The following is a 57,671-nucleotide window of genomic DNA, read 5'->3' on the forward strand; positions in this document are numbered from 1 at the left end:
TCCCACGCCCGACCCTGGATCTGGGGCAGACCCGCACCACCCACCAGGCGCTTACGCCCCCGCTATGTGTACTTCCTTTGAGGAATCCAGCACTAGGTGGCGCGCTGAGGTGCCGGACGCCAAGGGCGGGCAGGAGTTGAGTCAACGGTCAACCAGCCGTGGACGCGGGGCTTCACCCGTGGATTCCGCATCGGTGCCGACCGAGCCGCGGGGAAGCATCCAGTCTAGCCACTTCGGCAGCCACCAGTTGGTCCGGCCGAGGAGTGTCATGGTCGCCGGTACCAGCACCATGCGTACGACCGTGGCGTCGATGAAGATCGCGGTGGCCAGGCCGAGCCCGAACATTTTGGTGGAGGGGTCCTCGGCGACGGCGAAGGACAGGAAGACCGCCACCATGATGAGGGCGGCCGAGGTGATGATCCGGGCGGTGCGCGAGACGCCCTCAACGATCGCCGTGCCGTTGTCGCCGGTGCGCAGGTACTCCTCGCGTACGCGGGAGAGGAGGAACACCTCGTAGTCCATCGACAGGCCGAACAGGATGGCGAAGAGGAACATCGGGATGAACGACACGATCGGAACCGTCGCTTCCAACCCGATGAGTGCGCCTCCCCAGCCCCACTGGAAGACGGCGACCATGATGCCGTAGGCCGCGCCGATGCTCAGCAGGTTCAGCAGTACCGCCTTGAGCGGTACGAGTATCGAGCGGAAGACCAGCATCAGCAGCAGGAACGACATCGCCAGCACGGCGGCGACGAACACCGGCAGGCGTTGGCTGGTGCGTTGGCCCACATCGGACAGGCTCGCGGTGGCGCCGCCGACGTGGGCCCTGGCCGGGCCGTGCCCGATCGCCGTGGGCAGCACGTCGGTGCGCAGCCGGGCGATGGTGTCGGCCGTGGCCTTGTCCTGAGGGCTGGTGGTCGGGAACACCACGAGGGTCGCGATGCCGGTGGCCCGATCGATGTGCGTCGGCGCGACGGATGCGATGCCCGGATCCGCCGCGACCATTGCGACGAGTCGGTCCAGCACTCCCGGATCACCGGTGGGGTCCGCGGCGATGACGAGGGGACCGTTGGTGCCCGGGCCGAACCCCTCGGCGACGAGGTCGTAGGCGCGGCGCTCGGTACGGCTGTGGGGCAGTGAGCCGTCGTCGGGCAGGCCGACGCGCAGGCCGAGCACGGGCAGCGTCGCGGTCAGCAGCAGCCCCGCCGCGCCGATCGCGTACGGCACCGGGTGCTGGCTGACGTGCCCGATCCAGCGCCGCCAACCGGCGGCGTGGGCGGCGCCTGCTGCCGTGTCCCGCCGCCGTGCGAGTCGGCCCGGCTTCCTGGTCTGCAGAGCCCGGCCGATCCGGCCGGCCCGGGCCAGGCGTGGGCCGGCGGCGCCGAGGAAGGCCGGCAGAAGCGTCACGGACGCGACCACCATCGTCAGGACGACGATCGAGACGGCAACCCCGCCCACCGTCATGAACGGCACGTTCGCGACCGCCAGGCCGAGGATCGACACGACGACGGTGCCGCCGGCGAAGACCACCGGCCGCCCCGCCGTTGCCACCGCTCGTCCGGCCGCCGCCTGCGGATCGAGCCCGCACGCGAGGTACTCCCGGTGCCTGGCGAGCACGAACAGCGCGTAGTCGATGCCCACTCCGAGCCCGACCATGCTGCCCAGGACCGGCGCGAAGGTGGGGACGTCCGTCACCCCCGCCAGTACCGTCATCGTGGCGACCCCGACGGTCAGTCCGAAGACCGCCATGCCGATCGGCAGCGCGGCGGCGACGAGCGAACCGAACGCCAGGAACAGGATCGCGGCCGCGGCGAGGAGGCCGATCAGCTCGCTCGCGCCGCCGTCGGGGTCGGAGAAGGCGTAGAAGAGGTTCCCGCCCATCTCGATGCGCAGGGGCAGTTCGGCGCGCAGCCGGTCGCCGAGATCGACGAGGGCGTCGAGGTCTTCCGCCGACAGCCGGCTCTGGTCGGGGTACTGCACCCGGACGACCGCGATCCGCCCGTCGGCCGAGACGAGGCCGCCGCGCACGGCGGTGTCCCCGCCCGCGTCGAGCGCTCCCGCCGGGTCGCTCGTGCCGAGCACGTGCGGCAGCCGCTTCACCTCGGCCCGCAGCCGCGTGAGAGCGGTGCGCGCGCCGTCGTCGTCGAAGAACGTCGCGCCGTCGGCGAGGGGGGTGACGACCACTTGGGCGGTCATCCCCTCCTGGCCGGTGCCTGCCCGCTCGATCAGTTCCGCGGCCCGTCGGGAGTCCAGTCCCGGAGCGGTCATCGAGTCCGCGGTCCGCCCGCCGAAGGCGACGGCGGCGAGGACGGCGAGCGTGGCGGCGATCAGCCATGCCGCGATCACCCGCCAGGGATGGCGGGCGGCGCTTGCGCCCAGGCGCAACAGGGCTTTCGAGAGCATCAGGTCCTCCAACCACCTCGGCGGCCGTCCTTGTACGGCCGCCGATGCCGAGGCTCGTCGCCACGGCGCTCCGCGGCATCGGCCCGCGGGCCGCGGATCCGTCGGCCCCAAGTCGGAGTGAATCCCCGTCCTTTCGGCCGATGCGCGGCACGCCGCGGTCCCTAGGCTGAGAACCGTGCTCCGAGACGACCTGCGAACCCTGTGGACCGAACCCCGGCCGCCCGACGCGCTCGCCCGGGTATGGCGGGACTGGGCGCTGCTCGCCGCGGGCCTTGCCGGTGTGGCGCTGGAGGCCACCCTGCGCGAGAACGTCGTGTGGCGGCCGGTGGCGGTGGTGTTCGCCGTATGGCTGTGCCTGCTGCCCCTGTGGCGCCGGACCCGCCCACTGGCGATGGTGACACTGGCGTTCGGCTCGGTGATCCTGCTTCCGGTGGCCTCGCTCGTCGCCGCACCGCGCGAGCCCGTCGGCCTGTACACCGGCGCGGTCGTGCTCGTGCTGGTGTACGCGCTGCCCCGGTGGGGATCGGGACGCGAGATCGTGCTGGGCGGCGCGGTGATCCTCGCGGCCGGCGCGCTGTGTGTCGTCACGGACGAGACCCCGGTCGTCGAAAAGGTCGTGGGCTTCGTCTTCCTGCTGCTGCCCGGCGTGGTCGGGGCTGCCGTGCGGTTCCGGGTGACCGCTCGCGAGCGGCAGTTGGAGCAGGTGCGCTCCCGCGAGCGCGAGCAGCTCGCCCGGGAACTGCACGACACGGTGGCCCACCACGTGTCGGCCATGGTGATCATCGCCCAGGCGGGCCGGGTGCTCGCGGGCACCGACCCGTCCACCGCCGTCGAGGCGCTGGAGGGGGTCGAGGAGGAAGGGGCGCGCACGCTGGAGGAAATGCGCGCCATGGTCGCCGCGCTGCGCGACCGCGGGGTCGGCGCCGAGCTGGCGCCCCCGGCCGGAGTCGCGGATCTGGAGCGCCTGGTGCGCACCCCGGGTGGTCGCCTCAGGGTCGACCTGGGGCTCGACGGCGAACTGGACGCGCTGCCCCCGGTCGTGGACGCGGCCGTCTACCGGATCGTGCAGGAGTCGGTGACCAACGCGCTGCGCCATGCGGTCGACGCGACCGAGCTCGTCGTTCGGGTCGCCGCGGAACGGCACACGGTACGGGTGAGCGTGCGCGACAACGGCCGGCGCACCGGCCGGGGTCGCGACGGATACGGACTTACCGGACTGCGCGAGCGCGCGACCCTGCTCGGCGGCACACTACGAGCCGGCCCGGGTACCGACCGGGGCTGGCATGTCGAAGCCGAACTGCCGAGAGCGAGGAGCGAGAGCGGTGTCCATTCGCGTCCTCGTCGCTGACGACCAGACGATCATCCGCACCGGGTTGCGGATCATGCTGAACGCCCAGCCCGGCATCGAGGTGGTCGGCGAGGCCGCCGACGGACACGAAGCGGTACGTCTGGCCCGCGAACTGCGCCCCGACGTCTGCCTGTTCGACATCCGCATGCCCGTGCTCGACGGGCTCGAGGCCACCCGGCTGGTCGCCGGCCCGGGCGTCGCCGACCCGCTGGTCGTGGTCGTCATCACCACGTTCGACCTCGACGAGTACGTCTACGGCTCACTGCGTGCGGGCGCCCGCGGATTCCTCCTCAAGGACACGGGACCGGAGCTTCTGGCGCAGGCTGTACGGTCGGCGTCCGAAGGTGAGGCGCTCATCGCGCCCAGCGTCACCGTCCGTCTGCTCCAGGCGTTCGCGGACCTGCCCGCCGGCCGGCCCGTGGCCCAGCCGGTCTCCCCCGTCACCGCCCGCGAGGAGCAGGTCCTCCTCGCCGTCGCTCGCGGGCTGACCAACACCGAGATCGCCGATGCACTGCACATCAGCCTCAGCACGGTGAAGACGCATCTGGCCAGCCTGATGGCCAAACTCGGCGCCCGCAACCGGGTCGAGATCGCGATGTGGGCCTACGAAACGCGCCGTATCCTCCCCGGAACCTGAGCCGGGTGCCGGGCCATGTCCCATGAGTCCTGCCCGGACATCAGTGCACCGGTCGGCTCACGTCGGCTCCACGTGCCTCACCCGCCCCAGAGCGTGACGTACCAGGAGGCCGGAACCGGGACGGTGAGACACCCGATACGACAAGACTCCCGACAGCTACCTCGCCAGTCTCCACCTGCACGCGTCGATGATCTGGATCAAAGACCTCACCAGGACCACCCGGTGATCACGACTCGATACGCGCCCTAGCTCCGGCCCTGCCCGGCGCCGCTCGACGACCGCCAACCGCCCGGCATCAAGGGTGGATTACCGGCCAGATCAAGGGTTTTCCCTGTACCCCTTTGACCGTCGCTTTGCCTATCGTTCCTGCACAGCTGACCCACAGGTAACCCCGGACGGGTCCGCTCCCGCGCACGGTCGGCCATCTGCACCGCTTTTCGGTTTCACCCCCCTCCGCTTCGACGTCGAAGCGCCTCCCCACCACCGCTCCGGCCTGCCCGGAGTCGGTCGCGAAAGGCATACCCTTGCGTACAGTTCCCGCCACCGGACGGAAGCTGATATCCGTCGCCGCGGTCTCCGCGGCCCTGCTCACGGCCGCCACGGCCACCGTCGCCGCCGCTCAGGACGGCGCCGCCGGCGAGGCCGCGGTCCCCGCCGCCCAGACCGAGGCCGCCCCGGGCACCCCGGCCGAACGCCTCATCGTCGGCTACAAGTCGGGCGCCGCCGAGGCCACGTCCAACAAGGCCGCCGAGGCCGACGCCGTCGCCAAGGGCAAGGAGGCCGGCGAGCACGCCGACTTCCAGCGCCGCCTCGGCACCGGCGCCGCCCTCGTCGACCTCGGCGACAACGCCACCACGGCCGAGGTCGCTGACGTCGTCGCCGAGTACCGGGCCGACCCGCAGGTCGCCTACGTCGTACCGGACCGGCTCAACAAGCCGATGGCCACGCCGAACGACACCGAGTACGGCAAGCAGTGGGACCTGTTCGAGGACACCGCCGGTATGCGCGTGCCGGGCGCCTGGGACCTGTCCACCGGGTCCGGCGTCACTGTCGCCGTCATCGACACCGGGTACGTGGCGCACTCCGACCTGGCCGCGAACATCGTCGGTGGCTACGACTTCATCTCCGACACCGCTGTCTCCGTCGACGGCGACGGCCGCGACAGCAACCCGGCCGACCCGGGCGACTGGTACGCCGCGGGCGATTGCGGCTCCGGTGTCCCGGCCAGTAACTCCTCGTGGCACGGCACGCACGTCGCCGGCACCATCGCCGCGGTCACCAACAACGGCAAGGGCGTTGCCGGTATCGCATACGGTGCGAAGGTCTCCCCGCTGCGCGTGCTCGGCAAGTGCGGCGGCTACGACTCCGACATCATCGACGCCATCACGTGGGCGTCCGGGGGCACCGTCTCCGGCGTGCCCGCCAATGCCAACGTCGCCAAGGTCATCAACATGAGCCTCGGCGGCGACGGCGCCTGCACCTCGGCCACCCAGAGCGCCATCAACGCGGCCGTGAACCGGGGCACGACGGTCGTCGTGGCCGCGGGCAACGAGAACGACAACGTCGCGAACCACTCCCCGGGCAACTGCAACAACGTCATCTCGGTCGCCGCGACCAACCGCTCCGGCGCCAAGGCGTCCTACTCCAACTACGGCTCCCTCGTGGACATCTCGGCGCCCGGCGGCCAGACCAGCACCGGCACCGCGAACGGCATTCTGTCCACGCTCAACTCCGGCACCAAGACCCCGTCGGCCGAGTCGTACACCTACTACCAGGGCACGAGCATGGCCACCCCGCACATCGCGGGCCTCGTCGCGCTGGTGAAGTCGGCCGACTCCGCGCTGACCCCGTCCCAGATCGAGTCGGCGATCAAGACCAACGCCCGTCCTCTGCCTGGCAGTTGCTCGGGCGGCTGCGGTGCAGGCCTGGCCGACGCGGCCAAGACGGTGCAGGCGGTGAGCGGTTCCAGCGGCACGGGTGGCAGCACCTTCACCAGCACCTCGGCCGTCGCCATCCCCGACGCGGGCTCGGCGGTCGAGTCCCCGATCACCGTCAGCGGACTGACCGGCAACGCCCCCTCGGCCCTGAAGGCGGCGGTCGACATCACCCACACCTACCGCGGCGACCTGGTCATCGACCTGGTCGCACCGGACGGTTCGGCCTACCGGTTGAAGTCCTCCAGCAGCTCGGACTCCGCCGACGACGTCAAGACCACGTACACGGTGAACGCTTCCGGCGAGACCGCGAACGGCACCTGGAAGCTGCGGGTGCAGGACGCGTACGCGCAGGACACGGGCACGCTCAACAGCTGGTCGCTGACCTTCTGAAGGCCGTTGTCGTGACGTCTGCCGACGACGGGACGCAGATCCCTTGACGGCAGATCGGGAACAGGCGGGCCGGCCGGTGCGGATGGGCGCCGGTCGGCCCGTCGCCGTGTCCGACAGGACACCTAGTCCTCTGTCTCCCCGTGCTGCTCCTCCCCGGCGAGCAGGCCCACCGGACGGCGGCCCGGTGGCTGCTGTGGCTCGGGGCGCACGGGTGCTGGGGGCGTCGGCCGGTCCACCGGAGTGTCGGTGGTCACGATGATCGATTCCCCGTGATGCAGCACGGCCAGCGGTTCACCTTCCACCAGCCGGTAGCGCGCATGGGACGGGCCGATGTCCACCTTCAGCCTGCGGCCGCGTACCAGCACGGTGAACGCCACCCTGGACAGCGCTTCCGGCAGGCGCGGTGCGAACGCCAGCTGGTCGGCCTTTCCGTCCTCACCGATGTACCGGCGCATGCCGCCGAATCCCCCGACCAGGGCGATCCATGTTCCGGCGAGGGAGGCGATGTGCAGCCCGTCACGGGTGTTGTGCTCCAGATCGTCCAGGTCCATCAGCGCGGCCTCGCCGAGGTAGGCGTATGCCAGCCGCAGATGCCCGGTCTCCGCGGCGAGCACCGCCTGGCAGCACGCGGACAGGGAGGAGTCGCGGACCGTGAGCGCGTCGTAGTAGGCGAAATTGCGGGCCTTCTCCTCGTCGGAGAAGAGGTGCGGGGACTCCATCATCGCCAGCACCAGGTCGGCCTGCTTCACCACTTGCTTGCGATACAGGTCGAAGTAGGGGTAGTGCAACAGCAAGGGGTAGTTCTCGGGCGGGGTCGCCTCGAAGTCCCAGCGCTGGAAACTCGTGAACCCGGCCGACTGTTCGTGCACGCCGAGAGACTCGTTGTACGGCACCGCCATGCGAGCCGCGGCGTCCCGCCACACCGCGGTCTCCTCGTCGTCGACGCCGAGTTCCGCGGCCCGCTCGGGATGACGTGCGGCCACCTCCGCAGCGGCCAGCAGGTTCAGCCGTGCCAGCAGGTTGGTGTACAGGTTGTCGCGGGCGATGGCACTGTACTCGTCGGGTCCGGTGACCCCGTCGATGTGGAAGACGCCTTCCGCGTCGTGGTGTCCGAGAGAGCGCCACAGCCGAGCGGTGTCCACGAGGAGGTCGAACCCGACTCTGCGCTCGAAGTCCTCGTCGCCGGTCACCATGACGTAACGGACGGCGGCCATGGCGATGTCGGCGTTGATGTGGAAGGCGGCGGTGCCGGCCGGCCAGTAGGCGGAACTCTCGGCACCGTCGATCGTCCGCCAGGGGAACGCCGCTCCCGACAGGCCCAGCTGGCCCGCGCGTTCCCGGGCCGCCGGCAGCATCCGGTGCCGCCATCTCAGTGCGGACGCGACGGCCTCCGGCGCGGTGAACGTCAGGACCGGCAGCACGTAGGACTCGGTGTCCCAGAAGGAGTGCCCGTCGTACCCGGTTCCGGTCAGGCCTTTCGCGGGAATGGCCTGGTTCTCACCGCGGGCCGCCGCCTGGAGCACGTGGAAGAGAGCGAACCGCACCGCCTGCTGGATCTGCGCGTCGCCCTCGACCTCGACGTCCGCGCCGGCCCAGAAGCCGTCCAGGTAAGCCCGTTGCGCGGCGACCAGTCCGTCCCAGCCCGTGCTGACCGCGGCCGCCACCGCTCCGTCCACCTGATCGTGCACGGCCGGTAGCGAGCGCTCACCCGACCAGCCGTAGGCCACGAACTTGACCAGCCGCAGCGGCTGCCCGGGCACCAGGTCCGCGGTCACCGTCAGACGACCGACATCGGGCTCGCTCTGCGCGGTCCAGCGCGTGCTCCGGGGCCCCTCGACGAGATGGTCGGCCGCCGCTGCCACTCGCAGTGCGCTGCGGGTGGTGCAGTGCACGAGCCGCAGGCGGGTGTCTTGTGCGAAGTGCTCCTCGGCCTTCAGGGGGGACTCGATCGCCGCAGCCACGCGCGGGTCGCCCCCGAGGCCGGGCAGTTGTTCGTTTGCGACCAGCTCGGACTGCACGGCCACCGTGGTCGGTCCGTCGATCGACTCGACCTCGTACACGATCGCGGCGACCGCGCGTTGGGTGAAGGACACGAGCCGCTGTGAGGTGATCCGGACCGTGCGACCGCCGGGCGATGTCCACCGCGCCGTGCGGCTGAGCACACCGGACTGGAAGTCCAGAACCCGCTCGTGCGCCAGCAGCTGCCCGTAGCGCAGATCGCACGGGTGGTCGTCGACCAGCAGCCGGATGACCTTGCCGTCGGTGATATTGATCATCGTCTGGCCGGATTCGGGATATCCGTAGCCCGCTTCTGCATAGGGCAGCGGATGCCGCTCGTAGACGCCGTTGAGGTAGGCGCCGGGCAGCCCGTGGGGCTCTCCCTCGTCGAGGTTGCCGCGCCACCCGATGTGCCCGTTGGACAGCGCGAACACCGATTCGCTCTGGGCGAGCACGTCCAGGTTCAGCTCGGTCTCGCGCAGGCACCACGGCTCGACCGTGAAGCTGGGATGGGTGATCACCGTGACTCCAGAAGTTCGGCCAGGTCACGGACGACGATGTCCGCCCCGTGCGCCCGGAGCTGATCCGCCTGGCCCACCCTGTCGACGCCTACGACCACACCGAACCGTCCCGCTCTCCCGGCCTCGACGCCGGCCAGGGCGTCTTCGAACACCGCGGCCTCGTCCGCATCCGTTCCGAGCCTGCGGGCCGCCTCCAGGTAGGTGTCCGGGGCGGGCTTGCCTCGCAGCCGGCGCTCGTGCGCCACCACTCCGTCGATCCGTTCCTCGAACAGGTCCTCGATTCCGGCCGCTGCCAGGACGTCCCGGCAGTTCGCGCTGGACGACACCACCGCGCACCGCAGGCCGGCCTCCCGCGCCGCGTGAACGAAGCGGACCGAGCCCTCGTAGGGTTCCACTCCGTCCTCGCGGATCCGCTGCAGCACCAGGCCGTTCTTGCGGTTGCCCAGTCCGTTCACCGTCTCCGCCTCCGGCGGGTCGTCCGGCGTTCCCTCGGGCAGGTGCACCCCACGTGCGGCGAGGAACGTGCGCACGCCGTCTTCGCGGGGCCGCCCGTCCACGTACTCGTCGTAGTCGTCCACTGCGTCGAAGGGCACGAACTCGGTCCCCTCACGTGTCGCGCGCTCGCGGAGATAGCCGTCGAACATCTCCTTCCAGGCGGCCGCGTGCACCTTCGCGGTCTGGGTGAGGACACCGTCGAGGTCGAACAGACAGGCACGGACATGAGCAGGAAGCCCCAGCATGTCGCCGAGGCTAGGAGGCGCCTGCGGCCGCTCGCGTCAGGCCACGGTCCGGCACGCCGGAAGACACCCGCTCGGTCGAGGGCCGAGCGGCGGCGACATGTGCCGCACGATATTCGCCGCACGAGGGACACAAGGGGCCCCTGGCCGGCGGAAACGCCGGCCAGGGGCCCGTGAGGAGATCAGTCTGCGTCAGCCGTCGGACTCCGACGACGGGAGGTAGGAGCCGGGCACGTCGTTCGGCGCGTAGATCTTGCTCTCGCCGGGGTACGGCTTGGCCCAGTTGTGCGTCTGGTACCACGTGAGGTGGTTCATCTGCGCGGGGTTGGCGTAGTCGGGCACGGCGTGGGGCCCGGTCAGCCGCTGCTTGGACTTCCAGTTCTCCCACTTCGCCGAGAGTTGCCGCATGTCCGCCGGCACCTTCGAGGACGGCACGGCCGCCGCCTCGGGGTCCTGCGGCGCGGGGGTGTCCACACCACAGGAAGGCGGGGTCTTCAGGCCATCGGTCAGCGAGACCCGGTTGGGCAGCGCCGTGAACGGCGTGTAGTCCGGTTTCCTGGTGAACGCCCCGGCCATCGGGCTGGCCGCGCTGTCCTTCTGGTTCATCGGGTGGATCCCGAGGATCTGCTCGATGGTGCGGATCATCGTGATCTGCGAGTAGTAGTGGCTGTCGACGGTGCCGTGCTGGGCCCAGGGACTGATGATCTGGATCGGGGCACGGTGACCGTCGACGTGGTCGAGGCCGGCCTGGGAGTCGTCCTCGGCGACGAAGATCACCGAGTCCTTCCAGTACTTGCTGTGCGAGATCGCGTCGACCATCCTGCCGACCGCGAGGTCGTTGTCCGCGACCTGAGCCGCCGGGCCCGCCGGACCACCGGTGTGGTCGTTGGAGAGCCAGAACATGTTCAGGTTCGCCGGACCGTTCTTCTCGAAGTCCTGCTTCCAGATCTCGTACTTGTAGATGTCCGGGACACTGGTGTCGAACATCGGGAAGCCCGGCACCGACACGTCGTTGAGCGACGGGATCGCCGAGCCCGTCTGTATGGGGTAGGCGGTGCTCTGCCCGGTCGCGTCCATGTTCTTGGCGTCGCAGTACAGGTTCTGCCAGGACGCGTCCGCCGGCTTGCTCTCGATCGACTGGAACTCGCCGAAGTCCCGCACGGTCTTGTCCGCCGCCTGCGCACCGGTCCAGAGGAAGCCGGACTTCTGGTGGCCGAGTACGTCGTTCTCGGTGTCGTAGCTGCGCGCGTACTCACCGGCCGAGGACTCGGAGTACTCCGGGTCGTCGGCCTGCATCAGCCAGTTGTGACCCTCGGCGGAGTTCGTGCCGATGTCGTAGGTGTTGTCGTACAGCCCGAACTGGTCGGCCAGCGCATGCTGGTTCGGCGTCACGTTCTCGCCGAACTGTGTCACCGAGCTGTCGCCGTTGCCCCTCTCGACGTCACCGAAGACCTGGTCGTAGGTCCGGTTCTCCTTGACGATCAGGAAGACGTGCTTGATCGTCGAGGGGTCGCCGAGCCGACGCGGGACCGGGACCGGCCTGGCATGGCTCCTGCCCTCGGCCAGCTTGACCGAGCCGGGGGTCCAGCCGTTCTGCCGGAAGACCTTGGCCGTCTGGGACCTGATGACGCTGTCGTCCGGCAGTGTGAAGCGCTGCACGCTCGACGTGGTGTCGTGGGTGCCGTGCGCGGCGCTGCTGGTGGGCCGGCGGGCGTCGATACCACGGGTGTTGGAGACCAGCACCTGCTTGCCGACGGTGGTGATCTCCGCGGGGAAGTAGTCCGTCGGGAGCAGACCGACGTAACCGACCGGCTCCTGCGCGCTCTTGTACCGGTAGACGGCGACCGCGTTGGCTCGGCCGAGCGTCACCAGCAGGCGACCGTCGTCGGTGAGCGTCACCCCGTTGGGCTCGTAGCCCACCGACGCCTCCGGCCACGGCCGGGTGTCGATGGTCTGCACGACCTTGTCCTTGGCGGTGTCGATGACCGACACGTTGTTGGTGGCGGTGTTCGTGACGAACAGCGCCTTCCCCTTGGCGTACAGGGCCGTCGGGTGCAGACCGACGTCGATGCTCGACGGGGCGGCCTCCGGGTCCGCCAGGTCGATGACGCTGACCGTGCCGGTGGTGGTGGCACCGGTCTTCGGGTTGGCCGGAACCTGGGTGCCGTACGAGTTCATGGTGATGTCGCCGGGTTCCGCCGGACGACCGCCCTCGTTGCTGACGTAGAGCTTGTCGCCGACCTGAGCCATGTCGCGCGGGGCGTTGCCCACGGCCCAGCTCTGCTTGACGGCACCGGTCGCCGCGTCGATGGCGACCACCCGGTTCTGCCCGTTGACCGCGGAGTACACGGTCGAGCCGTCGGACGAGAAGACCGCCTCGCCGACCAGGGCGTGCTTGGATCCGTCCGCCGGGATCTTGATCGACACCGGGTTGCCGACCGTGCCGTCCGGGTTCACCGTGAACCTGGTGTAGCCGTCGGTCTGGCCCAGCCACAGCTGCGTGCCGTCAGGCGAGTACGTGGGGCCTTCCTGTCCCACGCTGTTGCTGCTGATGCGCGGGACCGACGACGCGGCGGTGCCGACGATCTGCTGCACCTTCCAGTTCTGCACGTCGACGATGGCCAGTGCACTGCCCCCGTCGGTGACCGAGGCAGCGAGGTGGGTGCCGTCCGGGCTGACGGAGGACGACATGATCTTGCCGTTGTTGATGACGAGGCGCTCGCCGTACGGGGCTATGTACTGGTCGCTGGAGATGACCTGGCCCCGGTCGGTGGTCTGACCGACCTGGTCGGTGCCGAACTGGTGGGTCTGGGCGTAACCGATGCCGGCAGTGGCGGCGAGGACGACCGCGGTGGCCAGTGCCGTGAGGGTGCTCCGGCGGCCGATGCGTCTACCGCGGAAGTCCGTCTCGACACTCCGGCGGCGGCGTGTTACCTGCATGGAGTCACTCCTTCGAGGTACGGAGAAGTTCGACGTTGCCGTCGAACTGCCAAAGTGGGTTCGGTGCATCGCCGATCGGGGTCCGGACCAAGAAGTAGCCGTTCACTTCCTTCGGTCCATCGCCGTCGGCCATGAACCGCCCGTCCGGGGTGACGTCGAGTTGGTAGATGGCCGTGCCCGCGGCCTCGACGCCGGGGAGATGCCAGGAGACGACGCAGCGCCAGTCGTTGCCCGGTCCCTCCGCGGCGATCCTGATGCTGCCCTTGTTGCACGCCGCCGTGGCCTTCACCTGTGCCTCGGTGACGTCGGGGCGGTTGAGCTGCTTCGTCTGCATGCGATAGAGGTGGGCGAACGCCGTGGCGAGCGAGCGCTGCACTTTGTCCTGTTCGATGCCGGAGCCCGTGGCCCCGGTCGTCGCGGCGACGACCGCGACGGTCACAGCGACCACACCGGCCAGCGGCAGGACTCCGGCGGTGACCGCGCGGCGCCCTGAGCCGTCGTAGGCGGTGTTGGTGAAGTCGCGCCGCACGAAAAGCACGTAGGCCAGCGCTGTCGCGATCACCGTCCACACCAGGCTGACCACGATGCCGATGAGGAGCGGGCGGAGCTGTGCCGGGCTGGTGAACAGGCCGTTCCAGGCGATGAAGGCGTAGCTGGGCAGGGCGAGTCGTACGGCGGCGGGGAGCGGCAGCATCTGGGCGAGTTGCATCCCGAGCGCGACGACCGCGGGCAGCAGCAGTCCCATCGGGGAACGGCCCAGTGTGACGGACCCGAGCAGTCCGATCGCGGCGAGGGCCAGAGTCGGGGCGAGTACGCAGACCCAGGCGAGCAGGACCTTCCCTCCCGCGTCCCCCGGCGCCAGCAGGTGGCCGTCGAGACCGACCAGTGGCCGGTTTCCGACTGCCAGGAGACCACCGACCACGCTGGAAGAGGCCAGCCCGGCCACGAGCAGCAGGAGGACGGTGAGACTGGCCAGTGCCTTGGCCATGAAGATCCGCCTGGGCGACCGCACTGCCACGAGCAGGTGGCGCCAGGTCCCGAGCCGGTCCTCGGAGGCGAACACGTCGCCGGCGACCACCGAGGTCAGCAGCGGGAGTGCCCAGGTGCCCGCGAAACCGAGCATCACCAGCGGTCCGGCCCATCCTGTGGCGTGCATCCAGCGCCCGAAGAGGGTGTCGACGGGCAGCGTGCTCTGCCGGCTCACAGCGGCGACGAAGAGCGCCGGCGCGATCCAGCAGGCGAGGACCAGCAGGCGGATCCGCCATTGCGAGACCAGCTTGACCAGCTCGAAGCGGTAGCCGCGCGCAACCGAGACAGGGCGGGCGGCGGCAACGTTGTCGTCCGTGATGGTCGCGGTCATCGGCCGGCCTCCTTCGGCTCGGTGAGGGCGAGGAATGCGGCTTCGAGCGGCGACACCACGGGGGCGAGCTCACGCAACGCGATGCCCGCGTGGACGAGTTGAACCACAAGCTCGTCCAGGGCGGGCACCAGTGCGCGCACGACGAGCGCCCCGGCGTCGTGCCGTGCCCCGGCGTCGTCGATGATCCGGATGCCTGCCGCGTCGACAGCCAGCCGCCGGGCGGCCTGCGGGTCGGAGGTGAGCAGCCGGTAGTCGAGTTCGCGGTTCTCGGTGGCCAGCTTGCTCAGCGGGCCGGAGAAGACGACCCGTCCGGTGGCGACGATGGTGACGTCGGAGCACAGTGCCTGCAGGTCGTCCATGCGGTGGCTGGAGAGCACGACGCTGGTCCCGTCCGCCGCGAGCCGGGTGAGGACACCGTGTACGTGCTTCTTGCCGGCCGGGTCGAGGCCGTTGGAAGGTTCGTCCAGTACGAGCAGCCGGGGCTTGGTGAGCAGAGCTGCGGCGAGCCCGAGCCGCTGACGCATGCCGAGGGAGAACCCGCGGGCCTGGTCGTCGGCCACATCGGTGAGCCCGACCTGGTCGAGCACGTCGTCGACCCCCGCTGACCTCGCGTCACGGCCGCGCAGAGCGGCCAGCGCGGCGAGGTTCTGCCGAGCGGTGAGCGAGGGGTAGAGACCGGGTCCGTCCACGAAGCCGGCGACACCGTCGGGAGCGGTGAGCGCCCGCTGGACCGGCGTACCCAGGATCTCGAGGCGGCCGCTGTCGGCGACGGCCAAGCCCAGCAGGAGACCGAGCAATGTCGTCTTGCCGGCGCCGTTCGGTCCGACCAGGCCGTGGATCTGCCCCTGCGTCACATCCAGATCGACGCCGTCCAGCGCGACGACGTCGCCGAAACACTTGGTGATCCCGCGAGCCCGGACTACGAGGAGCGTGTCCATGAGTCCCTTCCTTCGAAACCTTCGAGGACCTTAGGGACGGCACACAACGCAGGCACAGGCAGCCAGTTGAACGTCCATGGAACGGATCGTCAAGGCGTCGGCAAGTCCGGGTGCACAAAATGGTCGGCATCGAGCCAGACTTGGGTACCCCGGCAGCGCGGAGTCGGTACGGCCGCGGTCCCCCGGAGGCCGGGGCGCCGTCGGTCGCGTCGGTGGAGCGCAGCAGGCGCAGGAACGCCTTCACGCCCGCGATGATTTCCTGGTTGCCGGTCAGGCGGTTCACTGTGGACTCGAACTCCCTGCCCAGTGCGACGATCCTGCGGTCCGACTCCTCGGTCCGCTCGTACGTGCTCATGGCCGGCGCGTCCAGGGTGCGGCGCAGTTCGGCGAGGGCCCGGTACTGTTCCTCCGCCTTCTCCTCCAGGACACGCGTCCCGGCCTCGGCGCGGTGCAACCGGGCGTGCAGTTCGACGACGTCGTCCCGCGGATACGTGACGTCCTTGAGGAGGGTGCCCAGGCACCGCCGGAGCCGGCCGAAGTAGGCGCCGGCCGGACGGAGGAAAGTGCTCAGCAGGAAGAACGCGGCGAACCAGTAACCCGTGAGCTCGCCCGTCGCCCAGGTGACCGCGACAACAACCGCCGCCGTCAGGACGTGACCCGCGACCGCCGCCCGGAGCATCGTGCGGGCGATGCGCGCGGCCTCGGCGTCCCGGGCCGGGGAGACCTTCATGCCCTTCTCACGACTTACCGCGATCTCAGCGAGCACCGCATGCGCGCGGAAGTACAGGTTCCAGGGCAGTGTGAGCAGGAGCAGCAGCCACAGAAGACTCAGTGCGCCCGCCCCGACGGCGAACACCACCGCGGGCGGTGCCCCCGCCACGTATGCGAAGGCCAGTGCCGCGGCCGCCGCCACGACGGCCACCACCGCTCCCAGGGATCTGCCCATGGCCTCGCCTCCCGTTCGTACATCGGCACGGCCCATCGTCCCTGGCTCGGTGCGCGTCGGCATGAGTAGGCGTACTCAGTGCAGCGTGCGGCGCGGCCGGCCGGTGTTCGCCGGCGAGGCGGCGGCCAGGCAGGTCCGCCTTGGCGTGGCGATAAAGGAAGTGCGGGTGTTCGAGCCGGTGAGGTACGTTCCTGCCTGTTCGAAGGGGGGCCCGAAGTGGCGAAGCTGAACCAGATCATCGCTGTCGAGAAGGGTGTCAAGAGCAAGTCGCTCCAGGACATCACCGCGGCGCACCACAAGGTGCAGAAGCCGGCATTGCTGGCAGGTATCTCGCGTACGTACCAGCCGAAGGACGAGGAGGGCGAGCAACTGCCGCCCGAGTCCACGCGGGTACAGGTGCAGGCCGAGGACGTGCTGCGGGAGATGTCCGCGTCGCTCACCCGGCTCTTCGACGTGACCGCCACCAAGGACTGGGCGAACTGCACGGCCCGCGCGGACGTCACGGTCGACGGCCGGACGATCGTCACCGACGTCCCGGTCAGCTATCTCCTCTTCCTGGAGAAGCAGCTCACCGACCTGCACACGTTCGTCAGGAAGCTTCCTACCCTCGACGCCGCCGAGTCCTGGTCGCACGACCCTTCCACGGACTGGTGGAAGACGGATCAGGTTCGCACGATCCGCACCAAGAAGGTCCCACGCAACCATGTCAAGGCGGAGGCGACCGACAAGCACCCGGCGCAGGTCGAGGTGTACTACGAGGACGTGCCCATCGGGTACTGGACGACCGTGAAGTTCTCCGGAGCGCTCCCGGCGCGGCGGGTGAACGAGCTGGTGGAGCGGGTCGAGAAGCTCCAGCAGGCGGTGAAGTTCGCCCGCGAGGAGGCCAACGGCGCCGAGGTCACCGACCAGCGGGTCGGCGAGGCGGTGTTCGGCTACCTGCTCGGCTGACGCCGACCACGGGTAGCATCCATGATCGCCCCCGCGTGCGAGCGCGGGGGTGCGCAACAGGCGCGGGCCGGATTGAGGACCGGTGCGCGCGATGAGCGCAAGCTGACGCTGAAGTTCAGCCTGAAGAAGCGGTGACAGTGAAGGTTCGAGTCCTTCCCCCGGCACAGCGCACGCGACGGGCCGGGGTAGCCCAACATGGCAGAGGCAGCCGCGTTCAATCTCAGACTCTCGCTCCAGTCTCAGCATCGCCGCCGATCGCCGGATCGACCGAGGCCGGACGAACGCCGTCGGATGCGAGTTCGACTCTCGCCTGCACCTCTCACATGGTGCGGTAGTTCAAAGGAAGAACACGACGGCATGATGACTGATCCGTCCTCTTAAACGCCGCCGGCGTGCGCAATTGGGTGGCATCCCCAGGGGCCCGGGAGCTGGATACGACTCCCGGGCCCCGCCACGTTCGTCGAAGTCTCACGACCTGTTCATCACGCTGGAGAGGGACGAGCCGCACTCCTCACCCCGGAGTCGCGAGCAGATCGTTGCCGACCGGACCTCCCCGCGGGCAGGGGGCGCGGCAGCCCCGATCAGGCTGCCCCCTGGCTGAGACTGCTGATGTCCGATGCCCCCGACAGGCCCCGACTTCCGCTCTTTCCCCGGGCTCTGAGAGGCTTCCGCCGTGCCCACGGTCGATCCCCGCTTCAGCGTCCTGTCCGAGGACTTCGCCACCGACCCCTACCGCTACTTCGCACCGCTGAGGGAGCAGGCACCGGTGCACTACGAGCCGGCGATCGACAGTTACTTCCTCTCCCGTTACCGGGATGTGAAGCGGGTGCTGACCGACCATGAGACGTTCACCACCGAAACGCTGCAGGTACGTGCCGAGCCGGTGATGCGCGGGCCGGTCCTCGCCCAGATGACCGGCGCCGAGCACACCGCGAAGCGAAAGATCGTCGTGCGTGGCTTCACCGGGCAGGCCCTGCAGGACCAGATACGCGCCATCCACGCCAACGCCGCCGAGCTCATCGCACCCCTTCTTCCCCGGGGACGGATGGACCTCGTCAACGACTTCGGCAGACCTCTCGCCGTCCATGTGACGCTCGACGTTCTCGGCCTGGACAAGAAGGACTGGCGGCAGATCGCCGCCTGGCACAGTGGGGTCGCCGAGTTCATCACCAGCATCGTCCTCACCCCGGAACGCCGACGGCACTGCATGGACTGCGCCGAACAACTGGAGGCCTACCTCGTCCCCGTCATAGAACAGCGCCGACGTCACCCCGGCGAAGACCTGATATCGAAGCTGTGCACCGCCGAGTTCGACGGCATCGCCATGAGCGACCGCGACGTGACCGCGCTGATCATCAATGTCCTGGCCGCAGCCACCGAGCCCGCCGACAAGACCCTCGCCCTCCTCTTCAAGCACCTGATCGACCACCCCGAGCAGATGGCGCAGGTCCGCCAGGACCCGACCCTGCTGCCCGCCGCGATCGCCGAGACACTGCGCCACACCCCGCCCGTCCAGCTCGTCCCTCGCCAGGCGGAGCGGGACGCCGTGTTCGCCGGCAGCACCGTCCCGGCAGGTGCCACCGTCTTCTGCCTGATCGGCGCAGCCAACCGCGACCCCGACGCCTTCGCCGCCCCGGACACCTTCGACATCCTCCGCACGGACCTGGCCACCGCCCGCTCCTTCACCGCCGCCGCCCAACACCTGGCTTTCGGCGCCGGACTCCACCAGTGCGTCGGCGCAGCCTTCGCACGCGCCGAGATCGAGACGGTCGCCGCGATGCTGCTCTCCCTGCTCGACCAGGTCCGCTACACCCCCGGGGTCCGCTACCGGGAGACCGGCCTGTACACCCGCGGCCCCGCCTCCCTCTGCGTGGACTTCACCCCTGCCCAGAGCACTCCCGAGCCTCACTGACATCCGCACATCCCTGCCCTGGCCATCGACCCTGCGGGGCGGGCGGCACCTTCCCTCGGCCACAGCAGCCGGTCCCGCCCTGTACGGCCATCCTCTTCAGGAGAAGACAGCGATGACACCGACCGACATCACCCGCGCCATCAACGACCTGCTCTTCAACCCCGGCCTCGACCTCGCCGAAGCCCTCGATCGACACTTCACCCCCGACTACCGCCAGCGCACCGACGGCGTGTGGAGCGACCGGACCTCCTTCGCCCAGCACATGACACGCCTCCGCTCCCTGGTCCGCAGCGGACACATAGAGGTCCACGACGAACTCCGTGACGGGCTGCGCTACGCCGACCGCCACACCGTGACCGTCACCCAGCACAACGGCCGCACCTCCAGCACCGAGGTCTACCTCTTCGCCGAGTTCGCCCCCGACGGTCGCTTCCAACGCGTGGAAGAGACCACCCTCCTGGTCACCGGCCACCCCGACGACGGGAACCTGGGTCTCATCACATGAGGGCGAACCTGCGAGGTCTGGAAACCCTCTATACGAACGACTACGTGGGGGGAGGGGAGCGGCCGTGGCGTCCGTGGGGGAGAGACTGAGCAGCGCGCGCCTACGGGCCTTCGTCGGTCGGGACGAGGAACTCGGGCGCTTTGAGGGGGCGTTGGCCGGACATACACATGCGCCGTTCGCGTTCTACGTGTTCGGGCCGGGCGGCATAGGGAAATCGACGCTTCTGCGGTGTCTGGCGGACCAGGCCCGTGCGGCAGGCCGGCCGCTTCTCGAACTCGACGGGCGTTTCGTCAGCCGGGACCCGGACGACTTCGAGCGCGCGGCCGGTCCTTTCCTGGACGTTCCCGGCACGGTGTTGTCGGTGGACTCCTTCGAGCACTGCCAGTGGCTGGAGAGCTGGCTGTGGCAGCACTTTCTACCTCGCGCCGCTGACGGCGCCCTGGTCGTCCTGGCCGGTCGGCTCCCTCCGCAGCCGCAGTGGACCGCCGACCCCGCCTGGGCCGGGCTCCTGGACGTGGCCGAGTTGAAGCCGTTCTCCGAGGAACAGGCCCGGAGTCTGCTGGCCGCAGCGCAGATCCGGCCCGAACTGCGGGACCGGGTGCTCCGCTTCGCCGGAGGCAACCCCTTGGCGCTGTCCCTCGCCGCAGCCGCAGGATCGACGGGCTGCAGCAGGGAGGAGATCTGGGCCCCTTCGGCGGACGTCCTGCGAACCTTGTTGAGCGGCCTGATCGGTGAGGTGCCCACGGCGGCGCACCGCCGCGCCCTGGAGGTGGCGGCACAGGCTCACTCGACGTCCGAGGAACTGCTCACCGCGGTGCTGCCCGAGGAGGACGCCCATCTTCTCTTCTCCTGGCTGCGGGACCTGCCCTTCATGGAGTCCTCGCATCAGGGCCTCCACCCGCACGACGCGGCACGCGAGACGCTGTCCGCCGACCTGCGCTGGCGGGCTCCCCATGCTTTCGTGACGATGCGCCAGCGATTGGCGGAGGAGTACCTGCGCCTGCTGCGCGAGGCGCCCGAGGACCGGGTCTGGACCGTCACCGACGAGCTCTTCTACCTCTTCCGAGAGGGGAAGATCCTGGCCCGACTACGTACCTGGTCCCGCGAGGACGAGGTGCACGACCGCCCTCTGCACCCGGATGACATGGATGTGGTGCTGCGGATGGCGGAGGAGACCGAGGGGCCCGCCTCGACGGAAATGGTCCGCTACTGGGCGCAGCGCCAGCCACAAGCCTTCAGCGTCTATCGTCTCGTGAGCACGGGCCGGATCGTGGCGTTCACGGCCCGACTCGCGCTGCCGGCCCCTCCTGACCCCCAGGACCTGGCCACCGATCCCGTCGTCGCCGCGGCGTGGGAGTACACCGACGCCACCGCGCCGGTGAGCCCCGGCGAGCACATCGGCATCAGCCGCTTCTCGGTCTACCCCGAGCGGTACCAGGTACCCTCACGCGTCATCGACTTGAGCAGTTCCCGGGCCCAGGCGGAGGCCGCCCGCGCGCGGGGCCGCGCCTACGGCTTCGCCGTCTGGCGGGACGCCGAGACCTGGGCCGAGCGCGTCAAGGGCACCCTCGGCGACACCGGTGCGCGACCGAGGGTCGGTGAGCACACCTACGGCCTGTTCGGCGTCGACTGGCGCCAAGTGCCCGTCGAGGCCTGGCTCGACCGCTTCATTTCGGCGACCGACGTCCCCGCCCCGTCCGGGCCGTCGGGCTTCTCCCGCACCGCGTTCGACCAGGCCGTACGCGAAGCCCTGACGCACTGGCGCGACCCGGCCGCCTTCGCTGCCTGCGCCCTTACACGCACCCGCCTGGCGGCCGACCTCGCCGATCCCGTCCAAGAGCTGCGCGCCCTGCTGCGCCAAGCCGTCGACGACCTCGCCGGTGACCCGCGCGGCGTGCGCGCCCGCGAGGCCCTGACGGCGGGCTACTTCTCCGGCGCGCCCACCCAGGAGGCCGCCGCCCGCCGCCTGGGTCTTCCGTACGGCACCTACCGGCGCCACATGCGCCAGGGCATGGACCTGCTCTGCGAGGCCCTCTGGCAGCAGGAGCTGCACGGTCCCCGATAGCAACTCGGCAGAACCGGGTGGACAGGTGCGGACAGGAGTGGACAGTCATCGCCCCTGACGGGCCTGGATAGTGGACACCGTCCCGCCCGAGGCTGTGCGCCATGAACCTCCCACGCACACAGCCGGGGCGGACGGCGCCCGCCTCTCGGCGTTCAGCCGTTCTCGCGGTGCTCGCAGCAGCCCAGTTCACCGTCATGCTCGCCACCTCGATCGTGAACGTCGCGCTGCCGCAGATCCGCGCCGGGGTCGGCCTGTCGGACAGTGGCACCACCTGGGTGGTCAATGCCTACGGCCTGGCGTTCGGAGCGCTGCTCCTGGCGGGCGGGAGGGCGGCCGACCTGCTCGGCCGCCGGCGGGTGCTGGCTGTCGGCCTCGCTCTCTTCGCCACCGCCTCGCTGGCAGCGGGAACGGCCTCCTCCCCGGGCGCGCTGATCGCGGCCCGCGCGCTTCAGGGCCTCGGGGCTGCCGCCATCGCCCCGGCCGCGCTCGCCCTGGCCATGGACCTGTTCCCGTCCGGCCCCGGGCGCGGCAGGGCACTGGGCGTGTGGGGCGCGGTCTCCGGGGCGGGAGGAGCGGGCGGCGTCCTGCTGGGCGGCGTCCTCACCCAGGCGTGGGGCTGGGCCTGGATCTTCTACTCCGTCGCGCTCGGGTCGGCACTGGTCCTTGCCGCCGTGGCAGCCCTCGTCCCACGGACGCCCGGCCGCCGAGCCGGGCGGTTCGACCTCCTGGGCACCGCCACCGTCAGCCTTGCCCTGACCTGTCTGGTCTGGGGGCTGACCACCACACGTGGCGCCGGCTGGACGGACGGCCGGGTGCTCGGCGCCCTCGGCGGCGCCGCCGCGCTGCTCGCGGCCTTCGCAGTGATCGAGCTCCGCCGGCCGAACGCGCTGATCCCGCCCCGACTGTTCACCACAGGCCGGGTGGCCGCAGGCAACCTGCTGATGGCCCTGCTCGGTTCCGTGTGGATCGCCCTGTTCTTCTTCCTGCCGCTCTATCAGCAACAGGTCCTCGGATCCAGCCCCCTGGCCGCCGGGGCGGGCCAACTCCCGCTCGCTGCGGCCAACATGCTCGGATCCGCCCTGGCCCCGCGTCTGTTCCGGCGCATCGGCGCCACCGCGACCGTGACCGCGGCCCTGCTCACCGAGGCCGCAGGCCTGCTGTGGCTGTCACGGATCCGCGTCGACGGGAGCTACCTCGCCGACGTCCTCGGTCCGAGCATCCTCGTCGGCCTCGGCCTGAGCATCGCCTTCGTCCAGCTCACCGCACTCGCCGTGGACGGCGTCCCGCCGCAGGACGCAGGCCTGGCCGGGGGGCTGGTGAACACCACCCGCCAGGTGGGCGGCGCGATCGGACTCGCCGCCCTCGCGACCCTCGCCGGCTCGGTCACCGCGCACGCCGCGGTCCACCGGTCGCACGTGGAGGCGCTCACCGCGGGTTACCGGGTCGCGTTCACCGTCTCGTCCGCGACTCTGGCCGCCACCGCTCTCCTCGCGCTGCCCCTCACCCGCCGGACCGGTGCGCGGACCACAACCGCCCCTACGAACCCGGCTTCCGCCCCGCTGCCCCCACGAACCTCCCGCATCGACTGAACCGATGGAGCAGCCGCACCACCGACACAGGCCGTCAAGAGACGGCACATGCCACCAAGAGAGGAAGTACGTCCGTGGTCATCATCGACGAGACCGCCCCCGTCATCGTTCGTCTGAGCACCGTGATCGACGCCCCGCTCACGACGGTGTGGGACGTGCACACCGACATCGCGGCCTGGCCCGCCTGGCACACGGGCGTCGACCGGACCACGCTCAACGGCCCACTGCAGCCGGGCAGTTCCTTCAGCTGGCGATCCCACGGCCTGGACATCACCTCCACCGTGCGCGAGCTGGTCCCCCACGAGCGCATCGTGTGGGGCGGCCCCGCCGCCGGCATCACCGGCCTTCACGTATGGACGTTCGAGCAGAACGGCGACCACGTCACCGTCCGCACCGAGGAGTCCTGGAGCGGCGCCCCGGTCGAGACGGCGGCCGACCACCTCGGCAAGGCCCTCCATGAATCCCTGGAGAACTGGCTCTCCGACCTCAAGGCCCGTGCCGAACAGACCGCCTGACCAGGCATCACATCCACCGAGAGAGGTTTCTGTCATGACTGCTGCCAAGCCCTACCTGACCGGCCACTACGCCCCCGTCACCGACGAGATCACCGCCACCGAACTGACCGTCGAGGGCACCCTGCCCCCCGAGCTGACCGGCCGGCTGCTCCGCAACGGCCACAACCCCAGGCCCGGCGTCACCCCCACCCACTGGTTCAAGGGCAGCGGCATGGTCCACGGCATCCGGCTGCGGGAGGGACGCGCCGAGTGGTACCGCAACCGCTGGGTGCACACTCCTGCCCTCGACGGCGCCCCGTACATGACCGAGCACGGCCCCGACCTGACCGCCAGCACCGCCGGCACCCACGTCATCGAGCACGCGGGACGGCTGCTCGCGCTGTGCGAGGCGAACTACCCCTTCGAGCTCACCCGGGACCTGGAGACGGTCGGCGCCTTCGACTTCGACGGCAAGCTGCGCACCGCGATGACCGCGCACCCCAAGGAGGACCCGGTGACGGGCGAACTCCACTTCTTCGGGTCCGCGCCACTCCCGCCCTTCCTGATGTACTACGTCGCCGACGCCAAGGGCGAAATCATCCACAGTGCCGAGATCCCGGGAGCGACCGCCTCCCTCAAGCACGACTTCGCCGTCACCCACCACCACGTGGTCTTCATCGAGGGCAACGTCACCTTCGATCCCTCCGAGCACTCCGGCATCCCCTACGGCTGGAGCGACCAGCAGCCTGCCCGCATCGGTGTCATGCCCCGTGGACAGGACGGCACCCGGCACATCCGCTGGTTCTCCATCGAACCGGGCAACATGCTGCACGTCTCCAACGCCTACGAGGACGGCCAGGGCCGCATCGTCCTGGAAGGCCCCACCGTGGACCGCGAGGGCTTCCACCTCTCCTGGAACTGGTGGATCGGCGCCCCCGGACGCGGCGCCGAGCCCAACGCCCGCTCCTACACCCGCCGCTGGGTCGTCGACATGGCCGCCGGCAGCGTCGACGAGCAGATCATCGACGACCTCGCGGTGGAGTTCCCGACCCTCAACGAGGACTACCTGGGCAGCGAGAACCGCTACCAGTACGCCATCTCCTTCCCCGACGAGAAGGGCTTCGGAGGTTACGGCATCGTCAAGTACGACCGCACCACCGGCGCCCGCCGCATCCTCCAGGTCGGCGACGCACGGCTGCCCAGCGAAGCCGTGTTCGTCCCCGCCGCCGGAGCCACCCGCGAGGACGACGGCTACCTGCTCACCGTCGTCTCCGACCTCAAGCAGGACGCCTCGCAGCTACTGGTCCTCAACGCCTCAGGACTCGACGAGGTCGCCACCGTCCACCTGCCCCGACGGGTGACCGCCGGAATCCACGGCTCCTGGATCCCCGACAGCGCCCCCGACGGGAACCGGGGCTGAAACTACGAGGTCGAGGGCTTCGGGTACGGCCTGCCCTCGCTCTGAACAGACACCGAGCGGGTAGCCGTTCGCCCCCGGGCTGATCACGCACGGAGCCAGATCGCGAGAGCCGCGACGGTTGCGTTCCCGAGGAAGACGTAGCCGCGCTTGTCGTAGCGGGTGGCCACGGCTCTGGCGTGCTTGAGCTGGTTGATCGCCCGTTCGACGGTGTTGCGTACCCGTACGAGAACACACCACCGTGGGCCCACCACCCGGCCCGCCCAGCCTTTTGCTCCCCACGGTGTTGAGCCGACCGGAGCTCACGAACGTTGTGTCAGGTGGGCAACGTAGGGTCGCTCGAGGGAAGTCGAGGGGGAATCATGATGACCAGAGCGCAATGGGCCGAGCACGCGGCCTGCCGGAGCACCGACCCCGACGAACTCTTCGCCCAGGGCGCCGGGCAGAACCGGGCGAAGACGGTGTGCACCGGATGTACGGTGCGCACCGAGTGCTTGGCCGAAGCACTCGACCAACGCATCGAGTTCGGCGTGTGGGGCGGCATGACCGAACGCGAGCGCCGGGCCCTGCTGCGCCGCCGGCCAGACGTTGTCTCCTGGCGGGCGGTTCTGCAGGAGGCGCGGCAGGCGTTCGAGCGGTCACTTGCCGGTTGACTGCCCGGTGTGCACCATCGGCCCGTGTCCCGGCGGGTGCACTTCCACGGCCGGCCCCGGGGCGGCTTTCGCAGCTCAGTGCTGCTCCCGAGTGCTTCGGCCACCGACCGCACCGTCGACGCTTCACCGGCCTACCTTCTGTCGGGTCTTGCCCGTTGCTCTCTGGTGGGAGCCGGTTTCGCCGTGTAGCGTCGCGGTCGGATGTTCTGGTTCGCAGTGCCCGCCCTCGCTCCGGCGTGGGCGTTTTGCTGTGCGGTGCGGGACCAGGGCGTCGTCTTCGGGTCCGCGCGGTGCGGGTCCGATATCGACCGGAGGGCTCAGCATGGCCAGCGGAACCGTCAAGTGGTTCAACGCCGAAAAGGGTTTCGGCTTCATCTCTCAGGACGGCGGCGGGCCGGACGTCTTCGCGCACTACTCCAACATCAACTCCTCCGGCTTCCGTGAGCTCCAGGAGGGCCAGAAGGTGACCTTCGACATCGGCCAGGGCCAGAAGGGCCCCCAGGCGGAGAACATCACCCCCGCCTGATCCGGCCTCGTGCGGCTGCAGGTCCCGAAACACCTCCGGGGCCTGCAGCCGCACCCACGGACACCCCAGTGGCGCCCGCTCCTGCCCCGCGAACGGGCGTTGGGTCACTCCCTTCACATGACAGCTCTGCGTACAAGCCGCTCAGAGGGCTGCACAGTTGCCCCTGAGCGATGGAATGCGGGCAGAACCCGCCTCATGTCCATCACCCACTCATGTGTGGGATGCCCGGGCTCGGGGTGACTGCGGACGTCTGCCCAGACCATCTCCGGGGCTGCCGTCGTCTTCCGGGCCCTGCTCAACCTGCTGCTGGGCGCGCGCCCGTTCGACCGTCCCGAGCCCGCCCTACTCCCAGGGGTCAGTCCTGGACCCGCCAGCGCACCGGATCGTTGTAGAAGCCCTGCCACAGCTGGACCTCGGCGGGCTTCTCGCCTGCGGGTATCAGGAAGACCTGGCAGACCGTCTGCGACTGCCCCGCACTCAGTTTCTTCTCGGTGCCGAACGGCGGGCAGTCGGGCCACGTTGCCTCGCCCATCAGCACGATGAGGGCTTTGGTGCGGTTGATCATCAGGTCGGTGGTCATGTCGCCGACCTTCATGGGCTTGCCGCTCTTGTGGCTGAGGTTTGCCCGTACGTAGACCGGGACGGTGGGCCTCTTGGTCGGGTCTTGTTCCAGCCCGGACTGGTCCATATCTCTTTTGGTGCCGGTCTGTGCCGTCGTCACGGTGACTGTGTACCTGGCGCCCTTGGACGCCGGCACAGTGCTTTCCTGTACCGGGCTTGCCTCGCCCAAGCGAAGGATCGTCGGGCTGGCCGACGATGTACCCGATGGCTGGGCGCCAGAGCTTCCCGAATCTGCGCCGTTGCAGCCGGCCAGTGTCGCCACCAGTACCAGGGCGCCTGCCGATGCCGAGATGGCATGGCTCGTACGCATGCTTCACTCCCCGTTGATCATTCCAGTTGCCGCGCTGGGCGGTGTGGCCCCAGTCGGGCGTCATCGGTACATGATCTTGCCAGAGGAAGATGTGCCGCCCTCGTCGTAGTCACTGGGGGTGGGAGCCCAGGAGGATCCCGACGAACGCTCCGGCCACGAGGAACGGGCCGAACGGGATAGTGGACTTGCGTCCGGCGCGGCGCGCGAGGATGAGTCCGACGCCGTACAGCGCGCCGAACAGGTACCCGGCGAAGGCGCCGATCAGCAGGATCCTCCAGCCGTACCAGCCCAGGACCGCGCCGAGCGCAGGGCGAATCTCACATCGCCGAAGCCGAACCCCTGGGGTTGATCAGGAACAGCACGAAGTAGCAGGCGCCGAGCGTGAGAGAGCCGAGCAGTGCGGTCCTCCAGCTGCCGCCGGCACCGGGCAGCAGCGCAGCCCCTACGAGCCCGACGAGCGCGGAGGCCGCGAGCGGCAGGGTCACCACGTCGGGCAGCCGGTGCACCGCGAAGTCGATGGTGGCGAGCAGCACGGCGGTCGGTGCGAGCAGCAGCCACACGAGCAGCTCGGGACGGGCCCCGGTGGCGGCCGCCGGCACGGCGCAGACCACGGCCGTCACCAGGGCGATGGCGGGCGTGCTCGGCCCGAACGTATCCCCGTCGGCGCAGCGGGCCCGCCCCAGCCACCCGCCCCCGATCCCGTCGAGAGGGTGTTCTGCCGGGCAGGCCGTTCGCCACGGCTCCTCTGGCGGCACGGAGAGCCGGTATGCGGCGCGCGGGATGAGCATGCCCGTGCCGCAGTCCCACAGGACGGCCATCGCGGTGATCCAGAACGTCTCCACTGAACGGAGCCTGAGCTCAGCTCCGTTCGGATGTTGCAGACGGCGTTGGCTGGTCGGGAGCCGACACCATCGCGCAGATCGGTGAGCTGTGCGTCGCGGACGGGCTGCTGCCGCCAGGCCAATCGGAGGGTCTACCAGCTGACCGGTACGGCGGAGAGGTGCTGTGTGAATGTCTGGCTGTGGCGGCGGAGTTGGCGTTCTTGGACGGCCATGCTGAGGGTGGGCACACGGCGGGAGAGGGTGGGCAGTGCGATTCCGAGTTCCAGGCGGGCCAGGGCCGCGCCCAGGCAGAAGTGCGGGCCGCTGCCGAAGGCGAGATGGCGATGGTGGTCACGCCGCTCGTCGAATGTGGCGGGGCGGGGGAACTCCGAGCTGTCCCAGTTGGCTGACACCAGCCCCGGTATCACCAGGCTCCCGGCCGGGATGAGTGTGCCGGACAGCTCGATGTCCTGTGTCGTCATGCGCAGCACTGCGGTCTCGGTCGGTGTGACGATGCGGAGGAGTTCCTCGACGAGGGCGGTGACGCGTCCCGCGCCGGCCGTGCCCAGCTCTTCGTACAGGGCAGGGTGGCGCAACACCCAGGGGATGCTGCGCCCCATGAAGGTGGCCGTGGCCATGCCGGCCACGATCATCGTCGCTGCCATGGTGATCAGCTCGGGTTCGGTGAGGTTGGCCGCGTCCGTGTCGTGCGTGTTGACCATGGCAGTGAGCAGGTCGTCCTCAGGGAACGTCCGCTTGCGGTCGGCGAGTTCGCGTAGATGGGTGAAGAGTTCCTCCCGTGCGCGGACGGCACCGGTGTCTTCCTCTTTGCCCATGGTCAGGATGTGCAGCGTCCACTCGCGGAACCGGCCCCGGTCGGCGTAGGGGACGCCCAGCAGTTCGCACATCACCGTCAAGGACACCGGCTCGGCGAACTCGGCGATGAAGTCGACTGGCGGGGACTGCGCCAGCATCGCGTCGAGGATGTCGTCCGTGAGCTGTTGGACTCGCGGCCGCAGGTTCTCGATGCGGCGCGCCGTGAAGGTTTGGGACATGGCCCGGCGGAGCCTGGAGTGGTCGGGTGGGTCGAGGTCGACGAGGTTCGCGCCCGAGCCCTCCAGGCTCACGAGGTTGGGCTGCTCCCGGCGGGCCAGTGCTGCCCGGCTGAACACCGGGTTGACCAGGGACTCCCGCACGTCCTCGTACCGGGTGAGCAGATACGCGGTGCCGCCGTTGGGCAGGTCGACGATCGGGATGCCTTCCTGCTGGCGGAACTCCTGCCAGAGGGGGGAGGGTTCGATGGGGTTACGGGTCGGCAGCGGAAAGCGTTGACGCGGACAGTTGCGCTCCGTGTCCATCTCAGGGCCTCCGCTCGGTGCCGGTCGCCCATCGGTGCGCCACATGCGCGTAGGAAAGCAGCGCGTACAGGTTGGGGCGCTCCGGCGCGTCGTAGAGGAAGGGCCGCGGGCCGCGAGAGTCTGTGGGAGCGGCGAAACCGCCGTTGGGGTCCTGCTGGCTCATATGCCAGTCCAATCCGCGGGTGAGAGGGCGTGCCACCGGAGTCTCCGTCTGGCAGAGGGTGATGAGGCTGAACGCGGTGCTGATGGTGTCGCTCGGTTCGCCGGGCTGCTGGCCCCAGCCGCCGTCGGGATTTTGCGTTTCGAGGACACGGCGCACGCAGTTGCTCAGCACCATCTCTGCGCATGGATGGATCGGCGGATGGCGGCGGCAGGCGAGTGCGGCACGGAAGAGCGAGTTCGCTTCGCTGCGGCTCCATCCCGGTGGGAAGGCTCCGTTGGCGAGTTGGGCGGCGTACAGGAAGGCAAGCGCGTCCGGTACACCGGTCGGCTCGGTGAGCGCATTGACCGCCGCCGCCGTCATCGCGGCTTCGGAGCCGGCCCCCTGGGCCCATGTGGGGAACCCTCCGTCGCCGTTCTGGAGACGAAGCAGGTACTTCTCACCCTGCTGTAAGGCGTCCTTGTGCTCGGCGGGGCCTACAGACCCGAGTAGTTCCAGGCACAGACTCGTATCGTCGACATCGGACTGAGTCACCCCGCGGGTGAACCCCCAGCCACCATCAGGATGTTGCTCTCCGGCGAGGTAGGCGGCCATCCTCGTGCGTGTATGCGACCACTCGGTCCTGCCTTCGAGGGCGAGGCCGCCTATGGCAGTGGAAAAGGTGTCTTCATCCGGAATGTTGGGGATCGAGCCGTCCGGCCGTTGAAAGGCCAGCACCGCATCGATGGCACAGTGGACCCGCGGTGATCCGCCCTCGATACGTTGCACGGCATGCGTGGCGATGAGGTGAGTGAGGATCTGCCGCTCCCAGATGCCGGGCGTTTCGAGGACCCTGCACAGGGTTGACACGTCGTCCGCGGCAGGGGTGGCGGCCCGAGCGGCGGTGGCGAGGACACGGAAGGCGCTCAGCAGTGCCGGCACCCACAGTGCGGCCGGATCCGCAGGAGCGGTGGGGACCGCGGTGGGCCGCACGGGCACATCGAAGATCAGGGCCAGTGCTTGGGTTGCCCAACGCTTGCGGTCGGCGACAAAACCAGTGGTTTCGGCCACGAAGGCGCGCTCTGCCTCGTCCAGTGCATGCCGATGCTCCCCTGGGCTGAACAGCCAGTTCAGTACGACCTTTTCGATACGGGCCGCCTCGTCCCGCCGGGAAGCGGAGGCCGACCGTCGTGCGGCCTGGTGCAGATACGCCGACAACCGGTCCTGAGTGTCAGGGCGGGCGTCCACCAGGCGTAAGAGTCGCAGTGTCAGAGCCGTCTCCAGGATGCGGCCCGCCACCGGAACGTGCGCTCGTCCCGACGCGTCGACGAGCCCCGCAACCCGTCGAGCCAGTCGCGTGTGCGCATGTGCGAACCGGCTGTGCACTCGCTTGTCCAGCCGTAACTCACCGGGGCCGGCATGGTTGACAACCCTCATGGGACACCTCCGTCTCTCTGAGTAGGACCGTGAGCACCGAAGAGCGGTCGACCACGGGCCACCCCGCTTCGGCGGCCAACAAGATCAGCTCCGTGGATGGCTCGAAGGCCACAGGAGAACAGGCTGCGGAGAGCAGTGCCGCATCGTTGGCGCTGTTACCGAGAACGAGGAGATGGGCGCGCCCCCTGGAGACCGCCGGCAGGTGCTTGGCACCCGGCAGCCAGGGTGACGCCTCCACGCCTCCGGTGTACACACCTTCGCGTACGGCGAACCGGGCTCCCTGGAACACGTCACACCCGAGGTCGACGCCGGCATGTACGACCACTTCATGTGGGCTGCCGGAGAGCAACACCACGGTGAAGTCCTGCGACTTGAGCAGATTGATGGCGCTGCGTACATACGGGAACAGCTGCCGTCGCTGGGCCGCCCACACCCGCCCCGCCGTCGCTGACACCGCTACGGCAGGCAGACCGGCGATGGCACGTGCGTATGCTAAGTAGGCTGGTTCGAGCGTGTCGGGAGACTGCAGCAAGGTGTGCACCTGTTCCGGCACGTCACCGGCGACCAGGCCTGCGTCGGCAAGCCCTTCGAGCAGGGCCATCCCGGCTGACCTCGGAAGCAGCGTACCGTCGAGATCCAGCACTGCCACCTTGGAACTCGTGGCCTCGCATCGCACTCCGTCTCCCTCGCCGCAGGCAGGCCCCCGATTCTTGATCCATTAGACACACACCTTGCCTTCTGCGAGAAGTACGCTTTAGGCACTGTCTGATGGGCTGGCCAGCTGACCTCGGACACAGGCCCAAATAATTGAGTCCGATGTCTGGCCTGGTCGCGACCACGCCACAGGGCGCCCCGCCCGCCCCGAGCCCCGGGTTCGCCCCGTTACCTTCTTCGTGGCCCCGCAATGGGGTTCCCGGTCTCCGTGTCCGGCATGACTCACGCCCCTTGTCGATCACGATCGGAAAAGTGGTGTCACCGGCTCGGAGGCATGGGCAGACCGCTGATCAGGGGCATGACCGCTCGCTGAAGGCCCGTCACCTCTCCCTCCCGGCGAAGAGTTCGAGGTGACGGGGTTTCCTGAAGTTCAGCCGACGGTGTCCTGGGTTGTGTCGACCTTGGCCTGGGTGGCCAACTCGGACCCGGCTCAGCCGCAGCCGCTCGCGTTCGCGCAGCACGGTGAGCACCCTCTCCCGCAGGCCCTCGCGTCGCCACAGCCGCCAGTAGTGATACGTCGTCCGCCAGGGCGGCAGGTCGTGCGGTAACAGCCGCCAGGCACAGCCGACCCGCAGCCGGTACGCGAGTGCATTGACGATCTCCGCCGAGTGCGCTCGGCCGGTCGTCCACCAGGCTTCGCCGCCGGCACCAGGGGTCGCAGGATCTCCCACTCGGCATCAGACAGATCCGGCGAGTATCGGGCCTGCGGCTCGCCCACCCCAGCCCCCGAAAGTGCGCCACTGATGGCGATTCTTGATGCCTGTAGGTCTGCGCGTCCCAGCATGTCGGCGAGGGGAGTGCCGGTTCGTTCTGCTGCGATTCGACGGGCGCGCAACTGAGCTCGGGTGCGGGGACGGAACTTGGATTCCTTGCCGCAGCCGCACGGTTCGCGCCCCTGGTAACGCGGTCCGGCGTTGAGAACCGCAGCCACGACGGTCCACACCCCAGGCCCCTGACTCCCACCAGCTGAAGCCGGGTCAGCCGGTGACGAGCTGGTCGAGAGGCGTGTCCGGGTCGGCGAGCGCGCCGCGGTCGACCTGGCTGCCGGAGCGGACCAACTGCTGGATGGCCTCGTTGACATCCCAGACGTTGACGTTCATCCCAGCCAGCACGCGGCCGTCGGCCAGCCAGAACGCAATGAACTCCCTGCGCCCCAAGTCACCTCGTACGACCACGTCGTCGTACCCGCCGGGCTCGGTGTAGCCCGCGTACTCCATGCCGAGGTCGTACTGGTCGGTGAAGAAGTACGGCACCCGGTCGTAGAACGCGCGCTCGCCCAGCATCGACCGCGCGGCCACCGCGGGCTGGTGGAGGGCGTTGGCCCAGTGCTCCACGCGGATGTGCTTACCCAGCATCGGGTGGAAGGCATTGGCCACATCCCCGGCCGCGCAGATGTCCGGGTCCGAGCTGCGCAGTGCCCCGTCGACGACGACACCCTTGTTCACCCGGAGCCCGGCATCAGCGGCCAAGGCGGTGTTGGGGACGGCGCCGATGCCGACCACGACCGCGTCGGCGTCGATCAGGGAGTCGTCTGCGAGCCGCACCCCGGCGGCCTTGCCGCCGCCACTGTTCACAATCTCGGTGACCTGCGCGGTAAGCCGCAGGTCCACGCCGTGCTCTCGGTGCAGGTCGGCGAAGACGGGCGCGATCTGCGGGCCTAGCAGCCGCAGCAACGGTAGCTCGCCCGGTTCGAGGATGGTCGCCTGGACGCCCGCCTCGCGGGCAGCGGCGGCTACCTCAAGGCCGATCCAGCCCCCGCCGACGAACACCATGCGGGAGGAGTGCTGGAAGGTGTGCTTGATGCGTTCGCAGTCTTCGACGCGGCGCAGGTAGAGCACACCGTCCAGGTCGGCGCCGGGAACGTCAAGGCGGCGTGGGGAGGCGCCGGTGGCGAGCAGCAGTTTGTCGTAGCCGATCGTCTCACCACCGGAGGCGGTGACAGCGTGCCCTTCGCGGTCGATCGTGGTGACTGTGGTGTTCAGTCGCAGATCGATCTCGTGGTCGGTGTACCACTGCGAAGGGTGTACGAAGATCGCCTCGCGGTCCTGCTTGCCCATCAGGTACCCCTTGGACAGCGGCGGCCGCTCGTACGGCGGCTCCCGCTCGTCCCCGAAGAGCACGATACGACCGTCGAAGCCGCGCTCGCGCAGCGCCTCGGCGGCCTTGGCCCCGGCCAGGCTCGCCCCGACGATCACGAAAGTGGGTTTTGCCCTCATCTCGGTCCTACCTCTCCGTGTGGTCGCCACCCCGGTCGTGCAGGCCGGCGGCGAGTCTCGCGGCCGGCTCGTCCCAGCTGCCAAGGTGACGCCCGCGGCCGTGCAGGCAGCCAATGCGGCCGAGAGAGGCGATGGCACGGACCAACGCGATGTCCGATCTGCAACACGGCTGCCGTGCAGGCCATGCCGGGCCTCGGTGACAGCACGGTCAGAAGCCGGGGGTGGAGCCGACGAAGAACCACAAGGCGGCCGTATACCACATCAGTGCGATGGCGGTGACCAGGGCACCGCCGGCGGCCGGAAGCGCCCAACCGGGAAGTCGGCGGCTGTGTACCACCAGCACCTTGGCGACGAACGCGCCGTACAGGACGCAGCCCGTAATGGAGTGCACCGCCACTCGGCTGCTCGTGAACTCAACTCCGTAGGCGGTGATGCAGTGGTAGGTGATGGGCAGCGAGAGCAGAAAGGCAAGGAGGCCGATGAGCCGGTGTGTGGGGGGCACCCGGCGCGGCGCGGCCCCCGCTCCCGGTAGGCGCCGGTACATCCACAGCCCGAGCAGCAGTTGGACGACCGCGAGTGCCATCAGAGCGCTACCCAGGCGCGCCTTGAGATCGTAGACACCGACACCGTGCCGCCCGAACAGGCCGCTGGTGTAGTCGGGTGTGTGCGTGCGGCCGAACGCGTACACCCCCACCGCGACCGCGATCGGCAGCAAAGCAGCCAAAAAGCCCGCCACCGTTCGTGCGGGACGCCGCATCCGCGCGCCCGTGTGCCCGGTCATCAGTCCCCAATCAATCGGGTTCGACCTTGCTGCCGGATGCGTTTACGACGCGCCACTGTGGGGCCGTACGCGCTGGTTTCCTCGCCGTTGGTGTCACCGGCCGTCGTGTCACCCGCGAAGCAGTGCAGCAGGTGCCCGGTGTAGGTCACTTGAGTGATGCCGTTGGAGCGTTTCGAGGTACTGATCAGGTTGCTCCTGGCAAACGGGGCCGCCTTGGGCCTGCCGGAGGGGAGCAGCGGCGGCCAGGCAAACGCGCATGCTCCGCTGCCGGTCGGCGTAGTCGACTTGGCGGCCTTGGAGAGGTAGAGCGTCCGCCCCTTGGCGTCATCCAGGATGGGGCCGAGCTTGCTGAAGTGCACCGTGGCCGTGCCAGTGGCGGCGGCCGCGCTGCCGGGTGCGGCCGAGCCGACGGATACGGGGATGCCCACTGACAGCGGTCCAGATGTGGGCCTGGCGCAGGTGGACGAGATCGGCCGGCTGGGACAGCCGCTTGCAGCAGCAAGCGGCACGGCGGAAACCGCCGGCACTGTCGCCGCGGCCATTCCTTTCATGAGCGCTCCATGGTGTCGGACGGCGCATCCAGGCAGCCGCGGGAAACGACCCCAGCGGACCTCTTCTCCCAGTTGGTCCCGGGCGCTCGGGTCCTGTCCACTCCAACTGGTCTGCCTGGGCAGTCGCTGCTCCATTGGTGTGAGGTCCCCGTTCACCTGACTTTGGCTCGTCAGGGTGACGTCGAGTCGTCGAGGGCCAGGCCGGATCCGGCGAAGAAGCCGTCCAGGACCTCGAGCCGGTACTGGAGGCGTTTGAGCCGGTTGCGGACGAGCGTCTCCAGGCGGTCGAGGGCGACAACGGCGAGGTTGGCCAGACTGCGTTTGACGTGCGCCCACACGCCCTCGACCGGGTTGAGGTCGGGCGAGTGGGCGGGCAGCAGGAACACCCTCAGCCACTCCCGCTCGGCGATCAACTGCCGCATCGTGCAGGAGACATGGGTGTTCAACCGGTCCCACGCCAGCACGATCGGCGCCCTGACGAGCTGGTGGACGCCGTCGATCAGAGCGATGAAGTCGTGCTCGCCCATGCTGCGGCGCTTGCCCTTGCCCGCGGGGTGGGTGCGCAGGCGGTGGCACAGCCGGGTGCGGGACCCGGGCCGCATGGCGATCAGCCCGGCGACCGACAGCTGCCCCGAGCGCCGCCCGCACACCGTCACGACCGGGGTGTGGCCGCGCCGGCCCCAGGTCCGTCCTTTGGGCGGCCGTCGGGTGAAACCCGCTTCGTCCTCGAAGCAGGTGTAACCTTCACAGGCCGCCCGGGCTCTTTTGCCTCGGCCCAGGTCGCCTCCGTCCACACCTCGACGGCTTTCTCGTCGCGCTCGGCCACCCGCCTCGCGGACACCTGCGGGCTGAAGCCGAGCCGGTGCATCAACCGGGTGGCGCCCGAGACGCTGCAGGAGACACGGAACTTCCTGCCGACCAGCGTGGCCACCCTCCCTGCGGTCCACACCTGGTCCTCTACCCAGCCGTGCGCGGCGCGACCCTGCCCCAGGTAGACAGCGGGTTCCCCCAGGCAGTGTGGCGAGAGCCGGCACCGTGATCAGCTCGGGCCATGGGAGGCCAGGACCTGAACTCCGCCGTCCCGCCACAGCTGGTGCCACTGGTAGGCCGATTTCCGGCTCACCCGTAGGCGCCGTGCGACCTCCGGTGGCTTGATCTTCTACTCGAACAGCTCGGCCGTCTGCATCCGTACCGCTTCCCGGCGCTGACGTCCCGCAGCGGTCAGCCCGCCCCCATCCGCACACCTCACACACCAGGGAATACAACCAACACCCAAGCTCTATCAGTGACTTGGAGAAGGATCACCCTGACGAGCTGAAGTCAGTAACGGAAAGCGGTCGAAGTCCAACAGCAGCACTGTACGTCTACAGTTCGGCGCACGCGGCACCTTGGCCTTCCCTGCTGCCCCCAGGCCCGGTCCGGCCCCCCATCGGGCCGAGCGGACAGGAGTGACTGATGCCCCTCGACGAAGACGCGGCTGGAGTGATCCGCGACGGGTGAGAAGGGTTTGGCCGGGAGTATCCCTTCCAGTGGGTAGCAGCGGCACCAGCTGGCCTCATCGCCGCACACCCGAGCCTCAGTGACGTTCTCCGCCAGGTCGGGACGACTGAATATCGCGATCACGACCTTGTGTATGCATATATTCCACCTCCCGTAGGCGCCCCGTCCCCGCGGCCTCGGGCCGGAGTGATGACGCTGTCGGTGAACTTCGACGGCTCACGCTCCTACATCGGCTACCGTCCCCTGGCCGACATCACCCTGTTCGGCCCCGGCGGCCCCCACGGGCGGCAATGGTCAGTTGCTAACGCGCTCGTCGACACTGGAACAGACTTCACTCACCTAGGGCTCGTCCGGCGGATCATGGGCCGAGCCAGGGCCGGACCGAGGGGGGCCGGCCAGTGCCCTAATCGTGTTGACCGCCCCCGGCAGGCAGTGCTGGAGTCGGCACGTGGACAGCATCCCCGCCAACCGGCGGCTCTGGAACCAGATCAGCAGCGCCTACCAGCACAAGCACGACCCGCAAATCGGCGCCACACCCCGGCTGTGGGGCATGTACTCCATCCCCGACGCGCACCTGCACGCCCTGGGCGACGTCACCGGCAAGCGCGTCCTCGAACTCGGCTGCGGCGCCGGCCAGTGGTCCAGGGCGCTCGCCGCCGAGGGCGCCACCGTGGTCGGGCTCGACCTGTCCGAAGCCCAACTCGCCGCAGCGGCACGCGCGATGGGAGCGGTCCGCTACCCGCTAGTGCAAGGCGCCGCCGAACAACTCCCCTTCGCCGCCGACAGCTTCGACCTGGTGTTCTGCGACTTCGGTGGGCTCAGCTGGGCGCCCCCGCACCTGGCCGTCCCGGAGGCCGCACGCGTCTTGGGCCGAGGCGGGCGCCTGGTGTTCAACGTCGCCAGCCCATGGTTCGAAGCTTGCTACGACGAAGCCGCCAGCCGCGTGACCACGACGCTGCAGCAGGACTACTTCGGGCTGAACACCATCGCCGAAGACGACGGCGCGACCAGCTATCAGCTCACCTACGGCGACTGGGTCAAGGTCCTGCGCGGCGCGGGTCTCATCATCGACGACCTCATCGAGCCGCGGCCCGAACTCGGAACACCCAACGGCTACAACGAAACCGACCCACCCGACTGGGCACACCGCTGGCCGGCGGAGCTGCTCTGGGTAACCCACAAACCGTAAGTTCCGCCACGCCGAGACGCGAAGGCATCCCCTCGCCGGGCAGGCCTAGGCCCTGACCCGACCATGGAAGCCGTCGTCGAAGGACGAGGCGGCGACGTCGCTTCCGCCCGCCAGAAACTCCCGGGCCTTTGGTCCGCGATCGGTGCCGCCGGTGACCCGCTGCACAGCCAAGGTCTCTGACCTGGGCCTTCCATGAAGTTTCGCGGTTTCCCTTCACCGATCGGGTAGTGACGCTACCTTCCTGCTGGAAGACGTGCACTTGGGGGATGGAGGCAGCTATGTCTGCTGGTGTGCGCCGTGCGCTGGCTTGGGCAGTAGGGGTTATTTGTCTTGTGGTGATCGTCGGACTGGTGATTGCGGCCGGGCTCGATCTACGCGTGGCGGATGGCACGGCCAGCGTCGTCAGCGCCGTAGTGGCGGTAATCGGACTGGCCCTGTCGGTGATCACACTGTTGGTCACCCCGGCGAATGCCGGCCCAGCGGCGACTACGGTCGCTGTCCGTGCACGCGGCCGGCGATCGCTGAGCGTCGCAGGTGATGTCCAGGGCAGCGCGATAGGTGATCGTTCCAAAGTCATTGGCCCCTCTACGCCGTCCTCGCCGCCGGCACAGTCTCCTGGAGCTCCGGTCCGCCACGACGTCTCGGCAAGCGGCGGCGCGACGGCCGTGGGCGGGAACATGGTCGACAGCGCGCTCGGCGAGGACAGCGAGCGACGGACCGGCGAGGACAACGAGCGTTGACGCTCAGCATCTGGCGGCGCTTCGGCCGGGGGAATTCCTCGCGAGTCAACGCCAAGGGAACGAAGACCGTCGGTGTCGGCCATGACGTGCAATACAGCGCCCTCGGCGACGGCAGCAGTGTGACCTACATCGGACAGCAGGTCGTGGTGCAGGTCTTACGCGGCAACGCCTCTGACCTGACTCCGGAATTGCGACGGGCTCTGAGCAGGGAGAACGCCGCCGGCCTTCTCGGGGTCAGCGAGGTTGGCGAGGCATTGACCGCGTGGCGACCTGACACAGTCACGCCCACGGCCCTGTCATTTGCCCAGTTGGTGCAATGGCAGAAGGAGTTGGTCGCGGAGATTTCGCCGTCGCCCGCGTCGGCGCGCATGGCGTGCACGGTTGCCGGGCTGATGGAATGCACGGTGACCGCCGAGTTCCTCGGTGACATGTTCCCTGGGGCGCTCACCAGCGGCCGGTTGTGCACCGCCGCTCGGCTCGCGGGCCTGCCGGTTGCCGATCAGTCGGCCAACCCCCTCCAGGACATGGTTGAGCACGCCGTCTTCGAAGCCCAGCCCCTGACCGCCGCCCCGGGCGCGGTCCTCGCCCGGATCGTTGCCGCGCTGGCCCACCTCACCGGCACGGACCGCGCTGATGCCCGGCTGACCCAGTGGGCGGGCCCGCGGGGGCTTATCACCCAACTCAGCGACGCACTGCACGAGTTCGCCCGGCCAACGCCGGCGCTGCGGCTTGTTGTCAGTCTCGCCGACATACGCAGGAGTTCTCCAGGACAAGCCGAGTACTGGCTCACCCGCGACGGACAGCCCACAACCGGTGAACCTCTCTCCGCCGGGCACGACCTGCGCAGCATCATGACCGTCATCAACCATGCCTTGACCTGGGCGTGGCAGGAGGAGTTGCGGGAAAACGAGACACTCGGCCACCTGGACATCGTGGCCCCGGTAAGTCTCCTGACCGACCTGATGAACAAACCATGGGCCCTCGAGGACGAACCCCTCGGAACCTTCACGCTCGGCGCCAAACACTCGATATTGATGCGGTGGAGCGGGCGGCTGAGCCCCGACCCCGGTGTGTCCAACGCCGAGAACATGGCGGAGATCAACGACGCGGCCCACAAAGCGCTGCAGGAGATGGCCGGCTGCGCCGAACCCGTCACCTGGCTGGATTCCAGCTCTTTCCACATTGAAGCCGAGGAAGGGCTGCGACGAAAGCTGGCCACAGGACGCATGGGGGCGGCCGTCGGGTTCGGCCCGTCCGTCACCCTCGACCGCGCGCTGCCCGTGCTGCTGCCCTACGTGCCCATCATCGTCTGGCCCCGTCCGGGCGCCCCAGACCTGGACGACGCCTTCCGCGCGCGCGTACGCACCTACTGGCACAGACAGCCGTGGGACTTCGCCGAGGCCTATCGTCATCATGAAACGAGCCATCTGGCCGGCCAGTGTCTCTGCGACCTGCACGCCGTCTCTCACGACAAGACGTGGTTGAAATTCTGCCGGCTGGTTGCCGTCCGCACGGTGGCCGCACCCAAGGAGGCACTGTGAGCTGGATGCCGTACTACCGGGGCGACGGTGTGCACCGCGAGGCGAGCCTCGCACCCCCGCCCCCCTGGCGGACGTTCCCGCGCACGTCCCAGCACGAGCAATACCAGCCGCCGCCCGGCATGACGGACGCCGTCAACGCCTCCCTGCACCTGCGCCGCCCGCTGCTGATCACCGGCCCTGCCGGTTCGGGGAAGTCCAGCGTCGTCGATCAGGTCGCGCACGAGCTGGGCCTGGGAGAGGTCCTGCGCTGGCACATCACCTCCCGCAGCACCCTGAGTGAGGCCCTTTACCGCTACGACGCGCTGGGACGCATCCACGCACAGAACCTGGCGCAGCACAGCGACAACACCGACATGCCCCCGAAGGACGACATCGCGCCCTTCCTGCAGCTCGGCCCACTCGGCACCGCCTTGCTGCCCACCGGCCGGCCCCGGGCACTGCTCATCGACGAGATCGACAAGAGCGACCTCGACCTGCCCAGTGACCTCTTGGAAGCGCTTGAAAGCGGCCAGTACGAGATTCCAGAACTCGTTCGCTACCGGGAGCCGAAAGTGCGGGTACGAACCTGGGGAGGTCAGGACTCACACGAGATCACCAACGGCCTGGTCAAGTGCACGGAGTTCCCCTTCATCGTCATGACCAGCAACGGTGAACGCGACTTCCCTCCCGCGTTCCTCCGGCGCTGCATCCGTTTCAAGATGCCCAAGCTCACCCCCGAAGATCTCACCGCCATCGTCAGCGCCCACCTGGGTCAAGCCGATGACGCGGCCGCGGACCTGATCGACGAGTTCGACAGGCGTATCACGCAGGGCGAGCACCTCGCCGTCGACCAACTTCTCAACGCCATCGCACTCCTGAGCGCCGCCGGGGGTCCCAGCGGCCGTCAAGCGGACGAACTGCGGGCGCTGCTGCTACGAGAACTCGCCCGTGACTGACAGCCTGGCGCGCCTGCTCTCAGCCGTCCACGCACTGGTCGACGACGCAGACCCCGTCCTGCTCGCCGACGCCGCCTGGCTCGCCGCAGCCCGCACCAGCCCCTCACACCCGACGAATCCCGACGCTCCTCCTCCACCGCCGCCCCTCCCTTCCAGCAAGCCACAGCCGCCCGAATCAACGGCAACACCGCCGCCACCCGACCCCGACCCGTCATCCGTGTCCGCCCGCCGTCCAAGCGGCGGTACACCCGTCCGCGGCGTACCACTGTCCGTCGAACGCCCCGCTCCCCTGCCCGAAGCCCTGGCCCTCGGACGCGCGCTACAACCGTTCCTCAAGCCGTGGCCACACGGTCTGCGCCCCCGGCTCGACATCGACGCCACCATCGACCACTACGCCCGCAGCGGCACCCTGCTGCCAGTCTTCGCTCCCTCTCCCGAACGATGGTTCGAGATCGTCGTCGTCGTGGACACCTCGCTGACCATGACGCTGTGGAACGACCTCACCCAGGCGCTCGGCCGGGTCATGCACGACCTCGGAGCCTTCCGCTCCGTCCACATCTGGCCCCTCAGCTGGCAGGACGGCACACCCCGACTCCACGACCACCAAGGGCACGCAGTCCCCTGGCGCCGAGCACCCCAACACAGTGGCAGCCCCCGCGGCAGGCGCCTTCTGCTCGTGCTCACGGACTGCGCGGCACCTGGCTGGCGCCAACAGAAACCGTGGCGGATGCTCCGAACCTGGGCGCGGTCCGCTCCGCTCGCCCTCATCAACCCCCTCCCCCGCCGCCTGTGGCACCGCTCGGCGCTCAACCACCCGCCCTGCCAGGCCGTCGCCCCCTACCCAGCCGCTCCCACGAGCACCCTGCGCCCCACCCCCCGCCGACCAGCCAACCCTGACGTGGCCGAACAGGCGCTGCCCGTACTGACCTGCACCCCCCACGCCCTACGCGCCTGGGCGCGCACAGTGATGCGCGCCGACCCCAACGGCTGCGAGGCAGTCCTGGTCCCGGCCGAGAACCATCCGCCCCAAAACCGGCAGGGAGATGACAACTTCGCCCCTTCCACACTCGCCGATGCCTTCCTGCGCACCGCACCGCCCGCCGCTGCCCGGCTGACGGTCCTCGTCTCATTGCTGGACAGCTTCACCGTGCCGATGCTCAAAGTCCTACGAGAGCGGGCCATGCCCACAACGGGCCTGTCGGATGTGGCCGAAGTCCTCACCTGCGGACTGCTCACCGTGTCACATCAGGACGGACAAGACCCCGTTCTGACATTCGACCCCGACGCCCGACGCCGGCTTCAAGAGGAGCTGACGCGACGAGACCTGCGGCTCGTCCATCAGGCGATGAACGCGCATCTGGCTGACCACCCATATGCCCCCCACGGCATCCAGGCGGTATTGCACACCGGCGACGCCCCGCACGACCTGCCCGCCGACCTCACGCCATTCGCCCAAGCCAGCGCCAGCACACTCAGACTGCTTGGCATCAACAGCACGCACAGAGAGTCTGGCACCGCGCCGGACACCGCGGACAGCACAACGGCAGCTCAACCAGCAGCCGCCCCCGAAACGTCCGCTCCGCTCACGACGACAGCCGAGGAGGCACTCGAGCCGACCGCCGAGCAGGAAGTGTCAGACAGACAAGCACCTGCCCCAGACCGCGGTGGAGGTCTGCTCCGGCGGATGTGGAGGAACCTGTCCGGACGCGAATCCCCTCCGCCCCAAGCCCAGCACGTCGACGCGAAGAGCATCGCGTACGTGACTGCTGACGCATCAGGCGCGATCACCGCCAGCACTATCCATCAGGTGACGCTGCACCCGTACACGGCGCGGGAGCCGGCCCCCTGGCCGCACCAGGTGGGGATCATCCCCTCGTCGGCACGGTCCTTCCAGCACCGCGCCGCATCAGAACGGCTGCGCGCGGCGATCGACCGCGGCGGAACCGCCCTGCTGAGCCCCGTCCTGACCGGCATGGGCGGGGTGGGCAAGACCCAGCTGGCTGCCGAATACGCCCGTAGCGCCTGGGCAGACGGCGGCCTGGACGTCCTTGTCTGGGTGACAGCCGGCACCCGCCCAGCGGTGGTCAGCAGCTATGCGCAGGCCGGCGTCGAGCTGTGCCGGGCGAACCCCGATGACCCCGAGCAGGCCGCGGTAGGGTTCCTGGCCTTCCTGGAGCCCAAGGCGGGTGCCAGGCCGTGCCGGTGGCTGATCGTGCTGGACGACGTCACCGATCCCAACGATCTGCAAGGCTTCTGGCCGCCCGCCAGCCCGTATGGCCGGACTCTGGTCACCACACGCCGCCGCGACGTCATGCTGACCGCGGACAGCCGCCACCTGATCGAGGTCGACCTATTCACCCAGGATGAAGCCCTCGCCTATCTGACCCAATCCCTGGCCGCCCATGGTCGCAGCGAGCCCGCTGAGGGGCTTGCCGACCTGGCCCACGAGCTAGGCCATCTGCCTCTGGCGCTGGCCCAGGCCGCTGCCTACCTCATCGACTCGGGGCAGGACGTGGCCACGTACCACCGCATGTTGGTCGACCGTGCCACCAGACTCATAGACGCTACCCCCGACTACTTCCATGGCGACGGCGCCCTTCCGCTCGCCGCCACCTGGTCACTGTCCATCGACCACGCCGACCAACTGCGACCCCACGGCCTCCCACGGCCCATGCTCCAGCTGGCTGCCATGCTCGACGCCAACGAAATTCCCGAGGCCGTTCTGACGAGCCTGCCAGTTCTCACCTACCTCGCCGCACACCGGTCCCCGGACGGTCAAAGCCGCACCGCCCCCTACTCCCCGGTCTCCCCCAGCGACGCCGTCCAGGCCCTGCGCGCGCTGCACCGAGTCAGCCTGATCGACCACTCCCCCACCTATCCCCCGACAGTCCGTATCCACGGGCTGGTTCAGCGTGCAACCCGTGACACCCTCGGCACCTCGCAATTCGACCGACTCGCTCGGACCGCAGCCGACGCGCTCATGGCAGCCTGGCCCGAAGTCGAACGCGACACCACTTTCGCCCAGGCCCTGCGCACCAACACTGACGCCCTCATCCGTCACGCAGAAAGCGCCCTGTACCGTCCCGACGCCCACCAGGTGCTGTACCAAGCCGGCAAGAGCCTAGGCCAGTCCGGCCAGTTCAACGCCGCCCGTTACTACTTCGAGCACCTCGCCTCCGCGACCCACCAGTACCTTGGCTTCGACCACCCCGACACCCTCGCTGCCCGCCAGTATCTGGCTCACTGGAGGGGGGAGGCCGGGGACGTGAGGGGAGCCTCAGATGCCTTCGCAGAGTTGTTGGCAGACCGGCTGCGCGTGTTGGGCCCCGACCACCCCGACACCCTCGGTGCCCGCCACGGTCTCGCCCTGTGGAGGGGAGAGGCCGGGGACGCGGCGGGAGCCGAAGCTGCTTTCGCAGAGTTGTTGGCAGACCGGCTGCGCGTGTTGGGCCCCGACCACCCCGACACCCTCGCTGCCCGCCAGTATCTGGCTCACTGGAGGGGGGAGGCCGGGGACGCGGCGGGAGCCGAAGCTGCCTTCGCAGAGTTGTTGGCAGACCGGCTGCGCGTGTTGGGCCCCGACCACCCCGACACCCTCGCTGCCCGCCACGGTCTCGCCCTGTGGAGGGGAGAGGCCGGGGACGCGGCGGGAGCCGCAGCTGCTGTAGAGGAGCTGCTGGGAGACCGGCTGCGTGTGTTGGGCCCGGACCACCTCGACACCCTCGCTGCCCGCCACAGTCTCGCGCGCTGGCAGGGCGAGTCGGGGGACGCCGCGGGAGCCACAGCTGCTTTTGAGACGCTGCTGGCAGACCGACTGCGCGTGTTGGGCCCCGACCACCCCGACACCCTCGCTGCCCGCCACAGTCTCGCGCGCTGGCAGGGCGAGTCGGGGGACGCCGCGGGAGCCACAGCTGCTTTTGAGACGCTGCTGGCAGACCGACTGCGCGTGTTGGGCCCCGACCACCCCGACACCCTCACTGCCCGCCGCAATCTGGCTCGTTGGCGAGGAGAAGCCGGGGACGCGGCGGGAGCCGCGAATGCCTTCGCTGAGCTGCTGGCCGACATGGTCCGCGTGCTGGGTCCCGACCACCCCACCGTGATCGTGGCGCGGGGAGACCTCTTGCGATGGCGTGAACGATCCGGGACCCCGTGACTGTCAATAGGGTCTTCCTCGCCAGGTCTTGGCCGTGTGGCACCCCATTCGGTGCTCGGGCTGTCCTCAGAGTTGCTCGGCTTGGTTCCCCGATCCAACCCGGCGCTGACCTGCGGACGGGTGCCACGAGGGAGGGGCTGCCCGATAGCCCGCCAGCACTAGGGCGGTGGCGGCCGGTCCAGGGTGCGCGGAGCGTTTGAGCGACGTCGAAGGCGCCCTTGACGGCTGTCCCCACCTCGTCCGGCGTTCAGGCCGCCGCTGAGCTACATCCCTCGGCCCGCTCGGGCGCAAACACGCGTCGTTCGTCGGGTGTTTGCGCCCCGAGGCGACAGAATCACCGCTCGATGAGGGGGACTCCGGCACACCCCAGGAGGCGGACGGCGTGGAACTCACGCGGCGCGATGTCATGAAGGGCGCCGCCGCAGGCGGGCTCCTGCTCGGTTTTCCCGGGCTCACCGTCCAGTACGAGGCCGTGGCCGCGCCGGCCCCCAGCCCCCTCCTCGGACCCGTCGCCGGCGCCTGCGCCCGCCTCGCCGACCAGGGCTGGCACACGCTCCTGCCCCGAAAGCCTCCGCAAAAACCCGTTTGGCGGACCACTGCGACCACTGCTACTTTTCCGGAGGCCGTGCGAGAGAACGAGGAGGTGGTACCCGTGAACGTATTGACATGGGTGCTCCCCTCCGGGGTCACGGTCGGGCGATAGGTCGTCCGGGAGCGCCGCTCTGAGCACTCCCGAAAGGCACGACCATGCACTTCACTTCCGAGCAGCGCCTCGACGACGGCGTCCTCGAACGCCAATTCACCCTCGGCGAGATCCCCGGCATCCTGTGGACGCCCGGATCCGCATCCGCACCGGCGCCGCTGATCCTGCTCGGCCACCCTCCCCTCGGGCTGGGCAAGATGTACCCCCGACTGGTGGCCCGCGCGCGGCACGCCGCGGCGGATGGCTTCGCCACGGCCACCATCGAGCTCCCCGGAAGCGGCGACCGGCCCCGCTGGCCCGCCGCCGAGCAGGCCCGCGCCGACCTGCGCAGGGCGTTGGAGGCCGGCGAGCCGGTCAGCGACGAGATCGTCGACGCCCTCATCCTCCCGCTGGTCGACAAGGCGGTCCCGGAATGGCGGGCCACCCTGGACGCCCTCCTGTCACTGCCCGAGATCGGCGGCCCGGTCGGGTACTCGGGGGGAGTGATCTCCATCGGCCTCCGGCTCGCGGTGGTCGAGCCGCGCATCTCGGCCGCCGTTCTGTTCGCCGGGAGCTTCGTGCCTCGCGCCCTGTTCGAGGAGGCCCGCCAGGTCACCATTCCGCTGCACGTCCTTCTGCAGTGGGACGACGAAGGAAACGACCGACAGGCCGCCCTGGACCTGTTCGACGCCTTCGGCTCCAAGGAGAAGTCCCTGCACGCCAACATGGGCGGACACACCGGCGTCCCGCAGTTCGCGGGGGACACCGCGGCCCGGTTCTTCACCCGGCATCTGAGCTAGCCGCGGGCCGGCCCCGCCGCCGGGCCAGTAGACGGTAGGCGGTGCCGGCCAGGATGCTGCCATCAATGGCAGGTCCTGGCGCTCCTCTGTTGTCTATGCCGCGGGCCCCTGCCAACTCGGCAGGGGCCCGCCCTGCCCGAAGCCATGAACTGTTCCATTTCTGCAGTGCTTCGGGTGGTGCCCAATCTCGTGTCCAGATGCTGTTGGTCTTCGTGAACAAAGCCACGGCTGCCTCGTTGATCCCGACTCAGAACAGGCTCTAATGCCTCCACGACTCGCCGAGCCCCTTCGGAGCCTCGCCCGAACAGCCTCAGCTACGGTCGTGGCTCTCACGATCCCGCCCAGGCCCCCGGTGGCTCTTCCCAGGCATGGTTCCGGGCAAGCCGTCTCGACGCACGGCATGACCCAGAACTCCACCGGCACGGCATCCCGGTTCGCACCGCGCGCAACGCGGCGCCGGCCGCCCTCACTGCTGATCCCCCAGCCCGATCCTCGCCGACGTGACCGGGATGCACCGCCACCCCGGGCTCCGCTGGGTCGCCTACGCCCGACGCGACTGGGCCGAGTCCTCGCCTCCCGAGCCGAGGATGAGGCCAACAAGCAGGAGAAAAAGGGGAATAGTGCATCGGAATACCCCCTCCCGCTCCCTCCCGGCAGTCAAGGAGCCGGTCAGTAGGGAGTCAGGAGGCCGTCCACCAGGGCACGGAGCCCGTCCAGGTAGGTGTCCTCGGCGGTCAGCGGTGCCCATTGGTCCGCGACCTGCGCCAAGCGTGGTAGCTCGCTCGGGTCGAGATCGGCGAAGACTCGCTCCCGGTAGGTAGGACGGTCATCGTCGGTGCGCCGCCGGGCCACTGTTGTCCGGACCACGATCTCTCCGGCGGTGTAGTACCAGATCGTGCGGTATCCGTGTACGGCCCGCTCGATGGGCAGGCCGCATTCGACCAGTCCGTCGACGATCTGCTCGACAAACCACAGGGCGGATGTGGACATCAGGTCGTCGGCGGTCAGCACCTCCACGATCCAGGGGCATGCGGCGAGCGCCTCGTGGATCGTGGCAGCGGCGACGACGATCCGCTCGCGGGGCTGGGCGGGCAGTTCGGGTCGGTGCAGCGTCCGCGCGGCGTAGTCGTCCAGCAGGAGGACGAGCAGTTCCTCCTTGTTGCGGACGTGGTGGTAGAGCGCCATCGGAGTGCTACCGACCTCTGTGGCCAGCCGCCGCATGGTCAGCCGGTCCACGCCTTCCGCGTCCACGATACGGCGGGCCGTCTCGACGACCTCCTCGCGGGAGATGCGGGGAGGTCGGCCGAGGGATTTTCGCGGTACGGAGGGTTGCGGCATGCCCTCATCATCCCCCAGGTGTCGACAACGACGATCTCCGAGCGTACTTTCCTTACATGTATAAAAACTCGCGAGGGCGCCCTGGAGCGGTGCTGGCGGCGGCGACCGTCGCCCAATTCGTCGTCGCCCTGGACATGTCGGTGGTCAACGTCGCACTACCCGCAATCCGCACCGCGTTGGGATTCGCGCCGCTCGACCTGTCGTGGGTCGTGCACGTCTACGCGCTCACGTTCGGCGGGACTCTGCTGCTGGGGGGCCGCGCGTGCGACCTGTACGGCCGACGTCGGCTGTTCGTGCTGGGCCTGGCCGTCTTCGGGCTGTGCTCGCTGGCGGGCGGGCTGGCCCAGGCGCCCTGGCAACTGATCGCCGCCCGCGCCGGGCAGGGCTTGGGCGCCGCCGCGGCCGCGCCGGCCGGGCTGGCGATGCTCGCCACCACCTTCGCTGAGGGCCCCAGGCGCGTCCGCGCACTCGGAGTGTGGAGCGCGGTGAACGCCGCAGGGGGAGCTCTGGGCGTGCTGGCGGGTGGGCTGCTGACCGAGTACGCGGGCTGGCGCTGGGTGATGCTGATCAACGTGCCCATCGTGGCGGCGGCTTTGGCGCTGGTCCCCGCAGGCGTGCCCGCCGGAACTCAGCCCGCCCGGCGCGAGAGGCTGGACGCGCTGGGTGCCGTCCTGGCGACGGGCGGAATCGGGCTGCTGGTCCTGGGTGTCGTCCGCACCGACACCCTCGGGTGGGACTCCCCCTCTACGTTGGGGACCTTCGCTGGCGCGGCCGTGCTGCTGGCCGCCTTCGTCCTCGCCGAGACCCGGGCCGCAGCACCATTACTGCGCCTCGGCCTGCTGCGCAGCCGCTGGGTCGCCGGCGCCAACGTGCTGGTGTTCCTGGCCGCATCTGGGCAGTTCACGGCGTTCTACTTCGTGTCCTTGTACATGCAACAAGTCCTGGGTATGGGCGCCGCAGCGACCGGCGCCGCGTTCCTGCCCTTCTCCGTGGGGCTGGTCACGGGCACCATCGTCGCGACCCGCGTCACCGCCACCCACACCCCCCGCACATCCCTGGTACCCGGCGCTCTGCTGGCCGCCGGGGGCCTGACCTGGTTCGCCTTCATCAGCCCCGACGGCGGCTTCCTCACCGACGTACTCGGCCCGTCCGTCATCACCAGCATCGGGGCCGGACTGGTCCTGGCCCCGGTCGCCGCCGCCGCGACCACCGGAGTCGCCCACCGCGAGGCAGGCATGGCCTCCGGCCTCATGAACAGCTCCCGCCAACTCGGTGGCTGCATCGGCCTGGCCGCCCTGGCCACCGTCGCCGTACACCGCACCGGCACGGCCACTGACCCCGCCGCGCTCAACGACGGCTACGCACTGGGCCTGGCCACCGCCGCCGCCCTCTTCCTTCTCGCGGCAGTCGTGGCGATCGGCGTGCTGCCCCGCCGCCGCGCCGGAACACCTGTCCCGCGATCCGCCGCCTCCGCAGAGAACCGACTGGAAGGAACGCCATCATGACGACAACACCCCTCTCGTCCATCGACCTGTTCGCTTCGGCACTGCACATCCACCCCGACGGCGATATCCGAGTCGCCGAACGGCGGATGACGAGCAGTGACTCCGGTGCCTGGCAGATCGCGACGTTCCACGTGGAGACCGACGCCGACGTTCACGCTGACCACTGGGAGATGCACCCGGAGGCCGAGGAGGCGGTGTGCTGCCTGACCGGCGGCGTCCGCCTCTACTTCCGTCCCACCGAGCCCGGCGGCGCCGAGGACATGGTGCAGTTGACGTCGGGCGCTGCCGTGATCGTCCCCCGCGGCCGCTGGCACCGTCTGGAGCTGGACGCCCCCAGCGACCTGATGTCGATCACCCTTCGCCACGGCACCCGCCTCGAAAAGCGCACCGACACTCGCTGACTACAGTGGGGCCCGGCCGACCCTGTCGCCGGGCCACCCTGCGGCAACTGTCCGGGGGAAGGCGGCCGCCGCGGGATGCCTGGTCGTTGATTCACTTCCCCTGGAATCCGTTCAACGTCATCAGTCGGGGCGAGCGATCTCCGAGAACAGTGCACAGTCGGAATGACATCTCACCGCAGGTCAGGCCGGAGACGCACCCGCCTTCACGGACGTCATGGCTCGCCTGCGCATTGCTCGACCTCGAGGACGACCCCGCACCAGGCCGGACGTGGTCCTGGCCGACAAGGCCTATTCGTCCCGTGCGATCCGGGAACACCTGCGCAAGCGCGGCATCCGGACGCTGATCCCCGTTCCAGCAGACCAGTGCGGTCATCGACTGCGTCGCGGGTGCCGGGGCGGAAGACCACCGGCCTTCGACCGCGAGACCTACAAGCAGCGCAACACCGTCGAGCGATGCATCAATCGCCTCAAGCAATCGCGAGGAATCGCCACCCGCTACGAGAAGACCGCCACCATCTACCTGCCCGGACTCCACATCGCAGGGATCTTCCTCTGGTCAGCCAGCTGATCCAAACGAGACCGCCTAGCTCAGATCGCCGTGGTGTTGACCTTCGCAGGGGTGTGGGGCGTCCAGAGCGTATTCGCACATCCTTATGGCCACCTGGGAGCGGCACGCCGCCGAACTGGGCGGTGACGGGGCGTACCTGAGCGTCATGCTGTACGACGTCAAGCACGCCATGGTGGTCTCCAACGTGGCCACGGTGGCTTTGTACGCGAGTCACGTCGTCATTTCGACACGACTCCGGGCGTCGAACGATCGTACGAGGAGGCGGTGTTCACGGCTTCGGGAGGCACCTCTGACCCGGGGCGCGGTGGTCGCCAACGGCGCGACTACAACCGGCCGCCTACGCCCGAAGCCAACGCTTTTGTCCTCAGCTGGCGATCAGCCGCAGACGCTTGGACCAAGGGCGCCGCCTCTCGAAGCCGTGAACATCCGAGGGGAGCCGGCATCCGCGGTGCCGCTCGAACTGCTGTGGAAGCGCTGCTCCTTGCCACGTACGAAGCCATACGGGACCGGACAGATGACTGGACGATTCCACGAGCTCGCGAACCTCGGGTTCACTGGGGACGGCCCTGCCCTGGGCCAGGCCGGCCAGAGCTCAGTAGCGGGCTCCCACCACAGGATGAGCGGGGTCACGACACCGTTGCCTAGCTTGTACGCAGCCCCCTGCACGAAGGTCCACCTCTCGTGTCAGGCGGGAGGGTGCTGCTCGGGTGGGGTGTTCAGACGGGTGCGTTCGCGTCGGTGTGTCCAGTAGGCCTGCCACCAGGTGAGCCGGTCCGCGGAGTCTTGCGGGATGGTGCCGTGGATGACGGACTGCGCCAGCACGGTGAGCAGGCCAGTGAGTGCCACCGTCAGGACTACGCCCCAGGGTGCGCCGGCGAAGGAGGCTGCCAGGCTGCCGACGCTGCTGATGCCTGCACCGACCAGGGCGGTGGTGCGGCTGGGGCGGGATTGGCGGTTGGCCTGCGCAGTAGGTGTGGAACGCGCCATGGTGGCCTCCTGTGTCCGTGGTTGGGCGATCTGCGCTCCACGGTTGCGGGATCAGGATTGATTCAGAACATGACCAGCAATTGGTCCAGGGGGGAATGAACATGGCCCGTCCCGGCCGGCGTCTAGGGGCCGTCGCTAAAGGCCTACCCGTGCCGGTTTTCAGTTGGACAGTCACGGTGCGCCGTATCGTTTTCGATCCGCTCATGAACGGTGATCCGCCGCTGACGCTGAAGGACATCGCACAGCGTCTGCTGAAGGCGGCGCCGCCTGACGCCCAGGACGACAAGCCTGACGCCCAAGTCGACAAGCCTGACGCTGCGCGAGCGAAGCGGACGGACCCGCTGCGGTCGGGACGCGGAGAGCCGTCCGTGCAGCGGATGGCCAAGGGCGAGATGGTGCCCACGCGCGATGTCCTTTTCGATCTCTTACGGATCCTTGAGGAAGAGCGTGGGGCGCCGCAGCGCCATGACTTGGAGGAGCTGTGGGCGGCGTACAAGCCGGCGCTGCAAGAGCGTCTGCCTTTCGTGTACAAGGTGTACGAGGTTGTCGACGGGTACTCCAGTGCACTTTTGCTGGTGGGCTTTCAGCAGCAGGAGATCGCCCGGCTTGCGACGAGTCTGGAGCAGCACAGGCACCGGGCGGCGCGGGCGAATGAGCGGGTGCAGCGTGCACGGCGGGCGCAGGCGGTTCACCGGCGGGCGCTGAGAGCCGCTGGGCAGGAGCTGGACCGCCTGCGTGTACGTGAGCAGCGTGTGAGACACGAGCTGGACGATGCCTCCTCCGAGGCGGCCAGGCTGCGTCAGGACGTGGCCACGGCCCGGGCGCAGGTCGAGCAATGGCAGGAACAGGCTGAATGGCACCTGCGGGAGGAAGAGGAGCTCCGGCAGGAGTCGGCGACGCAGCGGGAGGCTTGGCAGGAGAGGGAGGCCCTTCTGCTGGAGCGACTCGCCCAGGCCTGCGAGACCTTGCAGACGGTCGCTGAACAAGCCGCGGTGGTCGAGGCGGCTATGCAGGCGCGGGAGACCCATTGGCGTGATCAGGCCCAGGCCGGCCACGCTGCGGCCCGCTCGGCGCGGGCCGACGCCGATGCCGCTCGCAGCCAGGCTGCGGTAGCGCGAGCCGAGGCGGAGGCCGCGCGGGAGGAGGCCACACGGGTGCTTCAGGCACAGCAAGACCGTGCCGACGCGCTCGTCGCAGCAGCCGGCGTGGAGCAGGATCAGGCTCAGCAGGCCATCGACCGCTTGAAGGAGGAACTGCGCCAGGCCCAGGCTCAGCTGCGTGCGGCGCAGCAGAACGCGGTACAACAGGACGCTCAGCTGACCTCATTCGTTGCCGAGCGAGCGCTGAACTCTGACCTCGATGACATCGTCAGCCAGGTTCTCGCCCAGCACCAAGAACTGGGCCCCGGCGAACCGGCCTGGATTGACGCAAGACCTGAGGCAACCCATATCCGCAGCTCAGAGGACCAGCCGCCAGGCCTGACTTCGGGCGGCCACGCCGCGATGGCAGCCATTCCCACGCAGCCGAAGCCTGACGTCGACCTGCCCGACAGCCCGGCAGAGCCGCCCGGGAGCGCCGACCCAAATGCACCTGTGGAGCAGAGCACCGCACAACCCGGCGTGGCTCCGTATCAAGCTATGCGGCTGCCGGCCGCCGATACAGGTGGCACCCCCAACTTTCCTCCCGGCCCAGCCGTCGGCCTGGACGCGCCGCAGGGCGTCCGGCCGGCAGGCGCGCAGGGCGAACCCACCGGCCCGGACACCTCTGCGCCCTCGTCCGCTTTGGTGTCCTCCGGCACAGCCGGACCGGGAGCCACTCCCGACACGCCACGGCTCCCCGTCACGGCATCACAGGTCAGCCCTGCAGGAGTCCTCAAGACCCTTCTAGGATGTTTTGGACTTTTTGGTGCTTGGGTCGTGTCCGTCACCCTCGTGATTCTTCTTGCTCTCTGGGTCACACCAGCGTCGGCACCGGTCGCCTATGCATCCGGCAGCAAGCCCACCACCAACACGTCGGGTTCCTCCGCCTTCGGCGGGAGCAGTACTACCTACACCTGGACGGTGGGCGGCACCCATCCCGTCCGGGCCCGCTTCAGGCTGACCAACCAGGAAGGCACCCTGCCCGGCCACCTCACCGCCCAGCCCGCGAAGGGCTGCCGCCCCAAAGTGCAGTGGACACTGACCACCGACGGGAGAACCATCGCGGACGGCACCCTTACCGACACGGACAGCCACAAGATCAAGGGAGTGGTCCCCGACAACGCCAAGGCCCTCTACATCACAGCCACATACTCACAGGGCCGCACCTGCACTACCACGCTGTCCTGGATCATCAGCACCTGACAGAGACGCTTCCATCGGCCGCTCGTGCTGTCGGCAGCCGTCAACGTCCCTGGGCTTTTCGGGCGCGCTTCTCAGCACGGGCCCGGGCCAGGGCGGCGCGGTGCGTCTCCTCGCATCCGACCGCGTCAGCGGCATGTCGAGACAGCACCTCTCCTCCATCTGCGCCTCCGCCGCGCAGCGGAGGCCCGCTGCCGTCCGAGCATGCAGCCCGGAGCTGATCCAGGAGATCGAAGGACTCTGCCGCGATTCGCTGACCGACCTCCAGTAGGGCGTCCAGGAACCGATCGCTTGTTGGACGCCCGTCCCCACCCGGTCGGGGGTGGGGACCTTGCTGCCAGCGAACCCGACCTCGAACAGGTCGTCCCACTCCTGGCCCACCGCGGCAGGGTGATCATGATGGCCACCCTCGACGCCCACCCACCCCTGCCTGTCGGCGCTACAGTCGGGACGCGAACCTTCGCGGCTTCGCGATCTCCAGCGCCTCGGCCGACGAACTGGCCGACGCCGCGGTAGCGCTCGGCTTCCTGCTCGGCAAGGGAACACTGCGCGCCCGGGAGGTCCAGACCCTGCCGCTCTCGCAAGCCCAACAAGACCACATCATGCTGGAGGAAGGACACGCGACAGCCCGCCTCGTCCTGCTCCCCGAGAGCTGAATCCCGCCACATCCATGACAGCGCGGCCCGGGAGCACCGCATTGCCCATAGGTAAGGAGTTCCAGTGGACGAGTCACCCGTGGATCCCACCGTCTTGGGCGGCCCACCGCCGGACGGCGGGCGCTACGGAACAGACCTCTTCGCCCCCGATCAGACGGGGGAGGGCGAACGCATTGACTACGGCGCCCTGGCTTACGACACGGCGACACGGGCACGCCTCACGGCCTTGGGCGTCGGCCCGGGGTGGCGCTGCCTCGACGTGGGCGCCGGCACCGGGACGATCAGCCGCTGGCTGGCCGACGAGGCGGGCGCCGACGAGGTCCTGGCCCTGGACCGCGACCCGCGCTTCGTGCACGCGCCCCCGGTCGGCCGACTGCGGGTGATGGCCGCGGACGTCACCGACCCGAACCTGGCGCCGGGCAGGTTCGACCTGGTCCACTGCCGCTTCGTCCTCATGCACCTGCGCGAGCACGCAGACGTGCTGGCGCGTCTAGCCGACTGGGTGGCCCCCGGAGGCTGGCTGGTCGTCGGCGACGCCGTCGACCTGACCACAGCCGACTCCCCGCACGACGCCTACCGGCGGACCATGGCGGCCATGTGGCAGGTGCTGCGGGAGCGGATCGGAACCGACATCACCTGGGTGACCCGCTACCCACAGTGCCTGCACGATCTGGGACTCCTCGAGGTCGGCGCGGAAGTACTCCTGCCACCGCTGACCGTCGACGCACCGATCACCGCCTTCTGGAAAAATACCTGGCACAGCCTGCGCGACGCCCTGGAAACCAGCACCGCCCTGGAACGGGGCGAACTCGACAACGCCCTGGACTACCTGTCATCACCCACGCTCGCCGACCTCTCCCCCGGCATGATCACCGCTTGGGGCCGTCGCCCTCGCCCGTGAGCGGAGCGCACCAGGAGCCCGGACTCCGACCGGCCCCAGCTGGTCGGCGCTCTCAACTACCTATGGGGCGTACGCGACACCCCAGCCCAGCAGGCGCCGAGTGCCCAGCCTGACTCGGTGATGAGAGGCGGCACCACAGCGAGCCTTGGGCCCTCAGCTCACCGTAGCGCGCTTGTTCCCAGCCGCACCTCGCCGACCAGATGAAGAGGTACCAAGATGGAGTCCGGCAAGGTAGATGGTCGAGGTCTTGTCGTATCCGGGGCAGGCCAGGGCCAGCACAGTCTGACGGATTCGTGACCAGCGTCAAGAGCTCGGACACGAAGAATGTTCAGGCGGGTCGGCTGCGTGGCGTCGGACAGTACCGGGCCCGGTCGGGTGTCATGGCAGGGTGAGGAGCAGCCCTGGCACCAGACGGCTGAGGTGGATTGCACATCGTCGGGCAGACAGGCAAGGACGTAGGAGCCACGACTCTGGTCGGCGCAGCAACGGCCGCATTGGCCAGGTGCAGTGGCCTCGACCGGGCGAATCTGGCATGGGCATTGTTCGACCACGTGGACTTGTCCGGCACCGGCCGCGGGCCACGAGCCTTCTCGGGCCGGGGCGGCAGCAGCGGCGCGATCAGCGCCCACATGTCATCGTCCACCATCCACCGCCGGGTAGTCACACCATCCCGAACGGTCGAATCGTCACACCGGACACGGCCGAACAGGGCCGTTCAACAAGATCGTGTGACGAGCTCTACGTATCCGTATTTCAGCGGCTCCTGATTGTCCTAGTGATCGGTGGTGGACAAGCTCGTCGCGCTGACTCGCACGGCCCGTCAGCGGCACTCCCGTATGCCTCCACCGGAAGGACACCGCCCTATGAGGATCAGGCGCATAGGTGCTGTCGCACTCACCGCCGGCGGGTTACGTGATCGCGCTGAGCGCCGGCCCAACCCTGGCCGACTCCGGCCCAACCCAGGTGCGCCATCACCGATCCGAGGATCCATTCAGGCGGCGCAGACTGGATCCCTGAGCGCAGCATGGCATGCGCCACGGCATCGGGCACAGCCGCGGACTTGGCCAGAAGAACAGTGCGGGCGACCGCTCCACCAACGCGAGGTGTCCGTCGCGGAGGCGGGTCACCCTAGTCAACACGACTACGGCCAGCTGACATCCATGTACGGCCACGAAACCGACACGGGTCAGCTGTTGAGCTGTCCCCGGCCCCTCGACGCCGAGCCTTAGGCTGCGGCGCCGTTCAACCCCGCGTTCTGCGCGTGAAGTTCGTAGACGGCGATGTCAAGCCGAGGTCGTCGCCGTTGAGGTTGGCGACCGGCACGGACTGGGTGGCGCTCAGGTCGACGTGCAGGGCCATGAGTGTGTCGCAGTCGCGGTTGCACTAGGTGGACCGCAAGGTTCGGCAGATACCGGACACACCGGACGCCCCGTTTCGGCCCTCCCAGGGCAAGCGTGGCCGCCGTCTCGGGGTGACCGTGCCACCCCCACCCCACCTACCTCCCTTCATTGGCTCAGAACCATCAGCGTGCCTTGGCGCCACACAGCTGTTGATGGTCATCATCTGGCGGCGCCGCAAGGCTCCTTCTCACCTTCGGAGAACATCACCGTGCCGATACCGCGTGTTCCCAGATCCGGCTCATCCCGTAAGCCATGGCGTTCTCTGGTAGGTTCCCGCACTCTCATCCTCGTCGCGATGTTGGCCGTCGCCACCGCCCTGCTCCCCCTGGCAGGCCTCGGCCAGGGAGACGCAAAAGCCGGCACCTCAGGGGTGCCCGGCCCTACCGGTGCGGGGTTCGCCCCACACCACGCAGTGGCGCCCGCATCCGCGATGGAACCCGCTGCACCGGTGCTGTCACGGGACGGCTGGACGGTGGCCGCCAGCGACGAGGAGAGCACTGCGGAGGACGGACGCGCCGACAACGTACTGGACGGCGATACCGACACCATCTGGCACAGCAAGTGGTCGGGGACCCCGGCTCCGCTGCCGCACAGCATCACCATCGACATGCACCGCACCGCCGTGGTGTCGACGATCGTCTACCGGCCGCGGGCCGTCAGCCCCAACGGCCGTATCGGCCGGTACGAGATCCGGCTGAGCGACGACGGCCGGATGTGGGGCGGGCCGGTGGCCTCCGGCACTCTCGCGGACGACGCCACGGTCAAGACGCTGTCCTTCGCCGCGCAGGGCACCCGGTACGTGCGGCTGACGGCGCTGAGCGAAG

At 69.2% G+C, this 57,671-nt stretch carries 42 protein-coding genes and 5 pseudogenes (1 of these 47 running past the window's edge); 25 read left to right on the top strand and 22 right to left on the bottom strand.

The annotated features are described in order from the left end of the window. Positions 1-141: 141 nt before the first annotated feature. Entirely contained in the window at positions 142-2,403 is a 2,262-nt protein-coding gene (locus ABZ471_RS20750; protein ID WP_359068243.1) for an MMPL family transporter, read from the bottom strand. Between the two features lie 175 nt (positions 2,404-2,578). Between ABZ471_RS20750 and ABZ471_RS20755 the strand changes: the two genes are divergently transcribed. The 3 genes from ABZ471_RS20755 to ABZ471_RS20765 all read left to right on the top strand — a co-directional run bounded on the left by ABZ471_RS20755 (position 2,579) and on the right by ABZ471_RS20765 (position 6,715). Continuing rightward, positions 2,579-3,751: a histidine kinase gene (locus ABZ471_RS20755; RefSeq protein WP_359068244.1), complete on the top strand. Its 1,173-nt coding sequence runs from the start codon at positions 2,579-2,581 to the stop codon at positions 3,749-3,751. After that, a complete protein-coding gene (locus tag ABZ471_RS20760; RefSeq protein ID WP_359068245.1) occupies positions 3,726-4,388 on the top strand; it encodes a response regulator transcription factor in 663 nt (220 codons plus the stop codon). Before ABZ471_RS20755 ends, ABZ471_RS20760 begins: the two co-directional genes overlap by 26 nt. 524 nt (positions 4,389-4,912) lie before the next feature. Then, the gene (locus ABZ471_RS20765; protein WP_359068246.1) at positions 4,913-6,715 is read left to right on the top strand and encodes a S8 family serine peptidase; all 1,803 of its coding nucleotides are present in this window, start codon (positions 4,913-4,915) and stop codon (positions 6,713-6,715) included. Positions 6,716-6,837: 122 nt separating this feature from the next. On the opposite strand, the gene ABZ471_RS20770 is transcribed toward ABZ471_RS20765, so the two are convergent. The 5 genes from ABZ471_RS20770 to ABZ471_RS20790 all read right to left on the bottom strand — a co-directional run bounded on the left by ABZ471_RS20770 (position 6,838) and on the right by ABZ471_RS20790 (position 15,209). Beyond that, positions 6,838-9,234, bottom strand: a complete 2,397-nt coding sequence (locus tag ABZ471_RS20770; protein WP_359068247.1) for a glycosyl hydrolase family 65 protein — start codon at positions 9,232-9,234, stop codon at positions 6,838-6,840. Then, positions 9,231-9,974 (bottom strand): beta-phosphoglucomutase family hydrolase, encoded by a 744-nt coding sequence (locus ABZ471_RS20775; RefSeq protein ID WP_359068248.1) that lies wholly within the window; start codon positions 9,972-9,974, stop codon positions 9,231-9,233. Before ABZ471_RS20775 ends, ABZ471_RS20770 begins: the two co-directional genes overlap by 4 nt. A gap of 189 nt (positions 9,975-10,163) precedes the next feature. After that, a complete protein-coding gene (locus ABZ471_RS20780; RefSeq protein WP_359068249.1) occupies positions 10,164-12,911 on the bottom strand; it encodes an alkaline phosphatase family protein in 2,748 nt (915 codons plus the stop codon). Between the two features lie 4 nt (positions 12,912-12,915). Beyond that, complete coding sequence (locus ABZ471_RS20785; protein WP_359068250.1) at positions 12,916-14,271, bottom strand: ABC transporter permease; 1,356 nt, start codon at positions 14,269-14,271, stop codon at positions 12,916-12,918. After that, positions 14,268-15,209, bottom strand: a complete 942-nt coding sequence (locus ABZ471_RS20790; protein ID WP_359068251.1) for an ABC transporter ATP-binding protein — start codon at positions 15,207-15,209, stop codon at positions 14,268-14,270. The genes ABZ471_RS20785 and ABZ471_RS20790 overlap by 4 nt, the downstream gene beginning before the upstream one ends. A gap of 1,162 nt (positions 15,210-16,371) precedes the next feature. Here ABZ471_RS20790 and ABZ471_RS20795 point away from each other — a divergent pair. The 7 genes from ABZ471_RS20795 (at position 16,372) to ABZ471_RS20825 (ending at position 25,088) form a co-directional block, all read left to right on the top strand. After that, entirely contained in the window at positions 16,372-17,103 is a 732-nt protein-coding gene (locus ABZ471_RS20795) for a hypothetical protein (RefSeq protein ID WP_359068252.1), read from the top strand. Between the two features lie 673 nt (positions 17,104-17,776). After that, positions 17,777-19,015 (top strand): cytochrome P450, cyclodipeptide synthase-associated, encoded by a 1,239-nt coding sequence (locus ABZ471_RS20800; protein ID WP_359068253.1) that lies wholly within the window; start codon positions 17,777-17,779, stop codon positions 19,013-19,015. A gap of 112 nt (positions 19,016-19,127) precedes the next feature. Beyond that, on the top strand, positions 19,128-19,520 hold the full coding sequence (locus ABZ471_RS20805) for a nuclear transport factor 2 family protein (RefSeq protein ID WP_359068254.1): 393 nt from the start codon (positions 19,128-19,130) through the stop codon (positions 19,518-19,520). A 73-nt stretch (positions 19,521-19,593) separates the two neighbouring features. After that, positions 19,594-21,585, top strand: coding sequence for an ATP-binding protein (locus ABZ471_RS20810; protein WP_359068255.1), 1,992 nt, complete (start codon positions 19,594-19,596; stop codon positions 21,583-21,585). A 101-nt stretch (positions 21,586-21,686) separates the two neighbouring features. Beyond that, positions 21,687-23,174 carry an MFS transporter gene (locus tag ABZ471_RS20815; RefSeq protein ID WP_359068256.1) on the top strand — a complete coding sequence of 496 codons (1,488 nt, stop codon included), beginning with the start codon at positions 21,687-21,689 and terminating at the stop codon, positions 23,172-23,174. A gap of 74 nt (positions 23,175-23,248) precedes the next feature. Next, the gene (locus ABZ471_RS20820; protein ID WP_359068257.1) at positions 23,249-23,689 is read left to right on the top strand and encodes an SRPBCC family protein; all 441 of its coding nucleotides are present in this window, start codon (positions 23,249-23,251) and stop codon (positions 23,687-23,689) included. A gap of 34 nt (positions 23,690-23,723) precedes the next feature. Continuing rightward, positions 23,724-25,088, top strand: coding sequence for a carotenoid oxygenase family protein (locus ABZ471_RS20825; protein ID WP_359068258.1), 1,365 nt, complete (start codon positions 23,724-23,726; stop codon positions 25,086-25,088). An 83-nt stretch (positions 25,089-25,171) separates the two neighbouring features. Here ABZ471_RS20825 and ABZ471_RS20830 read toward each other — a convergent pair. Beyond that, positions 25,172-25,309, bottom strand: a pseudogene (locus tag ABZ471_RS20830) (IS5/IS1182 family transposase); the annotation flags it as partial. Between the two features lie 138 nt (positions 25,310-25,447). Between ABZ471_RS20830 and ABZ471_RS20835 the strand changes: the two are divergent. Continuing rightward, on the top strand, positions 25,448-25,738 hold the full coding sequence (locus ABZ471_RS20835) for a WhiB family transcriptional regulator (protein WP_359068259.1): 291 nt from the start codon (positions 25,448-25,450) through the stop codon (positions 25,736-25,738). A 322-nt stretch (positions 25,739-26,060) separates the two neighbouring features. Continuing rightward, positions 26,061-26,264 (top strand): cold-shock protein, encoded by a 204-nt coding sequence (locus ABZ471_RS20840; RefSeq protein WP_097257007.1) that lies wholly within the window; start codon positions 26,061-26,063, stop codon positions 26,262-26,264. A 355-nt stretch (positions 26,265-26,619) separates the two neighbouring features. Here ABZ471_RS20840 and ABZ471_RS20845 read toward each other — a convergent pair whose 3' ends face one another. The 12 genes and pseudogenes from ABZ471_RS20845 to ABZ471_RS20900 form a co-directional block, all read right to left on the bottom strand. Then, positions 26,620-26,985, bottom strand: a complete 366-nt coding sequence (locus ABZ471_RS20845; protein ID WP_359068260.1) for a hypothetical protein — start codon at positions 26,983-26,985, stop codon at positions 26,620-26,622. A 319-nt stretch (positions 26,986-27,304) separates the two neighbouring features. Beyond that, a pseudogene (locus tag ABZ471_RS20850) lies at positions 27,305-28,013 on the bottom strand (A24 family peptidase). Between the two features lie 155 nt (positions 28,014-28,168). After that, positions 28,169-29,374: a cytochrome P450 gene (locus ABZ471_RS20855; protein ID WP_359068261.1), complete on the bottom strand. Its 1,206-nt coding sequence runs from the start codon at positions 29,372-29,374 to the stop codon at positions 28,169-28,171. A gap of 1 nt (position 29,375) precedes the next feature. Next, entirely contained in the window at positions 29,376-30,950 is a 1,575-nt protein-coding gene (locus tag ABZ471_RS20860; protein WP_359068262.1) for a prenyltransferase/squalene oxidase repeat-containing protein, read from the bottom strand. Continuing rightward, positions 30,919-31,593 carry a haloacid dehalogenase-like hydrolase gene (locus ABZ471_RS20865; RefSeq protein WP_359068263.1) on the bottom strand — a complete coding sequence of 225 codons (675 nt, stop codon included), beginning with the start codon at positions 31,591-31,593 and terminating at the stop codon, positions 30,919-30,921. The genes ABZ471_RS20860 and ABZ471_RS20865 overlap by 32 nt, the downstream gene beginning before the upstream one ends. A gap of 391 nt (positions 31,594-31,984) precedes the next feature. Next, positions 31,985-32,335: a transposase gene (locus ABZ471_RS20870; RefSeq protein WP_359068264.1), complete on the bottom strand. Its 351-nt coding sequence runs from the start codon at positions 32,333-32,335 to the stop codon at positions 31,985-31,987. Positions 32,336-32,641: 306 nt separating this feature from the next. Then, positions 32,642-33,880 carry an FAD-dependent oxidoreductase gene (locus ABZ471_RS20875; protein ID WP_359068265.1) on the bottom strand — a complete coding sequence of 413 codons (1,239 nt, stop codon included), beginning with the start codon at positions 33,878-33,880 and terminating at the stop codon, positions 32,642-32,644. A gap of 208 nt (positions 33,881-34,088) precedes the next feature. Continuing rightward, positions 34,089-34,661 carry a DUF6529 family protein gene (locus ABZ471_RS20880; RefSeq protein ID WP_359068266.1) on the bottom strand — a complete coding sequence of 191 codons (573 nt, stop codon included), beginning with the start codon at positions 34,659-34,661 and terminating at the stop codon, positions 34,089-34,091. Next, positions 34,661-35,212 (bottom strand): hypothetical protein, encoded by a 552-nt coding sequence (locus ABZ471_RS20885; RefSeq protein ID WP_359068267.1) that lies wholly within the window; start codon positions 35,210-35,212, stop codon positions 34,661-34,663. The genes ABZ471_RS20880 and ABZ471_RS20885 overlap by 1 nt, the downstream gene beginning before the upstream one ends. 170 nt (positions 35,213-35,382) lie before the next feature. After that, the gene (locus ABZ471_RS20890) at positions 35,383-36,006 is read right to left on the bottom strand and encodes a transposase (RefSeq protein ID WP_359068268.1); all 624 of its coding nucleotides are present in this window, start codon (positions 36,004-36,006) and stop codon (positions 35,383-35,385) included. 47 nt (positions 36,007-36,053) lie between these two features. Continuing rightward, positions 36,054-36,161 (bottom strand): annotated as a pseudogene (locus ABZ471_RS20895) (winged helix-turn-helix domain-containing protein); the annotation flags it as partial. A gap of 90 nt (positions 36,162-36,251) precedes the next feature. Further along, a complete protein-coding gene (locus ABZ471_RS20900) occupies positions 36,252-36,368 on the bottom strand; it encodes a helix-turn-helix domain-containing protein (RefSeq protein WP_359068317.1) in 117 nt (38 codons plus the stop codon). 792 nt (positions 36,369-37,160) lie between these two features. Between ABZ471_RS20900 and ABZ471_RS20905 the strand changes: the two genes are divergently transcribed. From ABZ471_RS20905 to ABZ471_RS20935, 7 genes are all read left to right on the top strand, one after another. After that, entirely contained in the window at positions 37,161-37,901 is a 741-nt protein-coding gene (locus tag ABZ471_RS20905; RefSeq protein ID WP_359068269.1) for a class I SAM-dependent methyltransferase, read from the top strand. A gap of 278 nt (positions 37,902-38,179) precedes the next feature. After that, positions 38,180-38,641 (top strand): hypothetical protein, encoded by a 462-nt coding sequence (locus tag ABZ471_RS20910; RefSeq protein ID WP_359068270.1) that lies wholly within the window; start codon positions 38,180-38,182, stop codon positions 38,639-38,641. Continuing rightward, complete coding sequence (locus ABZ471_RS20915) at positions 38,638-40,182, top strand: hypothetical protein (protein WP_359068271.1); 1,545 nt, start codon at positions 38,638-38,640, stop codon at positions 40,180-40,182. Before ABZ471_RS20910 ends, ABZ471_RS20915 begins: the two co-directional genes overlap by 4 nt. After that, positions 40,179-41,117, top strand: a complete 939-nt coding sequence (locus tag ABZ471_RS20920; protein WP_359068272.1) for a MoxR family ATPase — start codon at positions 40,179-40,181, stop codon at positions 41,115-41,117. The genes ABZ471_RS20915 and ABZ471_RS20920 overlap by 4 nt, the downstream gene beginning before the upstream one ends. After that, the gene (gene fxsT, locus ABZ471_RS20925) at positions 41,110-45,270 is read left to right on the top strand and encodes an FxSxx-COOH system tetratricopeptide repeat protein (RefSeq protein WP_359068273.1); all 4,161 of its coding nucleotides are present in this window, start codon (positions 41,110-41,112) and stop codon (positions 45,268-45,270) included. The genes ABZ471_RS20920 and fxsT overlap by 8 nt, the downstream gene beginning before the upstream one ends. 406 nt (positions 45,271-45,676) lie before the next feature. Further along, positions 45,677-45,973, top strand: coding sequence for a hypothetical protein (locus tag ABZ471_RS20930; RefSeq protein WP_359068318.1), 297 nt, complete (start codon positions 45,677-45,679; stop codon positions 45,971-45,973). A gap of 44 nt (positions 45,974-46,017) precedes the next feature. After that, complete coding sequence (locus tag ABZ471_RS20935) at positions 46,018-46,752, top strand: alpha/beta hydrolase (protein WP_359068274.1); 735 nt, start codon at positions 46,018-46,020, stop codon at positions 46,750-46,752. Between the two features lie 669 nt (positions 46,753-47,421). On the opposite strand, the gene ABZ471_RS20940 is transcribed toward ABZ471_RS20935, so the two are convergent. After that, the gene (locus tag ABZ471_RS20940; protein WP_359068275.1) at positions 47,422-48,090 is read right to left on the bottom strand and encodes a TetR/AcrR family transcriptional regulator; all 669 of its coding nucleotides are present in this window, start codon (positions 48,088-48,090) and stop codon (positions 47,422-47,424) included. A 56-nt stretch (positions 48,091-48,146) separates the two neighbouring features. Between ABZ471_RS20940 and ABZ471_RS20945 the strand changes: the two genes are divergently transcribed. The 3 genes and pseudogenes from ABZ471_RS20945 to ABZ471_RS20955 form a co-directional block, all read left to right on the top strand. Then, positions 48,147-49,595 (top strand): MFS transporter, encoded by a 1,449-nt coding sequence (locus ABZ471_RS20945; RefSeq protein ID WP_359068276.1) that lies wholly within the window; start codon positions 48,147-48,149, stop codon positions 49,593-49,595. Then, entirely contained in the window at positions 49,592-49,996 is a 405-nt protein-coding gene (locus ABZ471_RS20950) for a cupin (protein WP_359068277.1), read from the top strand. Before ABZ471_RS20945 ends, ABZ471_RS20950 begins: the two co-directional genes overlap by 4 nt. Positions 49,997-50,165: 169 nt before the next feature. Further along, positions 50,166-50,564, top strand: a pseudogene (locus tag ABZ471_RS20955) (transposase); the annotation flags it as partial. Between the two features lie 684 nt (positions 50,565-51,248). On the opposite strand, the gene ABZ471_RS20960 reads toward ABZ471_RS20955, so the two are convergent. After that, a complete protein-coding gene (locus ABZ471_RS20960) occupies positions 51,249-51,551 on the bottom strand; it encodes a hypothetical protein (protein ID WP_359068278.1) in 303 nt (100 codons plus the stop codon). Positions 51,552-51,700: 149 nt separating this feature from the next. On the opposite strand from ABZ471_RS20960, the gene ABZ471_RS20965 reads away from it, so the two are divergent. Then, positions 51,701-53,893: a hypothetical protein gene (locus ABZ471_RS20965; RefSeq protein ID WP_359068279.1), complete on the top strand. Its 2,193-nt coding sequence runs from the start codon at positions 51,701-51,703 to the stop codon at positions 53,891-53,893. A 717-nt stretch (positions 53,894-54,610) separates the two neighbouring features. Further along, complete coding sequence (locus ABZ471_RS20970) at positions 54,611-55,447, top strand: class I SAM-dependent methyltransferase (RefSeq protein WP_359068280.1); 837 nt, start codon at positions 54,611-54,613, stop codon at positions 55,445-55,447. 553 nt (positions 55,448-56,000) lie between these two features. On the opposite strand, the pseudogene ABZ471_RS20975 reads toward ABZ471_RS20970, so the two are convergent. Next, a pseudogene (locus tag ABZ471_RS20975) lies at positions 56,001-56,093 on the bottom strand (IS5/IS1182 family transposase); the annotation flags it as partial. Between the two features lie 1,184 nt (positions 56,094-57,277). Here ABZ471_RS20975 and ABZ471_RS20980 point away from each other — a divergent pair. Continuing rightward, positions 57,278-57,671, top strand: partial view of a discoidin domain-containing protein gene (locus tag ABZ471_RS20980; RefSeq protein ID WP_359068281.1) — the 5' end (the start) only. Its footprint extends 1,940 nt past the window's final position; only the first 394 of its 2,334 coding nucleotides appear in the window; its start codon is at positions 57,278-57,280; its stop codon lies off the right edge, out of view.

Origin of the sequence: Streptomyces sp. NPDC005728, from assembly GCF_040630895.1 — a bacterium.
In the GTDB taxonomy this organism is placed as follows: Bacteria; Actinomycetota; Actinomycetes; order Streptomycetales; family Streptomycetaceae; genus Streptomyces.

Excerpts from the sequence above, each read along its gene's own strand:
- ABZ471_RS20880 (WP_359068266.1), bottom strand. The coding sequence starts at position 34,661 with ATGACCGGGCACACGGGCGCGCGGATGCGGCGTCCCGCACGAACGGTG.
- ABZ471_RS20960 (WP_359068278.1), bottom strand. The coding sequence starts at position 51,551 with ATGGCGCGTTCCACACCTACTGCGCAGGCCAACCGCCAATCCCGCCCC.
- ABZ471_RS20815 (WP_359068256.1), top strand. The coding sequence starts at position 21,687 with ATGAACCTCCCACGCACACAGCCGGGGCGGACGGCGCCCGCCTCTCGG.
- ABZ471_RS20950 (WP_359068277.1), top strand. The coding sequence starts at position 49,592 with ATGACGACAACACCCCTCTCGTCCATCGACCTGTTCGCTTCGGCACTG.
- ABZ471_RS20840 (WP_097257007.1), top strand. The coding sequence starts at position 26,061 with ATGGCCAGCGGAACCGTCAAGTGGTTCAACGCCGAAAAGGGTTTCGGC.
- ABZ471_RS20940 (WP_359068275.1), bottom strand. The coding sequence starts at position 48,090 with ATGCCGCAACCCTCCGTACCGCGAAAATCCCTCGGCCGACCTCCCCGC.
- ABZ471_RS20785 (WP_359068250.1), bottom strand. The coding sequence starts at position 14,271 with ATGACCGCGACCATCACGGACGACAACGTTGCCGCCGCCCGCCCTGTC.
- ABZ471_RS20790 (WP_359068251.1), bottom strand. The coding sequence starts at position 15,209 with ATGGACACGCTCCTCGTAGTCCGGGCTCGCGGGATCACCAAGTGTTTC.
- ABZ471_RS20910 (WP_359068270.1), top strand. The coding sequence starts at position 38,180 with ATGTCTGCTGGTGTGCGCCGTGCGCTGGCTTGGGCAGTAGGGGTTATT.
- ABZ471_RS20780 (WP_359068249.1), bottom strand. The coding sequence starts at position 12,911 with ATGCAGGTAACACGCCGCCGCCGGAGTGTCGAGACGGACTTCCGCGGT.
- ABZ471_RS20875 (WP_359068265.1), bottom strand. The coding sequence starts at position 33,880 with ATGAGGGCAAAACCCACTTTCGTGATCGTCGGGGCGAGCCTGGCCGGG.
- ABZ471_RS20805 (WP_359068254.1), top strand. The coding sequence starts at position 19,128 with ATGACACCGACCGACATCACCCGCGCCATCAACGACCTGCTCTTCAAC.
- ABZ471_RS20750 (WP_359068243.1), bottom strand. The coding sequence starts at position 2,403 with ATGCTCTCGAAAGCCCTGTTGCGCCTGGGCGCAAGCGCCGCCCGCCAT.
- ABZ471_RS20860 (WP_359068262.1), bottom strand. The coding sequence starts at position 30,950 with ATGAGGGTTGTCAACCATGCCGGCCCCGGTGAGTTACGGCTGGACAAG.
- ABZ471_RS20930 (WP_359068318.1), top strand. The coding sequence starts at position 45,677 with ATGAAGGGCGCCGCCGCAGGCGGGCTCCTGCTCGGTTTTCCCGGGCTC.
- ABZ471_RS20855 (WP_359068261.1), bottom strand. The coding sequence starts at position 29,374 with ATGGACACGGAGCGCAACTGTCCGCGTCAACGCTTTCCGCTGCCGACC.
- ABZ471_RS20935 (WP_359068274.1), top strand. The coding sequence starts at position 46,018 with ATGCACTTCACTTCCGAGCAGCGCCTCGACGACGGCGTCCTCGAACGC.
- ABZ471_RS20945 (WP_359068276.1), top strand. The coding sequence starts at position 48,147 with ATGTATAAAAACTCGCGAGGGCGCCCTGGAGCGGTGCTGGCGGCGGCG.
- ABZ471_RS20825 (WP_359068258.1), top strand. The coding sequence starts at position 23,724 with ATGACTGCTGCCAAGCCCTACCTGACCGGCCACTACGCCCCCGTCACC.
- ABZ471_RS20775 (WP_359068248.1), bottom strand. The coding sequence starts at position 9,974 with ATGCTGGGGCTTCCTGCTCATGTCCGTGCCTGTCTGTTCGACCTCGAC.
- ABZ471_RS20885 (WP_359068267.1), bottom strand. The coding sequence starts at position 35,212 with ATGAAAGGAATGGCCGCGGCGACAGTGCCGGCGGTTTCCGCCGTGCCG.
- ABZ471_RS20835 (WP_359068259.1), top strand. The coding sequence starts at position 25,448 with ATGATGACCAGAGCGCAATGGGCCGAGCACGCGGCCTGCCGGAGCACC.